General features: G+C 51.2%; 52 protein-coding genes and 1 other RNA gene (1 of these 53 running past the window's edge). 13 read left to right on the top strand and 40 right to left on the bottom strand.

From position 1 onward, the window contains the following. The 6 genes from BMW43_RS17780 to rocF form a co-directional block, all read right to left on the bottom strand. Window positions 1–1,642, bottom strand: partial view of a peptidase domain-containing ABC transporter gene (locus BMW43_RS17780; protein WP_245732577.1) — the 5' portion only. The gene continues 617 nt to the left of window position 1, outside the view; 1,642 of the gene's 2,259 nt are visible here — the first part of the coding sequence; its start codon is at window positions 1,640–1,642; the stop codon falls past the left edge of the window. A gap of 564 nt (window positions 1,643–2,206) precedes the next feature. Continuing rightward, on the bottom strand, window positions 2,207–4,843 hold the full coding sequence (locus BMW43_RS17775; protein ID WP_177173662.1) for an EAL domain-containing protein: 2,637 nt from the start codon (window positions 4,841–4,843) through the stop codon (window positions 2,207–2,209). 398 nt (window positions 4,844–5,241) lie between these two features. Beyond that, the gene (locus BMW43_RS17770; RefSeq protein ID WP_091750880.1) at window positions 5,242–5,703 is read right to left on the bottom strand and encodes a hypothetical protein; all 462 of its coding nucleotides are present in this window, start codon (window positions 5,701–5,703) and stop codon (window positions 5,242–5,244) included. Between the two features lie 46 nt (window positions 5,704–5,749). After that, window positions 5,750–6,226, bottom strand: a complete 477-nt coding sequence (locus BMW43_RS17765) for a YbaK/EbsC family protein (protein ID WP_091750877.1) — start codon at window positions 6,224–6,226, stop codon at window positions 5,750–5,752. 94 nt (window positions 6,227–6,320) lie between these two features. After that, the gene (locus BMW43_RS17760; RefSeq protein ID WP_091750874.1) at window positions 6,321–8,471 is read right to left on the bottom strand and encodes a diguanylate cyclase domain-containing protein; all 2,151 of its coding nucleotides are present in this window, start codon (window positions 8,469–8,471) and stop codon (window positions 6,321–6,323) included. A gap of 243 nt (window positions 8,472–8,714) precedes the next feature. Continuing rightward, window positions 8,715–9,662: an arginase gene (gene rocF, locus BMW43_RS17755; protein WP_091750871.1), complete on the bottom strand. Its 948-nt coding sequence runs from the start codon at window positions 9,660–9,662 to the stop codon at window positions 8,715–8,717. A gap of 260 nt (window positions 9,663–9,922) precedes the next feature. Here rocF and BMW43_RS17750 point away from each other — a divergent pair, with 260 nt between their 5' ends. Beyond that, a complete protein-coding gene (locus BMW43_RS17750; protein WP_091750868.1) occupies window positions 9,923–10,309 on the top strand; it encodes a hypothetical protein in 387 nt (128 codons plus the stop codon). Window positions 10,310–10,378: 69 nt separating this feature from the next. Here the strand turns inward: BMW43_RS17750 and BMW43_RS17745 are convergent, their stop codons facing one another. Together BMW43_RS17745 and BMW43_RS17740 are read right to left on the bottom strand one after the other, a co-directional pair. After that, window positions 10,379–11,092 (bottom strand): MBL fold metallo-hydrolase, encoded by a 714-nt coding sequence (locus BMW43_RS17745; RefSeq protein WP_091750865.1) that lies wholly within the window; start codon window positions 11,090–11,092, stop codon window positions 10,379–10,381. Beyond that, on the bottom strand, window positions 11,089–11,646 hold the full coding sequence (locus tag BMW43_RS17740) for a MarR family winged helix-turn-helix transcriptional regulator (protein ID WP_091750861.1): 558 nt from the start codon (window positions 11,644–11,646) through the stop codon (window positions 11,089–11,091). The genes BMW43_RS17745 and BMW43_RS17740 overlap by 4 nt, the downstream gene beginning before the upstream one ends. A 153-nt stretch (window positions 11,647–11,799) precedes the next feature. On the opposite strand from BMW43_RS17740, the gene BMW43_RS17735 reads away from it, so the two are divergent. Then, window positions 11,800–12,381: a cyclase family protein gene (locus BMW43_RS17735; RefSeq protein ID WP_091750859.1), complete on the top strand. Its 582-nt coding sequence runs from the start codon at window positions 11,800–11,802 to the stop codon at window positions 12,379–12,381. A gap of 78 nt (window positions 12,382–12,459) precedes the next feature. Here the strand turns inward: BMW43_RS17735 and BMW43_RS17730 are convergent, their stop codons facing one another. The 5 genes from BMW43_RS17730 to allB are packed head-to-tail and all read right to left on the bottom strand — an operon-like array spanning window position 12,460 to window position 18,059. Further along, entirely contained in the window at window positions 12,460–13,707 is a 1,248-nt protein-coding gene (locus tag BMW43_RS17730; protein ID WP_091750856.1) for a Zn-dependent hydrolase, read from the bottom strand. 28 nt (window positions 13,708–13,735) lie between these two features. After that, window positions 13,736–14,677 (bottom strand): NAD(P)-dependent oxidoreductase, encoded by a 942-nt coding sequence (locus tag BMW43_RS17725; RefSeq protein WP_091750853.1) that lies wholly within the window; start codon window positions 14,675–14,677, stop codon window positions 13,736–13,738. 15 nt (window positions 14,678–14,692) lie between these two features. Next, a complete protein-coding gene (gene allE / locus BMW43_RS17720; RefSeq protein ID WP_091750850.1) occupies window positions 14,693–15,451 on the bottom strand; it encodes a (S)-ureidoglycine aminohydrolase in 759 nt (252 codons plus the stop codon). 11 nt (window positions 15,452–15,462) lie between these two features. Continuing rightward, window positions 15,463–16,692: a Zn-dependent hydrolase gene (locus BMW43_RS17715; protein ID WP_091750847.1), complete on the bottom strand. Its 1,230-nt coding sequence runs from the start codon at window positions 16,690–16,692 to the stop codon at window positions 15,463–15,465. A 2-nt stretch (window positions 16,693–16,694) separates the two neighbouring features. Then, a complete protein-coding gene (gene allB, locus BMW43_RS17710) occupies window positions 16,695–18,059 on the bottom strand; it encodes an allantoinase AllB (RefSeq protein WP_091750844.1) in 1,365 nt (454 codons plus the stop codon). Window positions 18,060–18,211: 152 nt separating this feature from the next. Between allB and BMW43_RS17705 the strand changes: the two genes are divergently transcribed. Beyond that, entirely contained in the window at window positions 18,212–19,825 is a 1,614-nt protein-coding gene (locus tag BMW43_RS17705) for a PucR family transcriptional regulator (protein ID WP_177173661.1), read from the top strand. Window positions 19,826–20,013: 188 nt separating this feature from the next. Here BMW43_RS17705 and BMW43_RS17700 read toward each other — a convergent pair whose 3' ends face one another. From BMW43_RS17700 to BMW43_RS17675, 6 genes are all read right to left on the bottom strand, one after another. Next, window positions 20,014–21,060 carry an ABC transporter substrate-binding protein gene (locus BMW43_RS17700; protein WP_091750838.1) on the bottom strand — a complete coding sequence of 349 codons (1,047 nt, stop codon included), beginning with the start codon at window positions 21,058–21,060 and terminating at the stop codon, window positions 20,014–20,016. Between the two features lie 18 nt (window positions 21,061–21,078). Further along, a complete protein-coding gene (locus BMW43_RS17695; protein ID WP_091750835.1) occupies window positions 21,079–22,119 on the bottom strand; it encodes an ABC transporter substrate-binding protein in 1,041 nt (346 codons plus the stop codon). A gap of 30 nt (window positions 22,120–22,149) precedes the next feature. Then, complete coding sequence (locus BMW43_RS17690) at window positions 22,150–23,037, bottom strand: ABC transporter permease (protein ID WP_091750833.1); 888 nt, start codon at window positions 23,035–23,037, stop codon at window positions 22,150–22,152. Window positions 23,038–23,050: 13 nt separating this feature from the next. After that, window positions 23,051–23,809, bottom strand: coding sequence for an ABC transporter ATP-binding protein (locus BMW43_RS17685; protein WP_091750831.1), 759 nt, complete (start codon window positions 23,807–23,809; stop codon window positions 23,051–23,053). A 187-nt stretch (window positions 23,810–23,996) separates the two neighbouring features. Then, window positions 23,997–24,377, bottom strand: coding sequence for an arsenate reductase family protein (locus BMW43_RS17680; RefSeq protein WP_281246133.1), 381 nt, complete (start codon window positions 24,375–24,377; stop codon window positions 23,997–23,999). Between the two features lie 22 nt (window positions 24,378–24,399). Continuing rightward, window positions 24,400–25,530, bottom strand: a complete 1,131-nt coding sequence (locus BMW43_RS17675) for an efflux RND transporter periplasmic adaptor subunit (protein WP_091750825.1) — start codon at window positions 25,528–25,530, stop codon at window positions 24,400–24,402. Window positions 25,531–25,898: 368 nt separating this feature from the next. On the opposite strand from BMW43_RS17675, the gene BMW43_RS17670 reads away from it, so the two are divergent. Both BMW43_RS17670 and ssrS read left to right on the top strand, forming a co-directional pair. Further along, a complete protein-coding gene (locus BMW43_RS17670; protein WP_245732575.1) occupies window positions 25,899–26,525 on the top strand; it encodes a M23 family metallopeptidase in 627 nt (208 codons plus the stop codon). A 121-nt stretch (window positions 26,526–26,646) separates the two neighbouring features. Beyond that, window positions 26,647–26,822, top strand: a non-coding RNA gene (ssrS, locus tag BMW43_RS17665) — 6S RNA. A 45-nt stretch (window positions 26,823–26,867) separates the two neighbouring features. Here the strand turns inward: ssrS and BMW43_RS17660 are convergent. Further along, window positions 26,868–27,842, bottom strand: a complete 975-nt coding sequence (locus tag BMW43_RS17660) for an L-lactate dehydrogenase (RefSeq protein ID WP_091750819.1) — start codon at window positions 27,840–27,842, stop codon at window positions 26,868–26,870. A 453-nt stretch (window positions 27,843–28,295) separates the two neighbouring features. Here BMW43_RS17660 and BMW43_RS17650 point away from each other — a divergent pair, with 453 nt between their 5' ends. From BMW43_RS17650 to BMW43_RS17630, 5 genes are all read left to right on the top strand, one after another. Next, window positions 28,296–29,261 carry a sugar-binding transcriptional regulator gene (locus BMW43_RS17650; protein WP_091750813.1) on the top strand — a complete coding sequence of 322 codons (966 nt, stop codon included), beginning with the start codon at window positions 28,296–28,298 and terminating at the stop codon, window positions 29,259–29,261. Between the two features lie 19 nt (window positions 29,262–29,280). After that, the gene (locus BMW43_RS17645; RefSeq protein ID WP_091750810.1) at window positions 29,281–29,658 is read left to right on the top strand and encodes a transcriptional regulator GutM; all 378 of its coding nucleotides are present in this window, start codon (window positions 29,281–29,283) and stop codon (window positions 29,656–29,658) included. Between the two features lie 97 nt (window positions 29,659–29,755). Continuing rightward, entirely contained in the window at window positions 29,756–30,274 is a 519-nt protein-coding gene (gene srlA, locus BMW43_RS17640) for a PTS glucitol/sorbitol transporter subunit IIC (protein WP_091750807.1), read from the top strand. A 46-nt stretch (window positions 30,275–30,320) separates the two neighbouring features. Beyond that, a complete protein-coding gene (gene srlE, locus BMW43_RS17635; RefSeq protein WP_091750806.1) occupies window positions 30,321–31,337 on the top strand; it encodes a PTS glucitol/sorbitol transporter subunit IIB in 1,017 nt (338 codons plus the stop codon). Between the two features lie 29 nt (window positions 31,338–31,366). After that, the gene (locus BMW43_RS17630) at window positions 31,367–31,738 is read left to right on the top strand and encodes a PTS glucitol/sorbitol transporter subunit IIA (protein WP_091750803.1); all 372 of its coding nucleotides are present in this window, start codon (window positions 31,367–31,369) and stop codon (window positions 31,736–31,738) included. 96 nt (window positions 31,739–31,834) lie between these two features. Here BMW43_RS17630 and BMW43_RS17625 read toward each other — a convergent pair whose 3' ends face one another. From BMW43_RS17625 to BMW43_RS17590, 8 genes are all read right to left on the bottom strand, one after another. Further along, on the bottom strand, window positions 31,835–33,160 hold the full coding sequence (locus BMW43_RS17625) for an FAD-binding oxidoreductase (protein ID WP_091750799.1): 1,326 nt from the start codon (window positions 33,158–33,160) through the stop codon (window positions 31,835–31,837). A 424-nt stretch (window positions 33,161–33,584) separates the two neighbouring features. Next, window positions 33,585–34,616: a hypothetical protein gene (locus BMW43_RS17620; RefSeq protein WP_091750795.1), complete on the bottom strand. Its 1,032-nt coding sequence runs from the start codon at window positions 34,614–34,616 to the stop codon at window positions 33,585–33,587. A 267-nt stretch (window positions 34,617–34,883) separates the two neighbouring features. Next, window positions 34,884–36,122 carry a capsular polysaccharide export protein, LipB/KpsS family gene (locus tag BMW43_RS17615; RefSeq protein ID WP_177173660.1) on the bottom strand — a complete coding sequence of 413 codons (1,239 nt, stop codon included), beginning with the start codon at window positions 36,120–36,122 and terminating at the stop codon, window positions 34,884–34,886. Window positions 36,123–36,298: 176 nt separating this feature from the next. Next, window positions 36,299–37,495 carry an acyltransferase family protein gene (locus BMW43_RS17610; protein WP_091750790.1) on the bottom strand — a complete coding sequence of 399 codons (1,197 nt, stop codon included), beginning with the start codon at window positions 37,493–37,495 and terminating at the stop codon, window positions 36,299–36,301. A gap of 173 nt (window positions 37,496–37,668) precedes the next feature. Beyond that, window positions 37,669–38,541 carry a type I methionyl aminopeptidase gene (map, locus tag BMW43_RS17605; RefSeq protein WP_091750788.1) on the bottom strand — a complete coding sequence of 291 codons (873 nt, stop codon included), beginning with the start codon at window positions 38,539–38,541 and terminating at the stop codon, window positions 37,669–37,671. Window positions 38,542–38,789: 248 nt separating this feature from the next. Next, window positions 38,790–39,617, bottom strand: a complete 828-nt coding sequence (gene amrS, locus BMW43_RS17600) for an AmmeMemoRadiSam system radical SAM enzyme (RefSeq protein ID WP_091750785.1) — start codon at window positions 39,615–39,617, stop codon at window positions 38,790–38,792. After that, the gene (amrA, locus tag BMW43_RS17595; RefSeq protein WP_091750783.1) at window positions 39,614–40,999 is read right to left on the bottom strand and encodes an AmmeMemoRadiSam system protein A; all 1,386 of its coding nucleotides are present in this window, start codon (window positions 40,997–40,999) and stop codon (window positions 39,614–39,616) included. Before amrA ends, amrS begins: the two co-directional genes overlap by 4 nt. Before the next feature lie 180 nt (window positions 41,000–41,179). Next, a complete protein-coding gene (locus BMW43_RS17590; RefSeq protein WP_091750780.1) occupies window positions 41,180–43,174 on the bottom strand; it encodes an oxidoreductase in 1,995 nt (664 codons plus the stop codon). 312 nt (window positions 43,175–43,486) lie between these two features. On the opposite strand from BMW43_RS17590, the gene BMW43_RS17585 reads away from it, so the two are divergent. Then, window positions 43,487–44,032 (top strand): PadR family transcriptional regulator, encoded by a 546-nt coding sequence (locus tag BMW43_RS17585; protein ID WP_091750778.1) that lies wholly within the window; start codon window positions 43,487–43,489, stop codon window positions 44,030–44,032. A gap of 89 nt (window positions 44,033–44,121) precedes the next feature. Here the strand turns inward: BMW43_RS17585 and BMW43_RS17580 are convergent, their stop codons facing one another. The 3 genes from BMW43_RS17580 to BMW43_RS20950 all read right to left on the bottom strand — a co-directional run bounded on the left by BMW43_RS17580 (window position 44,122) and on the right by BMW43_RS20950 (window position 46,670). Further along, entirely contained in the window at window positions 44,122–45,258 is a 1,137-nt protein-coding gene (locus BMW43_RS17580) for an HD domain-containing phosphohydrolase (protein ID WP_091750775.1), read from the bottom strand. Window positions 45,259–45,479: 221 nt separating this feature from the next. Next, window positions 45,480–46,244, bottom strand: coding sequence for a serine hydrolase (locus tag BMW43_RS17575; RefSeq protein WP_091750772.1), 765 nt, complete (start codon window positions 46,242–46,244; stop codon window positions 45,480–45,482). 180 nt (window positions 46,245–46,424) lie between these two features. Then, window positions 46,425–46,670, bottom strand: coding sequence for a hypothetical protein (locus BMW43_RS20950; RefSeq protein WP_143050656.1), 246 nt, complete (start codon window positions 46,668–46,670; stop codon window positions 46,425–46,427). A 314-nt stretch (window positions 46,671–46,984) separates the two neighbouring features. Between BMW43_RS20950 and BMW43_RS17565 the strand changes: the two genes are divergently transcribed. Then, window positions 46,985–47,542: a DNA-3-methyladenine glycosylase I gene (locus BMW43_RS17565; RefSeq protein WP_091750766.1), complete on the top strand. Its 558-nt coding sequence runs from the start codon at window positions 46,985–46,987 to the stop codon at window positions 47,540–47,542. A 268-nt stretch (window positions 47,543–47,810) separates the two neighbouring features. Here the strand turns inward: BMW43_RS17565 and BMW43_RS17560 are convergent, their stop codons facing one another. Both BMW43_RS17560 and BMW43_RS17555 read right to left on the bottom strand, forming a co-directional pair. Continuing rightward, window positions 47,811–48,134, bottom strand: coding sequence for an AzlD domain-containing protein (locus BMW43_RS17560; protein ID WP_091750763.1), 324 nt, complete (start codon window positions 48,132–48,134; stop codon window positions 47,811–47,813). After that, entirely contained in the window at window positions 48,124–48,813 is a 690-nt protein-coding gene (locus tag BMW43_RS17555; protein ID WP_245732574.1) for an AzlC family ABC transporter permease, read from the bottom strand. Before BMW43_RS17555 ends, BMW43_RS17560 begins: the two co-directional genes overlap by 11 nt. 212 nt (window positions 48,814–49,025) lie before the next feature. On the opposite strand from BMW43_RS17555, the gene pdxR reads away from it, so the two are divergent. Continuing rightward, window positions 49,026–50,534, top strand: coding sequence for a MocR-like pyridoxine biosynthesis transcription factor PdxR (gene pdxR / locus BMW43_RS17550; protein WP_091750760.1), 1,509 nt, complete (start codon window positions 49,026–49,028; stop codon window positions 50,532–50,534). Between the two features lie 249 nt (window positions 50,535–50,783). On the opposite strand, the gene BMW43_RS17545 is transcribed toward pdxR, so the two are convergent. The 7 genes from BMW43_RS17545 to BMW43_RS17515 all read right to left on the bottom strand — a co-directional run. Further along, complete coding sequence (locus BMW43_RS17545; protein ID WP_091750757.1) at window positions 50,784–52,085, bottom strand: TolC family protein; 1,302 nt, start codon at window positions 52,083–52,085, stop codon at window positions 50,784–50,786. A gap of 26 nt (window positions 52,086–52,111) precedes the next feature. Continuing rightward, window positions 52,112–53,287, bottom strand: a complete 1,176-nt coding sequence (locus tag BMW43_RS17540) for an ABC transporter permease (RefSeq protein ID WP_091750754.1) — start codon at window positions 53,285–53,287, stop codon at window positions 52,112–52,114. Further along, the gene (locus BMW43_RS17535; RefSeq protein ID WP_091750751.1) at window positions 53,274–54,404 is read right to left on the bottom strand and encodes an HlyD family secretion protein; all 1,131 of its coding nucleotides are present in this window, start codon (window positions 54,402–54,404) and stop codon (window positions 53,274–53,276) included. Before BMW43_RS17535 ends, BMW43_RS17540 begins: the two co-directional genes overlap by 14 nt. A gap of 206 nt (window positions 54,405–54,610) precedes the next feature. After that, a complete protein-coding gene (locus tag BMW43_RS17530; RefSeq protein ID WP_091750746.1) occupies window positions 54,611–55,105 on the bottom strand; it encodes a MarR family winged helix-turn-helix transcriptional regulator in 495 nt (164 codons plus the stop codon). A gap of 268 nt (window positions 55,106–55,373) precedes the next feature. Beyond that, window positions 55,374–56,219 (bottom strand): Cof-type HAD-IIB family hydrolase, encoded by an 846-nt coding sequence (locus BMW43_RS17525; RefSeq protein WP_091750743.1) that lies wholly within the window; start codon window positions 56,217–56,219, stop codon window positions 55,374–55,376. A 323-nt stretch (window positions 56,220–56,542) separates the two neighbouring features. Continuing rightward, window positions 56,543–57,184 (bottom strand): lactate utilization protein, encoded by a 642-nt coding sequence (locus tag BMW43_RS17520; RefSeq protein ID WP_091750740.1) that lies wholly within the window; start codon window positions 57,182–57,184, stop codon window positions 56,543–56,545. A 237-nt stretch (window positions 57,185–57,421) separates the two neighbouring features. Next, on the bottom strand, window positions 57,422–57,671 hold a 250-nt coding region (locus tag BMW43_RS17515), incomplete at its 5' end, for a group II intron maturase-specific domain-containing protein (protein WP_091750736.1).

Here is a 57,671-nt window from a genome sequence, read left to right as displayed (position 1 = left end):
GAATCAGTTTGGCCACCGTGCTCTTGCCCGACCCGGAGCGACCTACAATACCAAGCCTCATGCCGGGACGGATAGTCAGGTTCACGCCATCCAGCACCTTTTTGCCAGCCGCCTGATAGCGAAATACTACATCCTCCAAAACAATGCCGCCGCAGACAGCAGGCAAAGCCGCCGGCTGGTTTGCCCATACCTGTTCCGGCGGTGTATTCAGAATGTCGCCAAGCCGTTCCACCGAAAGAAAGGCCTGTTGAAAAACCTGCCACAAACCGGTCAGGCGGTACAGCGGCTGACTGGCCTGGCTGGCCAGCATTTGAAAGGCGATCAGTTCCCCCACCGTCATTTCACCCTGCATGACTTTGTGACCGCCAAACAGCAGTACGGCCAAACCGGCCATATTTTGAACCACGCTGCCCGAACCGTTCAGAACCATATTAAAGCGGGCACTTTGAAAGACCGTCCGGACGTATTTTGCCATCAGGCTCTCCCAGCGGTCATTGAATTGCGGCTCCAGTGCCAGGGCTTTGATTGTCTGCACTCCGGTAACCGCCTCCACCAGAAAGGCATTGCTTTCAGCACCGCTGCTCCATACCGCTTCCAGGCGTTGGCGATAAACCGGCGTAGCCAGCACATTTTGCAGCAGATACAGCGGTATGGCTGCAAGCGCCAGCAAGGTAAGGGAAACACTGTAGTGCAGCATAACCAGTACAAAAACAATCGAAAACAAAGTGTCTAGTACCACCGTTGGCGAAGAGCCGGTTAAAAACTCCCGCACACTTTGCAGCGCCGAAAGACGGGCCAGCGTATCGCCGACTCTTCTTAATTCAAAATAGCGCAGCGGCAGGGACAGCAAATGACGGAACACGCGGGCGCCCAAAATGATGTCGATCTTATTGCTCATATGCGTGGACAAATAAGTCCGCAGCAGGGTCATTATGGCCTGGAACAAGGCGGCCGCCAGCAAAGCCAGCGCCAGGACATCCAGGGTTGCCACGCCCTTATGGAGCAGTACTTTATCCACAATCACCTGCGTAAACAAAGGAGTTATCAGACCGAACAACTGCAAGCAAAAGGAAGCCAGCACAATTTCACCCAGAAATCGCTTGTACCGTAAGACGACTGGAATAAACCAGGCCAGGTTAAACCGGGCACCCGCCTCTTTGAAGGAAAAAGGGCGCTTAAGCACAACAGCCCTGCCTGACCAACGGCTCATGAACTGAGGCAGGGGTTCCGCCCGGGGCTCCTGCTGCCGGAAGTCGTAGACCATAATATGGGTGGCATTGGACTGACCGATAACACAGCAGGTACCGTTTTGCATAATCGCGATAGAAGGTACCGGCAGTTGATTCACCGCAAGCTGTCCCGGAAAGGTCACTTTCGCTTTCAGCCGGCAGACTTTAGCCATCTGCTTAAAATCACTCTCCCGGAGCACACTTTTCTGCCCCAGCGCCTTGTTGAGTTCAGCTTCTCCCACCGTCATTCCCCAGGTGCCGGCCACTATCACCAATGCATGCACCGCCGTCGCTTTGTCAAGGACCGCCGTTGTTGGCTGATCGCGTTTTATCGTTTGCATGTCTGTCTTATCCCCCGTGCGTTTCTCGCCTAATTCCACCGCTTGTCTTCTAAGTAAGCACTGATTATTCACGCTGCGCGTCCTGCCGGAGATTTTTCCGCCTGGCTGCGTCAGCAAAACCTTGCAATAGGGGCCGCTATTCCTGCGGTTTTACTTCCTTCCCAGACGGAAAAATCTCTTGGCAGCCCGACAGGTTCATTTAATCAGTGCTTACCTAGACGGAATATTCCAAAAATAAAACCCGGCAAATAAGCCTTCCGGCGAAACTGCCGCCTGCTTAGATCCGATGGGCACATCTTTTTGATAACTAAAAAAGCCTAAAAATAACTTCTCCAGCCGTTGCCGGCTGAATAAAAGTTAATTTTAGACTTCTCTAATTTAACGTCTCTTCATATGTGTTTTCCAATTTTTTCATTATAATTTTATTTGAAAATTCAAATATTGTCAATGATTGTTTTTACAAATGTAAAGATACTCTCGCGTTTTCACCGTCTTCCAAGCAATAAAAAACACGTTTAGCGGTGATAAGGCACATTTGTCAATATGCCTTATCACCGCTAAACGTGTTTTACCTGCTAAGAGTTAAGCCAGGGCGTGTTTGCAAACTACCCGAAATGCTCCCTAGCGACAACCGCTTTATTCCACTTTTATAGCCGATCCGGTAGTGAAAAAATCCGCCTCCCGTTTTACAACAGACTCCGGCAGTAGTTCAAGGGCTTCCAGCACCGGCAACGGCTTGCTTAAATAAAATCCCTGGTAGTAATCACAGCCCCGTCCGATTAAACTGCGGAGCTGCTCCAGCCGCTCCACGCCTTCCGCTACCACCTGATAGCCCATTTGCTGTGCGATTTGGATAATTCCTGCCGCAAGCACTTCACCTTTGCCACCCTCCGACTCCCCCAGCACATCAATAAACGATTTGTCCAGTTTAAGCACATCAATTGGTAAATGACGCAGATAGGTAAGCGAAGAATAGCCTGTGCCGAAATCATCGAGTGAGATTTTAATTCCCAGCGCCTTTAATTGCTCCAGAACCCCGACGCAGGCATTAAAGTCGGTGGCCAGCACGCTTTCGGTAATTTCCATGCCCAGACAGCCTGCGGGAATGTCCTGCTCATTCAGAATGCCGCATACCTTATCGACGAATCCGTTGCCCAAAAGCTGACGCATGGAGATATTGACAAATACCGTAACCGCTCTGCCGGTATCCCGGATCGCCGTGGCAATAAAACGGCAAGCTTCCCGGATCGCCCATTCGCCAAGGGGAATAATAAAGCCGCTTTCCTCTGCCACCGGAATAAATTCGGCCGGTGATACCAGTCCCAGTGTGTCACTGTGCCAACGGGCCAACGCCTCAAAGCTGGCCAGGCGGATATGCCCGTCGGCAATCCGGTACACCGGCTGATAGACCAGATACATTTCCTGTTTTTGCAGTGCCTTCCGCAAGCCGTTTTTTAGCCTTACCCGGCACTCGGTCTCGGCCTGCATGGCCGGTTCATACAGCAGGAACCGTTGCTTTCCCTGCTTTTTTGCCGCATGAGCCGCTAAGTCCGCCTTTTGCAGCAGCGCCAGAATATCCTGTCCGTAGCCAGAATAGGCCACCAGCCCGCCGCTGGCATGCACTACCATGGTTCCCAGCGGGGTTTCCAGTAAACAGCTCGTCAGTCTTTGCAAATAGTTCCGGGCACCGGTCTCATTGACTTCCGGCAAAAAAAGCAGAAACACGTCTCCGCTCATCCGTCCGGCTACGGGTTGACCGGTCTGCAAGGCCTTCAACTGCCGGGCAAAGGCCTTGAGCACTTCATCACCGGCTTGATACCCCTGCACATCGTTTATCAATTTAAAATCATCCACATCAATAACAGCCAGATAGCCGCTTATCAGACCGTCCTGCGTCAACGCCTGAAAGGCCTCCAAAAAACCTTGCCGGTTATATAACCCGGTCAGATGATCGTGAGTCATCTGATATCGTTCCTCTTCGCTGCGACGCTTTAATTCACTGATGTCGGCGATGGCGCCAACCACGCGCCGCGGTACGCCGAATTCATCGGTTTCCACTGTCCGGGCGCGACTTAGCACCCAGAGGTATCCATTTTCACCGTCTTTGAGGCGAAACTCACAGGAAAAATCCGGCGTAATGCCTGAAAGATATTCCTGCCAGGCCTGATCGCAGCGCGCCCGGTCCTCGGCCAGCACCAGTTCCCGCAATTGCCGGGAACAACTCACTTCCGGCATTTGAAACACCTTGCTGTGTGAAGGAGATACCAAAAATTGGCCTGATGCCAAATCCAATTCCCACAGAGCATTCTGCGAAGCTTCAATCGCCAGCTTAAAGCGCTTTTCGCTAATTCGCAGCGCCGCTTCCTTTCGCCTGAGTTCCTCATACTGAACATGCAGCGCCTTTTCCGAAGCCAGCACCTGCTGATATAGCGAGTGCATTTCTTCGGTCTGCGCCTGCGATTCCTTAAACATATGTAAAAACCCGTTCCGCATATTTTCCAAACAGACAGACAAGGTTCTAAATTCCCGTTCCCGGCAAACCGGAAACGAAACCTGCCGGTTGCCTGCTCCGACTTGTTCTGCCACAACCGTCAGCGCCGCTAACGGTCGTGAATAACGTTGCAGCAGCAGGCTACTGCCCATAAGGGAAATCAGCAGCGTCACCGCGGCGATGGCTGCCGACTGGGCAATCATGTCCCGCTGATGGGCAAGAAAAAGTTCTTCCGGAACAAGCGTCGCAAAGATCCAGCCGTCGGCGGAAAGATTTTGATAAAATACCTTATAGGATTTTCCCGCCCAGTCAACCCAACCTTGCCCCGTCCCGTTTCCGGCTATGGCGTGTAACAGAGCAGCCGGTGGAAGTGGCTGCCGGGACAGCACATCGCCGGCATATAAAACATCACCGACCGTATCCAGCAGAAGCTGTTGCGGTGGAGCGGCCGCAATGACCGGTTCCACCTGATCTCCCATATCCTGTGCCAGTTCATCGTCAAATTGGCGGGCTATAGTCATCAACTTCTCTTGCAAGCCGGCCTCACCGGGAGCATCACTCTCACCGGTTACCGGAACGGACGCGGCTTCCCGCAAGGCTGGCCGGGTAGAAAGCCAAGCTTCCAAAGACAAGGCCGTTCCCCGGTTTTTTTCCACCAATAGCCGGAAAGCATATTGCTCCCAGGTAGAATAGGCCTGATAGCAAAGAATTGCCGTCACAAAACCTACGCTCATCACTAAAAGAATTGTCATAAATAAAGTAACTTTTGTTTTCAGGCTCATTCCATCCCACCTTTTGCGTCGAAAAACTTGATAACCAGCCTTCCTGCCGGCTGTCCGGTTCATATATGTAGCATTTTGTCAGATTATGTCTTTCTTTGTCCTGACTTTCCTATTATACAGTGAAATGGTTATAAATTCCTAGTTAAATTTGATCATAAAAAAACAAGCCCTGCCATATCCGGCTAGGGCTTATCTTCAAACTAACGGAATGTCTATGACGAGTGATTTTTGCGCCAGACGAGTCAACACTTTACAGAAACAGCGGCTCCTATTTCAAAAAGCATTAACAAAATGTGGAACAAAGAACACCGTCCGAGGCCGTTTGGGATCGTTTGAAGACACGCTCTAAGGCTTGTTCCTGGTTATCTGTTCTGTTGTCCCGTTATACCGGCAACCGCTTACCTGCTTCCGGCGGCCGTACAAGCTACAAAAGCCAGCGCCGCTTTGGCCACGGCCTCGGGCATAACAGCTCCGGAAGCCGTGGCCGTTTCACCGTCGTTCCGGGAAAAGGTCACCCGGCATGGCGCTGCCGCATTGTCCACCGTCACCACGTCATAGCGGCAGCCCCGTTTTTCCATTTCGGCAACCACCTGCTCTGCCGCCGCCTGATCGGTAGAAAAGCCGGGTACTGCCTCCGCATGGTTTTCCCGTTCTTTCAGCGCCCAAAACTGTTCCGGCTTCACAGCCACGTAAACTCCGCCGGAAGCCTCAATGTCGTCGGCTGTTCCCAGCCATTTGACGGCCAGCTCGGCACTGAATTGCAGCAAATGTTTTAACCAAATATAGCCCATTACTTTTAGCGCTACTTGAATATCAAGATCCCGGCCAGGACGTTGAACCGCCGGACTGCCCTGTTCCATGTTTCTTAGCCTCCTTCTCCCGTCTGCTTCACCGCAGTGCAACAGTTCAACCTTGCCAGTCCTTACAGACATCGACCCATTTCTCACTCCTGGCATACTCATATAACTCGTCACAATGTAGTTCAATGGCCGAATTGCTGCTGCCGCAGGCGGGAAACACCGTTTCAAACCGTTTAAGCGAAACATCGGCAAAAACACTGACTTTTATATTGTCAATGGCAAAGGGGCATACACCGCCTACAGCATGTCCCGTCGCCGCCAGCACTTCCTCAGCCGTTAACATCCTCGCCTTGCAGCCAAACTCCGTCTTGAATTTCGCATTATCCACCCGGCTGTCACCGGCGGTTACCAAAAGAACGCAGCCATCCTCCCGCTTGAACGAAAGCGTCTTGGCAATTCGCGCCGGAATAACCCCGGCTGCCTGTGCCGCCAATTCAACCGTCGCGCTGGACACAGCGAATTCCAGAATATCCTGCTCCCGGCCAAGAGCCTTAAAGTATGCTTTCACCGCTTCAATTGCCATAGTCGTCTCCTATAAGCCTCCAGTTTACAAAAACTGTTTTTTTATGTTTTTTATTATTATACTGCACAACTGCCGGACGTACAATGTATGCCGGCTAAACGGCCCTAAGGAAAATCCGTACCAGTTCGGGATCAAACTGGCTGCCCGAACAGTTTTCAAGTTCCTGCCGGGCATCCTCCATGGAGCGGCCCCGCCGGTAGCTGGTATGACGCTGCATGGAGTCATACGCATCGGCAATGGCCACAATCCGGCTAATCAAAGGAATCTCCTCCCCTTTCAGACGGTTGGGGTAGCCTTCTCCGTCCCAGCGTTCATGATGGGAGCCACTCAGCTCGGCACAGGTCTGCAAATCGGGAACTGTTTTGGCCAGCCGTCCTCCGATATCGGGGTGCAGCCTGATTTCCTCCCATTCTTGCTCATTCAGCGGCTCGGCCTTCGTCAAAATGTGGCGGGCCACGCCAATCTTGCCGACATCGTGGTACTGGGCGACCAGTTCGATCTGTCGCAACTGCAGGTCATCCAGTTGCAGAGCCTGCCCCAGCAGCAGGCCCCATCTTTTTACCCCTTCCAAATGTTCCAGATACCTATCGTCATATTCCGCCACCGTTTTCATAAACGCGGCCAGCAGCCAGCGGCGGTTACGGCTGCGATTACGTTCTTTCTCCTGATACATATAGTTATCGGCTTCACTCACCATATCTTCCAGCTCAAAGGGCGGCTTGGCCGCCACACCGCCGGTTGATAGGAAGAGCGGATGGCCGGGCTGCTGCTGATTGTGCTCGGCCACCCGCTGATAGAGAACAAGCACCTGGGCCCGCATGGACTCTGTCGTTGCATTCGGCAACAGGACGACAAACTCGTCGCCGCCAATCCGGGCCACCGTCGCCGCCGGCGGAAAACTGTCCAGCAACAGCCGCGCCGCCGTCTTGATCAGACCGTCCCCCGCCTTGTGCCCCAGTGTGTCGTTCACCAGTTTCAGTCCATCCACATCGCAGATGACAACCGCAACAGGCTGTTGCAAGGCCTGCAGCCGCTCCAGTTCGGCCTCATAATAGGTCCGGTTGTATAATTGGGTCAGTTGGTCGCGAATGCTTAAGGTCCTGTATTTGTTCTCCGCCACCGACAGAGCCTCGTTAATGTTGTGCAGCAGTTTGACATGTTCGTGAATGGTGCCCATCATGATATTGAAGGCATGGCAAAGTCCCCGGATTTCAGCCGGCGCAAACAAGAACTCCCGTTCGGACACGGCATGTTCATAATCCCCTGTTTGGGTGCGCTGCAAAGCGGCAAACAGCATGGCAATCGGCTTCTCAATATTTTTGGCAATCAGGCGGGCAACGCATAAAGCCAGGAATAAAATAATCAGGCTGCCAAACAAAGCCCGCATCAGGATATCATAGAGCGGCGCCAGCACCTCCGCTTGCTCCACTTCAAAAATGACGCCCCAGTTGCGTTCGGGAATCCACTGGTACGCTCCGACAACCGGGCGGCCGGCGTGGTTGATATATCGCTTTGCCCCGGAAAATCCGGCCTTAGCCTGCCGGTAGCCTTCGTTCTCCACCAGCGAGCTTTCCGGCCTGTCACCTGGGCCGGATTGAGCCAGAACCGTACCTTTCTCATCCACCAGATAAGCCTTGCCTGTTGTGCCGAATTCCAGGTTTTGAATAATGCCGTCCAGCTTCTGCAAAGTCACCGTGGCAAGCACAATGCCACGAATCTCGTTTTGATAATCAAACACCGGCTTGGCAAGGATAACAATTTTCCGTCCCGTGGCCCGGCCGGTCAATATTCCGGTGATCACCGACTGACCGGCCATGCCCAGGCGAAAATAATCACGGTTGTTCACATCCGTGCCAGGCGGCGCCACAGTGTCCACTACCGTCCTGCCGCTTTGATCGACAAAGGCATAACCCTCAAACTCCTTGCTGCTGGCTAACCCGGCCTGAAAATCATTCAACATGCCGGTAAGATTTCCCGTTCGTACCGTTTGCAGCCGTGTTATGGTTTCCAAATCATCCGCCCGGTCCCGGAACCATTCGCCAATAAGCTTCGACTGCTGGACAACCGACTGGTGCATTGTCTGCTCGCTCTCGACCAGGCGAAGTTCCCGTTCATGCCAGGTATATAAAAGACACAGGCTGATGCTGACGGTAACCAGCACAACGGAAATAAGAAACTGCAAATGAGAGCCGATAGTTTGTCGTTGCAGACAGGAATATAACTTTTCCCGGATATATTCACGCATGCTGATAACCCCTTGCGTCGCACGGTGCGTAACTTGCGCTAAGTTCCGCCCGTGGCTAAAATCCTTGTTATAGTTCGCCGGGCAGGACCGGAACCCTTTTTTCCTGTGATTTGCCGACGAATTTTTACGTTTCCTACCCGCTAGTACCACACCAAGGCATAACAAAAGCAGGGATGTCTTAACCCTTTCGGATAAGCCATCCCTGCCGGCAAAGCCCCTGTCGCTATATTGTCATGCTTTTCTTTATACCACGTGCTGTGCTGCACCGACCGAAATCTCGCTCCGGAGCGCCAGCGCACTTTTTTCGCCAAATAAGGTACTGACTAAATCCACCGTCCGTTGGGCGCTGATGCCGCCTTTATCCAGCAGTGGATTGACTTCCACAAATTCGGCGGAAGTAATTTTTCGGGAGTTAAACAGCAGTTCAACGGCTTGCAGGCTGTCGGCATAGCTGATGCCGGCACTCACCGGCGTACCTACACCGGGAATTTCCGTCGGATCAATGCCGTCCAGATCAAAACTGAGATGGATGCCGTCGCAGCGTTCGGCCAAATAATCGAGCGCCGCCTGCATAACTCTGTCTATGCCGAGCCGGTTAACATCGTCCGCTGAGAACGCCTTAATCCGGGCATTGGCAATCAGTTCCTGCTCACCGGGATCGATATCCCGGACGCCAATTAGCACAATATTTTCCGGCCGGACCTTGTGGCTGTAACCGCCGATCTGCGTCAGGCAGGCCGGCCCCAGTCCCATGCTGGCGGCCAGCGGCATTCCATGAATATTGCCGCTAGGCGAGGTCTCCGGAGTATTCATATCGGCATGCGCGTCATACCAGATGACCCCCAGATTCTTATAGTGCTTGGCAAGGCCCGCCAGTGTACCGATGGCAATGCTGTGGTCGCCACCCAATACCAGGGGAAATCGCCCTCTCTTTACCATATCGGAAACCTTTGCCGCCAACTTCTCATTAGCTTTGACAACGGCTTTAGTATTCTTCATATTCTTATCTGCTAGTTTGCGCGGCCCGGCACTTCCCACCGGGATATTACCCTCATCGGCCACTTCCAGACCAAGCTGCTTTAGACGGCCTGTCAAGCCGGCAAGCCGCAGCTCCGACGGCCCCATATTGGTGCCGTACCGCGTTTGTCCCAACCACATGGGAACACCTAACATAGAAATTTTCTGTTTCATCGAACCATATCACCGCCTTACTAGATTCAATCGCGACCTTCATTGTACATCTTTTAAAGACAAAGTACAATATATGTTTTATATTTTCAGTACATATTTTTATCTACATTTTTCGTTCTTTTCCAAAGTCAATTCTAATAGTTCCCCGCGATAATAATGGTATGATGCTTGCATGTAAACCAGCGGATTAGCCTGTCAGGCTAACGGCCCGCCCAACAGCAAACAAGAAACGCAAAGTACCGCGTAAAGGAGCACCTGCCATGACCGCTAAAATTGTCAGTTTTCCCACTCCCAACGATCAGATGCTGCAGGAAATGGATCGCTTGATCCGCGCCTACCTGTTTGAATTGACCGGCAATCCCGAGCTGACTGAACAGGTCGGTGACCGGATGAGCCATTTTGTGGCCAATTATGCCAATAAAACCTTCGAACCTTGTTTCAATCTACCCTTGCCGCCGGATATGCCGCAGCAGCAGATCGATCATTTGATGGGCGTCATTGACGAAGGCTTTCAGCAAAACTGCCGGGAAATCAACGAAATGATTAGTAAAATCATTTTTGAACGGATGTATTTTGAGGTGGAATACTATGAACAGTTGAATAGCCGGCCAAGCAGCAGCTTAACCCAAGTTAAAAACAGACCGTAGCGGCTTGATGCCAATCAAACAAACGGGCTGTCCCGGAATAATATCCGGGACAGCCCGTTTGTTTGATTTTTACATAGCCAACAGCGCCGCCCGGATGTTCTCGGTGACAATGCCGCCATGATAACAAACGATTCTTGCTGTATCATAATCCAGGAACTTCCGGCTGGACTGCCAGGCCAGTTTCATATCCAGAGTATACTGCGGGTTGGCAAACAAGAGCCGGCCCGCCTCGGCTACCAGGGCATCGCCGGTAACCAGTGTTTTGCTTTCCTTAAGGTATACCGAAATATGTCCGGGCATATGCCCCGGCGTGGCAACAATCTCAATGCCGCCACCCCAGGGAAAACAATCCCTGTCCTGAACAAGAATATCTACCGTCGCCGGCTCCAGCGCTGCCAGCCGGTCTTGAAATCCCCTGGCCAGGGCTTTTTGCTCCTCTGGCAGGCTGGCATACAGCGCCTCGGCCTGCTGCAGCCGCAGCGATTTTTTCTCACCGGCGATATACGGCGCCTCTTCCCGGGCTGCCACTACCTGCACCCTGGAATAGGCTCTTTTGCAAGCGGCCAGCGCGCCCATATGGTCATAGTCGTGGTGAGTGATGATGATTTTGGTCAGCCGGTCCAGCTCCATCCCCTGCTCTGCCGCAGCCTGCTTAAGCAAAGGCAGGCTGCCGGGATAGCCACAGTCAATCAGTACGAGTTCCTTATCGTCGCTTATGATAACAGGATGCACCGCTTTGGGCACACCGGCGCCCTGCAGGGTCAACACAGCCACTTGGTTCATTTTTCTTCCCCTCCTTCCGATGAATACAACCTGCTGCCCGGTTGGAACAGGCCGACGCTTTGCCCCACGGCCGGCAAGATGGCGATCAGATCATCAATAAACCGCTTTGCCGTCTGCAATTCTGCCGGGCTGTACTGATCAAACCGGTTCGCAAATTCGTCCCGCGCAATTCTATGCAAGCGGGCATGGAGTTCAAAAGCCTGTTTACCCAACGGTGTCAGCTTGTAGTAGATTTCTTTTTGGTTATCGGGCAGACGCCGCACTTCAATCAAATCTTTTTTAATTAGTTTGGCGGCAATCTTGGATATGCCGCCTTTAGTCATGTTCATCTTCCTGGCAATGGCTGTCGTATTCAAGCCGGCATGGCGTTCCATGCAGTCCAGGACATGACATTCGGACAGAGACAGACCGGCCTGCCGCAGGCGCTCATCAATCTGCCCGGCCAACGCCGCCTGCAGCAAGATTTCCTCCTGGCCTTCCATCGCCTCCACATGATACACCAGCGTTTCAATTTTAGCGATTAACTCTTTCAGTTCTGCTTCTTTCTGCTTCATAGTCCCAACCCGCTCAATAGTATTTATGTATTATTATAGCGCATAAACCGGCAAAATAAAATAAATCCGCCTTATATTGTTTACAAGGAAACGTTATTCCGTTATAATAAAATTGTTTACCAGGAAACAATGAGAGCAAAGGAGTGATCTATTATGAAAATTGATCTATCGGTAACATTGACCGAAGACATTTTACAGTCATTTTTTCAACTTGATGCAGCCGGCCAAATCCCTCCTGTCGGGAAATTCGGCCACATCGGAACGCATTTTGACGCCATGGACAAAACCTTTTCCCTGGATAACACCGAGCGGGAAGGCATTCTGTTTGATGTCAGCCATATACGGGACAGAGAGATTGAAGTAACCGATATAGCTTCGGCGACCATTCAGGAAAATGACTTTATCCTCTTTCACACAGGCTGGCTGCAAGAAAATTCCTATGGCAGTCCCGGCTATTTTAAGAACCATCCCGAACTGTCCCAGGCCCTGATCACCTATTTGGTAAACAAAAAAGTAAGCCTCATCGGCGTTGATATGGCAGGCATTCGCCAGGCGGCGGGGCATGCACAGGCCGATCAGTACTGCGCCGACCACCATATTTTCGTCATTGAAAACCTGGCCAATCTGGATATGGTTTTGCAAAAAGCCCAGGGACGCCGCTTCCTGGTCCATACCTATCCGGTCAATTACGCCGGCCTGTCCGGTCTCCCCTGCCGGGTAGTTGCCGAAATATAGAAAGAAACTCTCATATATAACCAAACAGCAAACCCTGTCCGAAAGCATATGCTCTCGAACAGGGTTTTACCATGCCCTTTACACTTCATTCGCCATAGCCAGCAGCGTATCCATAAGCACATCGGTGCCGGCGGCAATATCCGCAAACTCGGTCCATTCCTCGGCGCTATGGCTGATGCCGTTTTTGCTGGGTACAAAGATCATCGCCACCGGAGCAAATTCCCCGACCAGCATCGAATCATGGAAAGCGCCGCTGATCACCTTTTGATAGGAAATGCCGCGCCGGTGACAGGCCGCCTCAATCTTAGCCATCATCGCCGTATTACAGTGCATCGGCTGGTCGTTATTGTATTCGGTCAGGCTCACCTGAACGCCGCGTTTTTCCTCAATGACGGCAATCGCCGCTTTTAGTTTGGCCACCAGCCGCTCTTTGGCGTCAAAATCGCAGTCACGGATATCAATGGAGAACTTTACCTTGCCCGGAATGACATTGACCGCATTGGGGCAGACTTCTACCCGCCCTATGGTAGCCGTCGTATATTCGCTGTCCGACTCGCGGGCCAGTTTTTCCAATGCCAGGCCGATTTCACAGCTTGCCGCATAGGCATCGCGCCGCTCCTCCATGGAAGTGCCGCCGGCATGGGACTGACAGCCGGTCACCTCGATATCGAAGTTGGTCGGCGCACAGATGGTTTTGACAATTCCCACCGTTTTCCCCGCCCGCTCCAACACGCCGGTCTGATCAATATGAAGCTCCACTGCGCCGTATACCGCGCCCGGCCTGATAGGAATTTCAGCAAACCGGGCCAGGTCATAACCAAGCTCCGCAAGCACCTCCGGCAGGCTCCGGCCCTCCTTATCCACCAGCTTACAGGCATCGGCCAGGCTCAGTTTGCCAGCCAGCGCCCGGCTGCCCAGACAGCCAAGTTCAAAGCGGGTAGGTTCTTCCGAGGTGTACACCACCACAACAATGCTTCGTTCAAAGGCGGCACCGGCTTCCCGGATCAGCCGCACCGCCTCCAAACCGGCCACCACACCGCTCATGCCATCAAACATGCCGGCATGGAGCACCGTATCAATATGTGATCCCGTCCAGACCGGCGGCAGTTCCGGCCGGCGGCCTGGCAAAATGCCGAAAATGTTGCCGATCCCGTCTTCTTTTACCGCCAGCCCAAGCTTCCGCATTTCGTCCTTTACATATTGTCTGGCCTCCACCTCGGGCTTGGTGAACAAAACCCGTGTAGTACCGGCTCCCGGCGTGGAGTTATAGGTGTTGATCGTTTCCAGCCAATGGCGGATGTTGGCTGCACTTGCCTGCTTTGTCATAATAACGCCACCTTCGTTCTGCTTCCTTCTACATTACATTTTGTGGCGTCTTAGCCAGCCACTGTTTTATATTCTCCAAGGCGATAACCGCCCGTTTACCCAGGGCCTCTTGGGTCGCAAAACCAACATGGGGCGCCAGGATGACGTTAGGCGCCTGCAGCAGCGGATGCTCGGCCGGAATAGGCGGCTCCTGTTCAAAAACATCCATCGCCGCCCCGGCCAGCCGCCCTTCCGTCAGGGCCTCAGCCAACGCCGCGGCATCAACGACAGGACCGCGGGCCGTATTAATCAAAACAGCGTTCTGTTTCATCAGCGCCAGTTTATCCCGGTTAATCATGCCCCTGGTCTGTTCCATAAGCGGTACATGGAGTGATACGATGTCACAGGTTGCCAGCAGCGTATCCAAATCCACATAGCGGATGCCCGGCATTTCCTTCACCGTCCGGCTGTAGGCATACACCTCGCAGCCAAAGGCCCGGGCCAGCGCCGCCACTTTCAACCCGATGGCACCGGTGCCGACAATACCGAATTTTTTTCCCGCCAGCTCAAACCCGATCAGTCCGTCCTTGGTCCCGCCCCGGCGCACCGCCGTATCACAGGCAATCAGGCGGCGATACAAGCCAAGCACCAGCCCGAAGACCAGCTCGCTGACCGCCTCATTGGAATAACCGGCACAATTGCAGACGGTAATGTTGTTCCGCCGGCAATAAGCCATATCAATATGATCAATTCCGGTAAAAGCCACCGACAGCATGGCAAGCTGCGGGCACTGGGCCAGCACCGCTTCGCGATAGGGCATATTGGCCAGCACGACGATATCGGCTGTCCGGGACCGGGCTACCACCTCCGCCTGATCGGCGGGAAAGCTGTCATAATAGGTAATATCAACGTCTTTCCCCAGCACTTCGGCGGCGATTTGCCGCAGTTTTTCCCGTTCGACGCCCAAGGGTTCAATAATTGCAATTTTCATAGTCATCCTCCTCGGTTATAACACGACATCCCGGTTGCAGTCTTTGGAATAAATATAGGCAAACAGGTCCCGGCCCACCCCATAAGCGCCCTGGGGCACATAGGGACCGAACCACATAAAGTCGTCCTTTTTGATTGGCAGCCAGGTGTTTTCCATCAGGTACATCCCTTCGCCGCTTAAAATATAGGCACCATGCTCCTGCACGTGAGTCTCCACAAAGGGATGGCAACCGCCCGGCTCAAAGGCCAGGATATGCATATTCATATCAAACCCCAGCCCGGCGGGCAGCAAGTCCTTGATATATACATTGGCCATATCGTCATAATTCCGGTAAGCGATCTCGTTGACATTGCCGGCACAAGTATACGCGGCTTTCCCGGCCAGCGGGATATAACGCTGCTTATACAAAAGCAGCTTGCTCGGTGCTTCACTGGAAAAGGCAATGCCCGCACCGGCCGGCGCGTAGATAAAACCGCCGGCAGTCAGTACAAACTGTTCCTGACCAACCGTAACGGCCAGCACGCCTTCGATGCAGTACAAGAAACTTTCGATCGCCGGCTCACCGCCGAAGGGTGCTGTTGTCCGGCCGCCCGGCGCCGCTTCCACCACATACTGGACAAAGCCGGCGCCCATTTTCGGCGAGGCCACAATACTAACCCGGCAGTTTTCGATATAAGGAATCACATTATTGACCAACCCGTCCTTCGGAATGATGGCATACAAGCCTGGTTTCACGATGGCACGGGTACTTAATACATCACTTGGATATCCCATGATTTTTCCTCCTATGGCAAATTTTCCAGCGTATCCAGCACAGCCAGCACGGCTTTGGCCAGATGGCGGCTGTCGCTATATTCCTCCGGGCAATGGCTGCGGCCTTGCCGGCTGGGTACAAATACCATGGCCGTCGCCACTGCCGTCGCCAATTGCAGGGCGTCATGGCCGGCGCCACTGGGCAAATGGCCGAAAGCATAGCCCCGGCGGCGGCAGCTATTTTCCAGCAGCCCCTGCAAGGTCCGGTCCAGTTCCACCGGCTGTACCGTCAGCGTGCGGTTTACTTCACAGCCGGCCTGCCGCGTCCGGGCCAAATTCCGGATAAAGCCCAGAATTTCAGTTTCCATGGCCTGTATATCGGCTTCCCACCGGCTCCGGATATCCAGACTGCACACTACCTGCCCGGCAATGGTGTTCACCACATTAGGCCGGATATCGCAAAAGCCGACGGTGGCAACAGCGCCGGGATAAGCCAGCGCCGTATCCTCGGCCTTGCTGATCAGCCGGGCGGCCAGCGCCAGCGCGTCGGTCCGCATGGTCATCGGTGTGGTCCCCGCATGATCCGGCCGCCCCTGCAAGCTTATCGCATAGCGGCGCATGCCGACAATACCGCTGACAATGCCGATTTCCTGCTGCTGCTGTTCCAGCACCGGCCCCTGCTCACAGTGAATTTCAATAAAACAGCGGATGTTAGTTAAGTCCCAGACGGCCTGACCGATCTGCTCCGGCTCCAGGCCGAAGCCTCGCATGGCTGCCGCCAGACTGATCCCCTCGCCGTCATGGATAGCAGCCAACTGAGCCGGCTGCCACAGACCTAAAAATGCCTTACTGGAGAAAAAGCCGCCGCCAAACCGTACGCCTTCCTCATCATTGGTGGCCACCACCTCCAGCGACCAGGGCAGGCGCCGGCCGGTCACCGCCAGTTCCCGCACCAGTTCCAGGCCGCAGACCACACCGGCAACGCCGTCAAAAGCGCCACCGCGTGGCACCGAGTCATAATGGGAACCGAGCACCACCGTTTGCGCCGTTTGGCCTTCATACCGCCCAATCAGAGCTCCTGATGCATCCAACCGTACAGTCATGCCGGCCTGCTTCATAGCTTCCGCCAGATAATCAATTGCCTGACGGGCTTCGACGGTAAAAGGCAGCCGGGTAACACCCTCCACGGTTGCCGAAAAGCAGCGCAGCTTTGCCAAATGACCTTCAATCCGTTCCGCCAGCCGTGCCAATTCCAGTTCCATAGCTATTCCTCCCTGCAGCGGCGGACCAGTTGACCGGTACACCCGTCCCGTAGCCGGCCGTCTTCCATCACAACCTGCCCCCGGACGATGGTCATAACCGGCGCGCCAGTGCCGCTAAGACCGGTAAAGGCCGAAAATTTATGCTTGTAAAGCAGCTCATCAGCAGTAATTTCCCAGTTTTTTTGCGGATCTATCACGGTAAAATCAGCATCCCGGCCGGGCATGACGGTGCCTTTGACACCATCCAGACCGAAAATGGCCGCCGGATTTATGCTCATCACCCGGGCCACCAACGACGGGTCCGCCCCCTTTTGCGTAATCGCCAAATCCCAAAAAGCCTGCAGCGAAGTCTGTACCCCGCTGATGCCGCCCCAGGCGCCAAAAGTGCCGGTCTCGGAAGCCTCCGCCTTCTCTTCCGGCGCGCAGGGCGAGTGATCGGAGCAGATGCAGTCCAGCGTGCCGTCCAGCACATAGTCCCACAGCTTTTTCCGGTCGGCTGCCGTCCGGAGCGGCGGCGAACATTTAAACCGGGGCCCCTCGTTCACCAGGTCCTCCCCGGTGAAGAGCAAATAATGCACACAGGTTTCAGCTGTAATATCCAGCCCCTTTACTTTAGCCTGCCGGATGGCTTCCGCCACGGCCGGGTGGGAAACATGACAGATATGGGCCCGGCCTTCCGTTTTATCCAGCAAAGCAATGATGTCGTTAACGGCTTTCAGTTCGGCCTCGACCGGCCGCGCCGCCAGATAATCGCGACGGCCGGTTTTCCCGGTGGCCAGACTGGCTGTCTGCAGCCGTTCAATCATGGCATAATCCTCACAGTGAAAGCCGGCCAGCCCGTCAAACTCCCGTAAAGTAACCAGTACCTGTTCAATTTCCGCTATATCCAGCGCCGTATAGTCCTGACCCGGATTGCACATAAAACATTTAAAGGCCAGCGTGCCTGCTTCCTGCAAACCGCTCAGTTTATCCAAATTCGTCTTGATCAGAGCGCCCCAAAAGCCGTAATCAATGGCTGATTTCCCCTGCAGCAGTTCCGCCTTACGGGCAAAGACCTCCCGGTCGATAACCGGCGGCCTGTTCTGCATCGGCATGTCGATCACCGTTGTCACACCGCCGGCCGCGGCCGCCCGGCTGCCCTGGGCGAACTCTTCCCGCCAGGTATAGCCCGGTTCGTTAAAATGTACATGGCAGTCAATCACGCCCGGCAGCAGGTATTTCCCTGTCAAATCCAGCACCTGTCGCGCCGGCACCGGCGTTTCACCGGCCAGAACGGCGGCAACCTTGCCATCCTTCACCGCTACCGCTGCCGCGATCACTTCATCGGCGGTAACCAATCGGGCATTCTTTATTAAAAGATCGTACACGGTGCCACCTTCCTTTACAACTTTATATTTACCGCTCCCACGTGGAGTGATATAATCTAGCCAAACTTATCAAGGTAACCGCTGGTTAGATGAACCTGCCGGAACGCGCAGCGTGAATTAATCAGTGGTTACCTGGCAAAGGGATGAACGGTATGGCAGTTACGTTGGATTGGTTTATTCATCACAGTCAGTTAAACAATATCCGTTTAGTTGTCGGCAATCTTCAGTCGTCCGGTGAAATTACCAGCGTCAACATCCTCGATAATCCGGATGTGCTGAAATGGTTTAAAAAGAACGAGCTTATCCTGACCACCGGCTATATTTTTAAGGATGACCCTGAACTGCAGCGTACCATTATCCGGGAAATGAAAGAAATCGGCTGCGCCGGACTTGCCGTCAAAATCAAGCGTTTTTTCAAAACCATTCCCGAGCCTTTGCTGGACGAAGCCAGAAAGCTGGATTTTCCGGTCATCGAACTGCCCTTTTTCTACGGCTTCTCGGAAATCATTCATACCGTATATAATAAGCTGTACCTGCAACAGCACCAACAAGCGCTCCAGGACCAGCAGCTCATTACGGAACTGAGCGACGCCTTTTTTCAGCATAAAGACCTGACTTGCCTGGTGAAAATCATGGCCGATTTTTTCGGCAGCCCGGTCTTAGTTACCGACCTGTCTTACGCCTGTCTCGCTCTGGCAGCACCGGCCGCCTTTGACAGCGGCCAGCTTGCCGAAGCGGCCGCTGTCATGGCCGACCGGCTCACCGAACAGACAATGCCGCTGACCGATTTCAGTCTCACTCTGAATGACCGGCAGTACCTTCTCTTGGCCAGCCTGCTGCCCAACCATCTGGGTTATCTTTGTCTCCTCATCCAGAGCCAGCCGGCCGCTAGCCAGGCTATGGCTGTATTACATAAAGCGGCTCAAATCATGGCCCTTGCCTGCGAACAGCAACAAGTGTCCCGGCCGGGCCCTGCCAACCGCGCTCATTTCTTCTTAAATTTTCTGATGCACCATACCCAGGCCACCCCGGAGGAAACGCAGCAAATCTGTTCCTTTTACGGGTTCAACTATCATAAAGCCTGGGTTTGTGCCAGCTTCTCCCTGCAAGCTTACAGCGATCTGCAAAAAAAGAAGCTCCTGACTTTGCTGCAAAACTATTGCTCTCAGACGCGCACCGACGAGACAGCCGTTTTCACCTGCGCCAACGACAGCCTGTTCTGCGCGTTTTTCCTGTTTTCCGTCGATAGCAACCCTGTCTATGCGATCAATGAAGTCCGCCATACCGCCAGACGGCTTTGCCAGCAAGCCCAGCAGCTCAGCCAACTTCCACTGCCGGCCGGCATCAGCGGTTTTCACCATACTTTGCAGGCTTTGCACACTTCCTTTGAAGAAAGCCTGCAGGCCCTTGCCCTGCAGCAGCGCTTAAAACAGACGGCACCGGCTTCTTATTTTCATCAGATAGCTTACCATTTATTGCTTCATTACTATAAAAAGGATAGCAGCCAAGTCATTGAAAGTACCCTGCAGCCGCTGCTCGACTTCGACACCCAGAACAATACCGATTTAACAGCCACGCTGAAAGTGTATTTTCAAAGCAAGTTCAACTCCAGCGTGGCCGCCAAACAGCTCTACCTGCACCGCAATACCATGCTGCATCGGATTGAAAAGATCAAAGAGCTTCTCCATACCGACTTGAGTGATATGGACGAAAATTTTCTGTTATATCTGGGACTCTGCTCTTGGGATTTACGAAAACAAAAGTAACATGATCCTGGGCAACCACTGATTAATTCATACTGCGCGTTCTGATGGAGCTTTTTCCGCCTGGCTGCGTCAGCAAAATCTTGCAATAGGGGCCGCTATTTCTGCGGTTTACTTCCTTACCAGACGAAAAAATCTCTCGCCAGCCCGACAGGTTCATTTAATCAGTGCTTACCTTGGCAACAAACTTCTTAGATTTTCACTGCTTCGGGGAAAACTTTCTTTAATACGCCGGGGTCCAGATAGGTTTTAGCCTCCGGCACCGCCTTGATATTCTTCATATCCAGCATGAATTCGGCCATTTTGTTGGCCCCGTCGACAAACTGCTGATCATAGTTCATGGCATACACGTTTTTCTGCATAATGCGGAAGCACTCATCTTCCTTGATGTTAATCCGTTTAGCGATGATGGCGGCAGCCTCTTTCGGATGCTGATTGATATAGTCAGTGGCTTTATGCAACGCTTTCAGCAGCTTTTCAGCCACTTCCGGATTCTTTTGGTAAAAATCATCGGTAACCTGGACCGTCATATAAAAGTCAATCCAGTGAACATCGCCCTGTTTGTCCGGTAAGTTGGAAGTCGTACCGCTGAACAGCAGTTTGCCACCCATGTCGACAGCCTTGCCAACCCACGGTTCCCAGGCCGCCATAGCATCAATATCGCCTTTTTCCAGCGCCGCCAGTTGATCGGAAACCGGCAGATTGACAAACTGAATTTTGTTGATATCGGTGCCGGTAGCCGCCGCCATATTGCGGATGGCGATTAATACACCGGCGCCGTTAGTCATGCCGATTTTCTTGCCTTCTAAATCCTTAGCGCTGGTAAGCTGCAAATTCTTGCGCCCCACCACGCTCTGCGTGCCGGCGGCATTGGCCAGCGGTGCCAACACCTTGACCTTTACGCCGTTGGCGGACACGGCAATGTTGTTATAGATCGAACCGAAGCAAATGCCCGCTTCACCGCTGGCAACCAGAGCTGCATTCTCATCAGGCCCGGTCATCAGTTTATTTTTAATATTTAAGCCCTCTTCCTTAAAATAGCCCATTTCCTCGGCAATAATCTGCTGTCCCGAAACCTGCGGGTCCAGTTCACCATAGGCGATGATTTCCTTGGCTGCCCCTGAATCGGCAGCCGGCGCGGCAGTCTTTTGTCCGCCGCCGCAACCGGCCGCTGCTAAGCCGGCTACAATGACCATCATGGCGGCGCAGCTACGCAACAATCCCTTTTTCATTCTCATCTTTGTTTCCTCCCTCTCTTATTCTGCTACCGTCACCAATTCCGGCAAGGCCTGCTTTAACAGCGTCGGATCGGCATATTGCTTGAACTCCGGCTTGCTGGGGATATTTTTCATTTCTTTCATAAACGAGGCCATTTCGTCGCTGGACTTTTTGAAATGATCGTCAAACTGCATGGAATATTTGTTTTGTCCCATAATCTTTTTTACCTGTTCTTTGTCAAGGTTGATCTCCTTGGCAATGATTTCGGCGGCTTCATCGGGATGCTCATGAATGAAATCGGTGGCCTTTTTCAACGCTCTCAGCATTGCCTGAATCTCCTGAGGATGCTCTTTCAGGAACTGGTCGGTCACCTGCATGGTCGTGTAAAAGCTCAGCCATGACACCGGTCCCTGCTTGTCCGGCAGATAGGAGTTGAGGCCGCTGAACAGCAGCTTGCCGCCGGCTTTAACGGCATTGCTGACCCACGGTTCCCAACAGGCCATCAGATCAATGTCGCCGCGGTCCAGGGCCGCAATCTGGTCACTGGGGCTTAAGATGACAAACTGGATTTTGTTGATGTCGACTCCCAGCTCGGCACACATATTGCGGATGGCGATCAATACGCCGGCCCCGGCCGCGATACCGATTTTCTTGCCTTCCAAATCTTTCGCCTTCTGAATGGTTACATTCTTGCCGGCCACCACTGCCTGGGTATTGCCGATATCGGCCATGGGTGCCACAATTTTAACGCCTACATTATTGGCTGCCACGGCAATGTCGGTGTACGGTGTTTCAAAGGATACCTGGGCCGTACCGCCCGAGATCAACGGTGAAATATCGCCGCCCGACTGGATCAGCTTATTGGTCACCTTGACTCCCTCGGCGGCAAAAAAGCCCTTTTTGTCGGCAATAATCTGCTGCGCCGAAATCTGCGGATCAATGACGCCATAGGCGACAATCTCCTGTGACGCCGCTTTGGGTGCCTCTTTCTCCGTCTTCTGGCCGCCTGAGCCACAGCCGGCTACCAGCGCGGCCAGCATACAAACCGCCAAACCTAACCCTACCATACGTTTTCTCATTGTTGTCCCCCCATGCTTTTTTATTGATAATCAATGTTCCACCGCTTTACTGGCCCCGGCTTTTTTCCATTTAAACAAATGGTTTTCTATGCAGGTCAATATCCCGTAAAACAGGGTATATTCCAAACCGATCAAAGTGGCCGACAAAAACATATCGGACATTTTGAACCAGTTTTTGGCATTCACAATGATGTAGCCCAGTCCGGATGACGCGCCCATCATTTCGGCCACCACCAGGGCGGAAAAGGTCAACGCCAGACTGATTTTCATACCGGCGAAGATATGGGGCAGGGCCGAATGCAAAATGATCTTGGTAAATACCTGACGGGGCGTGGCTCCCAGACTGCGCGCCGACCGGATCAGCACCGGATCGGTATTTTTTATGCCGTCCACAATGTAGCTGAGGAGCGGTATAAAGGTGGCGTAAGCGATCAGGGCAATCTTAGATGATTCGCCAATGCCGAACCAAATGAGAAACATCGGCAAAAAGGCGAATACCGGAATGGGGCCCACCATATTCAGGACCGGCGACAGGATATTGTCAAACTCACGGCTGGTAGCAATCAGAATACCCAACACCAGGGCCACCACCACGCCGATGGAAAAGCCGGCAATCATCCGGTAAAAACTCATAGTCAGATGATCAACCAGGGTACCGGCCATAAAATATTCATAGCCTGTTTTCACCACCGTCACGGGTGACGGCAGGAACACCGGATTGAACCACTGGTTCAATCCATTCAGATGGCTGACAAATTGCCAGATACAGAAGAAAATGAATAGGGAAATGCCTTTGTAGTATTTATTGTTTCGTTCTTTTCTGGCTTCCGAAATTTTCCGGGGAACGATCGCCTCTTCCTGCGGTAGCGCAGGGAGCCCTCGCTGCAGCTTCAGCAAACCTTCTTCCATTGTCGTCATGTTAATCACCTCTCTATTCCGTAATGACTGACTCTGCCTGATTATCGGTCAAACCTTGTTCAAAAAGCTCGACATAGCTTAAAAACTCCTGCGACTTTGTCTCCCGCGGCCGCGGCAGGTCGATCGGCTGGTCCAGGGCAACCTCGCCCTGCTTTAAGAGCACTACCCGGTCGGCCAGGTAAACCGCCTCCGGTACACTGTGAGTAATGAAGAAGACGGTCTTTTGACTCAATTGCCAGATCCGGATCAGTTCCTTGCGCATGGTATCGCGGGTCAGCGCGTCCAACGCCCCCAGCGGTTCATCCATCAGCAGCACGGCTGGATCGTTAACCAGCGCCCGGGCAATGCCCACTCGCTGCGCCATGCCGCCGGACAGTTCGGCCGGATACAGCTTCTCATACCCCTCCAGCCCGATCAACGAAATGTATTGAGCAGCGATCTGAGCCGCGTCCTTCCGGCTTTTCAGCCTGAGACCGAACTCCACATTCTCCTGCACCGTATACCAGGGAAACAGAGCGTGCTGCTGAAATACGACGCCCCGGTCGGCCGCCGGGCCTTCCACCCGGTTATCGTCTACCAGAATACGGCCTTTGTCCGGTTTCAGGTAACCGGCCAACAGGTTGAGCAGCGTGGATTTGCCGCAGCCGCTCTTACCTAAGATACAGATGAACTGGCCGGTCTCTATCGTTAGGTTGATATCCTGCAAAACATATTGCGGTTTTCCGTTTACTTCATCAAAAGCTTTATAAATATGTTCAAAGCTGACCGCCATCGCTTTCCCCTCCAAAAACAAAATGGCGCAAACCGGTTTTCACGGTTTGCGCCATTGCAAATTTGCTTAATCAATTTGAATATGGGTTTATTATAGTATGTCTAGAACCGTCGCTCAATGTTCACATGCACATTATAGTTATTTCTCACTATGCTCATTGCACATATGGAACTTTTCCCATAAACGGTCAGTCCATCATTTCCCATTCAGCTTCTTTAAAACCCACCAATACCCGGTCCCGGGTAATCAACAGCGGACGCTTGACCAGCATACCGTCGCTTGCCAGGAGCGCCAACTGCTCTTCTTCACTCATCCCCGGCAGTTTATCTTTTAGAGACAGCGACTTATATAAAAGTCCGCTAGTATTGAACAGTTTCCGCAGCGGAACACCGGCTTTAGTGTACCAGGCTGTTAGCTCTGCCACCGACGGATTGGCTTCCTTGATATTACGCTCCTCATAGGATATCTGGTTTTTCTCCAGCCACTGCCGGGCCTTCTTACAGGTACTGCAAGCAGGATAGCAGAGAAACAGACAGCTTGCTTCCATCCCAATCACTCCTTTGCTGATAATCACTATGTCAAAGTCGGACTCATTGCAGCACGACCGCTGCGCCGGGACGCAGACCGTCAACCGCGCCGCTAAGCACCAGCGTATCCGGTACAAGGCCTGCGCTAATTTCCGTAAAATCGCCTACGGTTTCACCGGCAGCCACTGGCTGTGTCCCGACGGTATTGTCCGTCACAGTATAGACAAAGTAACTCCCAGCCGCATCCTGTTGCAAGGCTGCCGACGGAACGGCCAGCACCGGCACCGTCTGTCCCGTTTCCAGGACCATTTGTACGGGAGTCCCCGAAGTCGGTCCGGCCGGCTGACCGGCCAGTTTGACATGGGCCCGGTAGGTGACGGACTGATCCTCTGCTACTTCCGGATAGATACCCGAAATCTGGCCCGCCACAGTTTGCTCACCCAATTGCAACGTAACTGCCGTACCCAGCCGGCATACATACAAATCGCTTTGCTCCAGTGAAATGACCGCTTCCAATTCCTGCCCGCTGCCTAATGACATAAGCTGCTGGCCGGACGGTACGCTCTTGCCCTGCGCGGTCATCAGTCCGGTGACGATCCCATCGGCCGGCGCTCTTACTTCTACCGGACCACGGGGCACGTCAACAACAGACTGAGTACTTCCCGACGCCGCCGGCGCACTGTCCTGACTCTCCTGAGCGGCTTTAAGACGGGCTGCCGCCGCCTCCAACTGTTTGCGGGAAATCGCTCCCAGTTCGTATAATTTTTGATACCGTTCAAATTCCTGCTGCGCATTCTCGTGGGAAGCCCGCGAGGCCGGCTGGCCGGCCGGCGGCAGCGCAGGCTTTGCCACCGGCGGCGCAGTGACCGCCTCCAGGGTCAGCAACGGCTGCCCGGCTTTAACCGCTTGCCCCGGCACCACATAAAGCCTGGCAACAGTTCCGGCATACTCTGTGTAAACCGGCAAAAGCTGGGCTTGTTCCAGCGAACCGGGCCGGACAAGTCTGAGCGGCTTGTCCACAACACCGGCAGCAACCGCCGTTACGGCAGCAGGCGGCTGTGACAGTTGGAACTGGTGCCGGGCCCAACGCAGCAGCGGAAACAAATGATAACTGACGGCAATCAGCAGTGCCAGCCCGAGCAGCAGCAAGCCGCCTACCAGCACCGGCTGATTTTGCCGGATTGCTATTTTCATATACTTTTTCCTCCGTAAAACTAACACTAACACTAACAGTTACTATGTTCTCACTTTTCCCTGCCGTCGTCAAGGCAAGCGCCTTATCTGTCTTAATCCGGTAAATATTGGGCGGTCTAGGAACTACCTGATGTATTCACGCCGCACATCCTGACGGATCTTTTTCCGGCTGGCTCATTAAATCAGCGGTTCCCTAGTTTCCCATCTCTTCGTTATCGTCAGTCAGCATACCGCCGGTAGGCCTCCTTTCTCCGCAGCACTAATAAAAAAATGAACAAAAGCCGCCTATTTCCGTTATAATGTATACTGTAGCAAACGGTCAGGAGAGCTTTCCTTCCCGTCCGGTGCTGCAAGGAGGTATATATTTTATGCAACTGTCTTATAAAACAGCCGGCAGCCGCCAGGCTGTCCACCCACTTCAAAGAACGGCGTCAAGCATCTGCCTGACCGTTCTGGCCATCTTCTGCCTGCTCTTTGGCATCGGCAGTCTGGCAGCGTATCAGGAAACGGCCGGCCCCAATGCCGCCATCATCATAAAAAAAGGCCCGGCCGCTACTTTGCAGCAGCAGCTGGCAGCCCAACCGGCCGATTCAGCCCTGGCCACTACCCCGTCAATCTGGCCGGTCTACGGAACGATCACCTCCGGCTTCGGCTGGCGCAGTTCGCCGCTGGAAAGCGGCAGCGAACTGCACCAGGGACTGGACATCGCCGTCGGCACCGGCACGCCGGTCGTCGCCACGGCGGACGGCAAGATAGTGCTGAGCGGCTGGGGCGGCGGTTACGGCAATCTGGTTAAAATTGATCATGGCAACGGTCTGGAAACGCTATACGGGCACAACGACAAAGTGGCTGTCACCGTCGGCCAGGAAGTCAAGAAAGGACAGATCATTTCCTATGCCGGCAGTACCGGCAACAGTACCGGTCCCCATGTCCACTATGAAATCCGAAAAAACGGCACCGCCGTCGATCCCATGGCTTACCTGGTATTATACTAACGACTGCATACCGGCGCATACCTCAGCATACGTCAACCTGACTAAACAGAACCGCCATTTTTCTTGCTTACCGCCTATTGCTTAACAACAAAATCCGTGTTATTATGTTAACAAATAAATCATATTCCTGTGATGCTCGCGAACTTTTGCTATGTTCAACCTACTTCATTAATTAGGGATTTAGATGGTATGCGGCTGCCGGGCCACCAACAGAGTGGAGGGCAAAACCATATCTTATGAAGCCCACCTGCTAGCGGCAGGTTTGAACATACCAGGTGGCGGCATCCTGGGACCAGTAAGGGACTTATCTTTTGATAAGTCCCTTTACCGTTTTTAGCCGGCTTACTTACCGCTTGCGTTGGACTTTCCTGCGGCAAGTGTTCGCAAAATGCTCTTCAAATGACTCACGCAGTGGTCCAGCTCCATCCTCCCTTTTTCATCCAAGGGCAACTCCAGCACCCGTTCGATGCCGTTTTCCGAAATGACAGACGGCAGGCTTAAAGCCACATCGGTCACGCCATATTGTCCGTCCAGCACAATAGATACAGGCAGTATGCACTTTTCATTGCGCATGATGGCGGTCACCAGGCGGCAGGCGCTTAAGGCCACGCCGGAGCTGGTATGCCCCTTCAAAGCCAGGATATCGAAACCTACGGTTTTCATATCCCGCAGGATTTTATCCTTGTCGATTTTTTCCGTTAAACCGAATTGTTTTTCAAAATCGTCAAAAGCAATTCCCACGATATTGACGGTATTCCAGGGAATAAACGCCGTGGCGCCGTGTTCACCCAATACATAGCCTGTCACGTTTTTCGCATCAACCCCGCAGATATCGCCCAGCATTTTGTTGAACCGGGCCGTATCCAGCAAAGTCCCGGTGCCGATAATCTTTTCCCGCGGATACCCGAAGCGGGTTTGCGCCACATAGACCAACACATCCAGCGGGTTGGAAACCAAAATGACAATCGCATCCCTGGTATATTTCGTAATATTGTCCATGACTTCCGATAAAATAGCCACATTTTGCTCTAATAGTACCATGCGGTCACCATTATTGCCCTGTGTAATATTGGCGCCCGAGGTGATGATAATGATCTTGGCATCGGCGCATTCCTCATAGCCGCCGACCCGGATCGACGTATTGGCACTATACACAAAGGCGGTTGTATGGCTGGCATCCAGCACTTCGCCCCGCGCCTTATCCTGGTTGCGGTTGATCACCACAATATCATTGACCACATTGAGCCGCAGCACCGAATTCAAGATGGCTGACCCTACATTGCCCGCCCCGATAATAACAAGTTTTCCGCTTTTCATCCTACACCCTACTCCCCTTATATGGCAGGTCTCTGCACCTGTCTCTTTTTATCTATAGCACGCCAGGAATTTGAATATAGAATATTCCGCCGTCCCGGCAAAAATCCTGCCGCAGCAATCTGCCAATTCACACCACCAACTGTATTTCGCCAAAAACTTTTAATGCTAAAGGCACAAATGTGCGCATTGTACCTGCATCGAATATATAGAAATTTTGTAAACACGCAACTTTTAATGGTATATAATTTACAAACGTTCATATTTCAAAATATTGATAAAATAATATTCCTGGTCTATAATTATGACCATAGAAACCACCACCGTACAACATATAACAATACTGATATTTTGGATAAAAACAATTTTTTTACATTTCAGATAACAAGAGATCATTATTTGCAATTGTTCAATTATAGATATATTGATAATTTCATTTATCAAAAGGAGGCTACCATGAAAAAATTCATTGACGATCCTCGTCTCATTTTTAAATGCTGTAGTCTCTATTATGATGATCAGCTCAGTCAACAGGACATCAGCGAACACCTGGGCGTCTCCCGCCCCTCAGTGTCCCGGATGCTAAAGCTGGGTAAAGAACAAGGATTTGTTAAAATCGAAGTAACTAATCCCTACAATATCAAATTCGGTAAACTGGAACGGGAACTGGAAAAAAAATACGGTCTGCTGGAGGCCGCCATTGCCGACTCCAGCCCTGTGGAAGCGACCAACGAGCGAATCAGTCTCAGCGTGAGCAAAGAAACTGTCAATTTCCTGATCCGCACTCTGGAAGACGGCGATGTGGTCGGCGTCTCCATGGGAATGACTCTGCAAAATGTTCTCAGGGCGGCCCGCCAGTTGGAAGAGCCAATCCGTTGCAAATTCGTACCCATTCTCGGTGGTCTCGGCGTCAGCCGGCTGGACATTCACTCCAATTATATCGCCAGTGAATTCGCCCGGCTGTTCGGCGGTGATTGTGTCCAGTTCTTTTCCCCGGCCATCTTCTCCGATGTCAATGTTCTGGAAGGCTTTCTGAAGGAAGAATCGGTACAAAGCGTATTAAGACTTTATCGCAGCATCAGCACGATTATCATGGGCATCGGCATCCCACAGCGTGGCGGTTCCACCTTGATGGAAACAGGCTATGTCAGCGGCGAAACGCTGGACAAGTTTGTGGAAGCCGGTGCTGTTGGCGATATTCTATTGCAGTTTTACGATCAGGATGGCCATTGTGATCAGTTCATGAGCTTTAACCGCCGGGTGGCGGGTATGCCGATTGAACAGCTAAAGAAAGTCCAGAAACGGATCGGCATCGCCGGTGGCGCAGGGAAAGCTCTGGCCGTACGCGGCGCCATCCGGGGCGGCTTTATCAACACGTTGGTCACTGATTTTGACTGCGCCACGGCCTTGCTTGCACTTTAGAGATTATAAGGAGTACATAATGATTTATCTTGCTTTATTTATCATTTTAGTATTACAGGCCATAGCCACACTGCAACAAGTCCGGCAGTATAAAAAAGCGGTCCGGCGTCTCCGCCCGCTGGGCACTGTCGGCATTGGCAGTAAAAAGGGGAAGCTCACCCCCGGCAATATTGTCGTCATCGCCTGTGACCAGGGCGGTCGGATTACCGGCGGCGAAATACTGGAAGGGTATACAATTTTCAGCCGCTTTCAGGCCTTGCAGCAGATCGCCGGTAAAACCATCTATGAACTGCGCGATGAATACCGGGCACTGCCGGCCAAACAGCAAAAAGTCTATCGGGCACACCTGCAAGCTTTGGATGCATTGGATGTACGGTTAAACCCAGTTGAAGAGTAAATGGCCCAGCCGGCCTCTCAGGGCCCGGGATGCCGGCTGTACCAAGTACAATTCAGCTTCATCACCTATATAATCATGTAAAATGGAGGAAACTAACGTGGATTTAATAGCAAATTTAGCTAATGGCTTTATGAATCTTTTCAAGGCAGGTGCAACCACCTTTTCCGGCTGGGTAGTCGGAATTATTCCGCTCATCGTCATCTTAATGACCGCCGTCAGCGCCTTTATCAAATTAATTGGCGAAGAGCGCATTCATAACCTGGCGCAAACCGCAACGAAAAACGTAGTAACACGGTACACCATATTGCCGATCCTGGCTGTATTATTTTTAGGCAACCCCATGTGCTACAGCTTTGGACGCTTCGTCGACAACAAGCATAAACCGGCCTATTACGATGCCACCGTAAGCTTTTTACATCCGGTAACCGGTTTATTCCCCCATGCCAATGGCGGTGAACTGTTTGTCTATATGGGCATTGCCGCCGGCATTACCACCCTGGGCTTCCCTTTGGGCGAGTTGGCTGTCCGCTACTTCCTGGTTGGCGTGATCGTCATCTTCATCCGTGGTCTGGTAACCGAAAAAATCTATGCCACATTAAAAGCAAGAGAGAAATAAAGTCCGCATCACCCCCTAACTTACGACCTTAGAAAGGAATGATTCCATGTACCGAGCAATTACCATAACTAAGGGAAACAGCGGCTGGGGCGGCCCTTTAACCATCATGCCCACCGATACCTGCCATAAAGTTGTCAGCGTGACCGGCGGCGGCATTCATCCCCTGGCCGTTAAGATCGCCGAAATGTCCGGCTGCGAAGTGGTTGACGGCTTCACTACGGCGGTGCCGGACAACGAAATGTTTGTTGCCGTCGTCGATTGCGCCGGCACTGCCCGCTGCGGCGTATATCCCAAGAAAAACGTCTTTACCGTCAATCTCACGCCAGTTGGCAAAGTCGGTCCTCTGGCCAAATTTATCACCGAAACCCTCTATGTATCCGATGTAACCGAAAGCTGCCTAAGCTACGCCCCGGAAGGAGCTATTCTGACCAGTAAGGACGGCAGCCAGGCGCAAGCCAACGCCGCCACTTCCGCCGCCGAACCGAAAACCAAAGCCCAGGCCAGAGCGGAAATCGCCGCCATGAACGCCGGGAAAAAGAAAAATGCCATTACCCGCCTTGGCATTGCCGTCGGCGGCGTGGTCAACAAATTTTATCAGGCCGGCCGTGAAACCATTGATATGGTGATGAAAAGCATCCTCCCCTTTATGGCTTTTGTCAGCATGATTATCGGCATCATCCAAGTGTCCGGCATCGGCAACGTCATTGCCCATACCGTCTCGCCGCTGGCCAGCACCCTGCCCGGCATGCTGCTCATTTCCATCATCTGCTCGCTGCCCTTCGTAGCGCCCGTAATCGGTCCCGGCGCCGTCATCGCTCAGGTCGTGGGAACACTGTTGGGCGTGGAAATCGGCCTGGGCCACATTCCCGCCCAGTATGCCCTGCCTGCTTTGTTCGCCATTAACGCGCAGGTCGGCGGCGATTTTATCCCCGTCGGTCTAAGCCTCGGCGAAGCCGATTCGGAAACCATAGAACTCGGCGTTCCTGCCGTGCTCTATTCCCGCCTGATTACCGGCCCGCTTTCCGTACTTATCGCCTTTCTGTTCAGCTTTGGCATGTATTAAACAAACCTTGATTTACGGGAGAAATCATCATGAAATATCATTCAGAAATCACCGGCTGGGGAATTGAAGCTATGCAGTTCCTCACCGAAGCGGATCTAAACTGCATCATCATCTTTAACGACGGCGTGCCGCCGGAGTTGGCTGATATGGCCGTCCTCCATAAGCCGGCCCCTATACTGGCCGATTTTGCCGCAGGCGATATGCTAAGCATCTGCGGCAAGGTCTTCACTATCTCCGCCATCGGCTCCGAGGTCAGGCATACCTTGAAGGAGCTGGGTCATTGCACCTTAAGCTTTAAGGGCGGTTCTACCCCCGAACGCCCCGGCTGCATTATGCTCGAAGGCGAGGAAGCCCTGACACCGGCCGACTTTACGATCGGCACTGCCATAGAAGTATTTTAAGTAAAAGGACACTGCAGCCCAGCAGTGTCCTTTTGCTATGCACGCCGATTAGAAACCGCACCAGTCAAGCCTGCTGGAGCCTGCTTCGCTGCCGTTTCACAGCGGCGGTTGTAAGCTCTGGGGAAACCGGAATACGTTATAAGGATCGTAAGCTGCTTTTATGTCCTGCAATCTGGGCAGATTTTTCCCAAAGTAAGCCTGCAGATACCCTTGTGTTCTATTGTAAGGAAAGTTTACATAAGATCCAAGGGTGATTGTCTCGATAAAGCAAAAGCCCTGCATAATCCACCGTCGATGGGCCCTTGCTTCATCTTCCTTTTTCCAGGCAGACATAAGCGCCATAATATAATCAGCCTGCCGGTAAGCAAAGGCCGTCTCCTCCGGTTTGACATCCCGGACAGCACCACCCAGTGAGTAGACCCGGATGGATGAATCACGTTCGGAAGGAGCTTGTTCGATAATATGAATCAGTGTATCCAATTGATTCCGTGAAAGAGTTCTCTGAACGAATCTGCCTGCCGCCTGAAAAGTCTCGCTCTTAGGATAAATGGCTCCAATGATCTTTATGGCATCAATAAACGGAACATACATAGTGATTTCCAAAGTCAAGCCCGGAATAGCCAGAAAAGGACGCAAGAGTTGTCTGGCCGTTTCAGTAGTCCCATAGAAAAAACCGTTCAGCCAGGCACCGGCCGGATAAATTCCGCCAAATGCGCTCATACGGCAATCCAGTCCGGGCAGCCATTCCTGCCACAACGCCAGAAAACGGTCTCGGGCCGCTTTATTATTATCCCACCTAAGCTGAATGACCGTAATTTGATCTACCTTCTCCAACCGGAAAGTATAGTCGGTTACAACGCCAAAGTTTCCGCCGCCGGCTCCTCTAAGCGCCCAAAACAAATCGGAATTACACTGACGATTGGCCACAAGCTGTTCCCCGGCATAATTAATCATGCTTGCCTCAAGCAGACTATCCGCCGTTAATCCCAAATACCGGGTAGAGAGACCAATCCCGCCGCCTAAGATTAACCCCGAAATAGCTACTGTCGGGCAGGTCCCACCGGGAAAAGTGTAACCATACTCGTACAGCTGTTCATATAAGGACAATAATCTGGTCCCTGCCTGTACTTTTACCGTAGCGTCCTGCAGGTTTATCTGGACTTGATTTAACAGAGATGTGTCAATAACCAGTTTGCCGGTGCCATTGGAATACCCCTCATAATCATGTCCGCCTGACCTTACGCGCAGTCCCAGTCCGTCTTTTTCCGCCCGGCAAATAGCGTTGGCTATGTCGCGGGAGTCAGTGCAATATACGATCATTGCCGGATATTGGCTGATCGCTCTGTTATAATCCTGCCTGGCCCGCTCATAACCTGGATCACCCGGTACTATAACCTTCCCAGTTAACCCTTCGCAGTCCAAATCATTCACCTACTTGTTTTTTATATATACTATGTAAACCGGCTGGTTATGGTCCCTCAAAACTCTGCCCAGGCATGACCACCTCCGGAGCTTACCATCTTCTGTTAAGTGTTGGCGACTCTTTTAACAAATACTTAAATCCAGCTTAACAATGCATCCCGCCTTAAGCGGTATACTAAAGGTAAATAAAGCGCCATGCCGATTTGACCCTCCTCCGGCAGATACGGTATGGCAATTCCTATACAGCTATAAAAGGGTGTTCAGCCCTTTTACATACAAGCCAGTGGTCGTATGCACCACCGGTATAAACCGTTCCTGTGCGCAGGGCGGTTTGTTAGTTTATATCAGTCTAAAAGATATAAAAGGAAAGATGGCTAAGGAATCTTCTTCCCTAGCCATCTTTCTCCATGTTTCTTATTTATAATTAGAATTTCACCGAAACATTGGTGAAGAAGCGATTGCGATCGCTATTTATAGCTCCGCTGGTTGCATTTTTATCCAGCATTTTATAGTTCAAATTACCCACCGTAAGGCTGGTGGTCTTATCAAAATTATGATTCCAGATAAGCAGGGTCCCTTTGGTATTATTATTGGGAGCCCCAGTCATATCACCATAATTGGCATCAAAAATGTTTGCCTGATCCTGAATGTAATAGATGCCGGTTGTCAGTTTATTTTTATCATCCAGTTTCCGGGTTACATTAGCCTGAAAGCCCTGGCTTGCATAAGAAACGCTGCTTTTCAAGTATTCGGCCGAAAGGCTGGTCCGATCGGACAGTTGGCGAGTGCCATACACACTGAATAAAGTTACGTCATCCGTCTTTAATTTACTAGCCGCCACAGATGCTTCACCATAATTGACCTGAGCCAGCATAGCACCCACGGTAGATTTATCGCTTACAGCCGTAGTCCCCTGCAATACATAGAACTTGTCATTTTCCTTGCCATCCTGATAATTGGTTTTAGCCACAATGGCATTTAGGTTAACGGCGCCCACTTTTTTGCTGACATTAACGGCATACGGCAAGGCATGTTTGCCGTTAAAACCGTTGTCATAAGCAATGCCACCACCCAAGGTCAATGCCTGGGAACCAACTACATAGCTATAGCCATCATTATTGTATTTTAACCCAAACGCATCAAGAGCTGCGTTGTTCTGATCGTGCTTGTCAAAAGAGCCAATAAAATCACCGGCAAAGGTGCCTTCTTTCGTACTAATATTCTGGTAGGTAAAGCGGGCATATGCATCTAAATTGCTGGTGATGGGGGCTTCGGCATTCAATGTAACCGTTGATTTAAAGGCATTGCGGTCACCAGCACCCTGAGGGTCATGCTGATCCCGGTAATGGAAAGTGATGCTGCCGTCAATTTTTACTGCGTCGTCGGCAGCAAAGGCTGTGCCTACCCCGGTCAGAACAAGGCTGGCGGTCAAGGCCATAAGTAGTGATTTTTTCATAATAACTCCTCCAAATAAAATAGAATGATTTCGCGGTTAGTACTACTTTTTAGTTGCTAACCGGCCCTCGAGTGGTGTTTCTATTGTTTTATATGTGACCACAGAGGACAAAAAAGCAAAGAAGCCCCAGGATTGGTCCTAAAGCTTCTTTGCTTTATATTTAGTAAATGTAGCATAGAAGGAAATCATTTGCAATAGTTTAGGAATAATTTTCTTTTAAAATATTTCTTTCCTTGTTTCTGTCGCGATGAGCAAACCTGCTAGCACCTATTCATTCCCATTTTCAAGCAGTATTTCTGTGATCTTTCCGGCAACATCCTCATAATGCCCTGCCGTGGGTTGCCGCCAGGAACCGGTTACCAGATAGCAATAACGTAAATAATAGAGGAACCTATCTATTAAAGAATGATCCGGTTTATTATGTATAAACCGGATAGCTTCGGCCAGTTTATCCGGGGTTACCACATGATACACCAACCCCTCTATGTTGTAAAACGAATCACCCAGGGTGATCACAGGCTTGTGCCGGACTAATGCCTCAATGCCTACGGTGGAGTTGATGGTAATAACCCCTTGGGCTTGGGCAATCAGATCGGAAGTGGGATAGAAACGCAGAAATATAATATTATCATATTGATACTTCTTTTTTAATTGAGAATAATCGACACGGCCAAAGTCGGAAGGATGTTCTTTAACAACGATCCAAACATCCTCCCGGTGATGCCGGTTATATTGTTTTACCCCATGCACCACATGCCGCACCAATTCTTCCATCGACCGGATGTGAGGAGAATACAGCAGGACCTGTGTATCATCATGCACCTGAAAAGGAAGAAAGATATACTTCGAGGGTAATTGAACCGCTTCGGGCTGTCTTTTTTGCTTCTTGCCTACCTTTTGGTACCACTTTTTCTTTAGCCTGCGACCGGCGGGAGCGGCATCATATAATGCAGCAAGCAGCCGTTCATCGGGAACGAGGGCATCATAAAAAGAACGTGGCTTACCGGCCAGACTGTTTTTATAGTTAACTCCCGAAGGATCAAGCGTAGTCGTATCGGGGAGATAGCCATTTTCAAAGAAAGCCGTCTTCTTGCCAAGCTTTCTTGCCACTCGCATCGCGGCTGCCACAGGAATATTTAAGCCGTTCCACACACAAACAAGATCAACCGCTACACGGCACATATAGTTATAAAAATAGAGAGTGGCATAATAAGCCCGGTTCTCCAAAACCTGCTGCGAATGCATCCAGCCACGAAAGCCTTTAAATCGGCGCAGTTCTCCCTTTACCAGTGAAAAATAGATAACCTCCATTAGCTCCTCACCGGTAAACGCCACTGTTTCCGGCAATTCGGGCTTTACCAGGGCACCGGAAAAATCGGATAAACTATAGTGGATATGGTGAATACGATAGGCATCACGCAGTGCTACGCCCAGTTGATTAAAATACTGCCGTTGATGGCGATTGAGCGATATGAACAAGATTGACGGCTTATCCTGGCTCTCCAAAATAATCCTCTCCTCCGGAAATTGGTAGTATGGCGCGGATAAACTTTCAATCATGCCTTTCCTTTTTCTACTCTCTTAGCATGCCAAACATACGGCGCTGTGATACACAGCTCGTTTAGAAACTCACGCAAAAGTAAGGGAGCGGTTTTCCCACTTCCTTCCCATTCCCTTTTGACTTACGAAAAAAACCGCTTTATCCATGCTATTTTTCGCAGGAAATAGCTAAAAGCAAAACAAACCGGCAAAACCAGGATGGCCACTGCATACATCTTTACTAACGGATTCAGGCTGAACTCCCGCAATGCCATAGTGATGGCGACTACAATCGGGGCATGAAAAACGTAGACGCCAAAAGCATTATCGGCGAGAAATTTACTGACCGCCCCCTGTGTATTGTACTTATGTTGAAAAATAGCGACGATCCCTAAAGAAACCCCTACACAAAAGAAAGACTCCCAAATCGCGCTGGCTACCGCCTGCCAATAAAAGCCACCGGCAAAGGCCGCCCCGTTCTTTACAATATTACCCCCGATAATCAGTCCAAACCACGCTGGGAATCCCAAGATCAAGGTTAGAATAAGCCAGCGTTTACCAAATGTATACGAAAGCTTATTTAGTAAATTACAACGTTTAAAAATAATCCCTACGGCAAAAAGAATAATATAAGATGAGAAAAAGCCAATTTGCATAAAATTACCTGTAAGAGTATTAAACAGCGGCACCCCTGCCGGTTGCACCAGACGTATCAGAAAAGCAACGATTGCCATAATTGCCATGACACAAATGACCCAGGAATTTTTAATTGACTTGGCTTGTTTTAGATACGCAGGCATGGGCGGGAAAAACGAAATATGCCTCAGCAGGGCATAGACAAGGGAAAACACCAAGAGAGCTAAAGCAAACCATAAAGGACCTGAACTGCTAAGAAATTCTAAAGAAGAAATATAATGTATATACCAGGAAAGCCAGGACGGATTGTTATGCTGAAACGCACCTACAATAAACAGGGTAATGGGGTGGATTAATAACATGTAGCTTAGCGTAGGGACTCCCAAACGCAGCAGCCTGTTCTTAATAAATTGGCTGGTTCCCTTTTTATCCAGTGATCCAGGCACAAAATAACCGGCTATAAAGAACAGCAATCCCATAAAATATGCCTGGGTAAAAAAACCGTATATAGCAAATAACAGCCCCGAAACCAACGGAGTATAGGATGGCTCTGTATAATACCAGAGTCCATGTGTACTATAGGTAACGTTAAGATGCATCAATACCACAAAAACAATCATCAGCCAGCGAATATTATCCATAAAATACAACCTGATATCTCCGGCCGCCCAACGGATATCCCTGTTTTCAGAACGCGTAGCCATTCCAACACCTCTTTTTCAAATAATTTACATTTTTACAATTCAATTATATCTCGTAGCTTGGTCAAACAAAAGAACAAACAGCAAACCGTCCGAAAAGACTGCTTGCTGTTTGTTTAGTAATCGAGCAGGTTTTTAAAATTCCGTTGTTTAAACGGTAAGCGCCCGACTTTTCATCAGTATGCCAATACCTCATATCCGTCCTCAGTCACCAACACCATGACTTCCCACTGCACCGACAGACTGTCATCTTCTGTGTAATAGGTCCAGCCATTTTTAGCTAAATATATTGACGCTTTTCCGGCATTAATTATCGGTTCTATAGTAAAGATCATGCCCGGAGCCAACAGCATCCCGGTATTAGCTTTTCCTTCATAGCCAATCCAAGGGGGTTCATGAAAGCGCAAACCAATCCCATGGCCGCCTATTTTTTTCACAACTGAATAACCATGTTTCACGGCATGTTCCTGTATAACCTGCCCCAGATCACCAAGAAAACCCCAGGGTCGTACTTGCCGCAACCCCAAAATAACGCACTCCTGCCCAACCCGGACAAGCCGCCGGGCCTCTTTTGTTACATTTCCTACGCAGAACATCCGGGAAGAGTCTGAAAAATAGTCCTTGTATATGGTTGAAACATCAACATTTATAATATCGCCATCGCACAACACTGTTTTTGGGGAAGGAATTCCATGGCACACCTGATTGTTTAGTGACGTACATACACTTTTGGGAAATCTCTTGTAGCCAAGTTGTGCGGGTATCCCCCCCAATTCTATCGTTTTTTGATAGATGAGTCGGTCAATTTCCTCTGTGGTGATTCCCTCCTTGACATACTCTGTCACTGCATCCAAAACGGCTGCATTCACTTTGCCACTTTCCCGGATGGCTGCTATTTGGAGCGGATTCCTGATCATCTGTCTCGACGGAACCAGATGTCCCTGCCTTTTATAGTGGTCAACCTTTTCGTCAAAATCGGCATGACATTTTCTGTATTCTTTTTGACTGCCGCACCAGCATGCATCATTTTTGCCTAATCTAGTAAGCACGCCATCCCTCCTTTCTTCATATCATCCTCTGTATAATATATCAATATAAACAGCCCTGGGTTACATCGTAACAGCTCCGATGTAGCCCAGGGCTAACTTGCTTGTTTTTCAGATCGCCGGCACTTCGACCTCCAGGGGCAGTTCTATTGATTTAAATCAAAAAACTGAGTTGATCGCTTCGAACCGGGCTCTTCTAATGAAACTATCCTTGAAACTTGCCATCATTCCTTGTTTAAAGCACAACTCTACTAGCAATTTCCTTCATACACCTGCAGCAAATGCCTGCGGGCCACTTTGGCCAACCGGTAAACCGTATCCGGCGGAGTAGGCTGCCGTTCAGCCATCTGCCACTGCGGAAAAAAGCGAGTCACGTGGAGCACAATGTCCGGCCCGAGCGACGCCAGCCAGGCAGCCAGTGCGTCCATTTCCGCCTCGTCGTCATTTTCTCCCGGTACGATCAGAGTTGTCACTTCCACATGGCAGGTTTTAGCGGCAAGCTCAATTGTTCGCTTCACCGTCGCGAGATCACCGCCGATCAGGCAATAAAACCGTTCAGTAAACGCCTTCAGATCAATGTTCATGGCGTCAATGAGCGGCAGTAACTCACGCAGCGGTTTTTCACAGATAGTTCCGTTAGTAATCACCACATTTTTCAATCCCTGTTCAGCCGCCAGCTTCGCACAGTCGCGGACAAATTCATAACCGACCAGAGGCTCATTGTAAGTGTAGGCCAGTCCGATATTACCGGCAGGCTTCAGTTCCAGCGCTTTGTTTATCAGCGTTTCCGGTGAAACCTCCAGAATGTCCGGTTTCTCCCCGCCGCATTGGGCAATATCACTGTTTTGGCAAAAGGGGCAGCGCAAATTACAGCCATAACTGCCTACGGATAAAATCAGGCTCCCTGGAAAAAACCGCCGCAACGGTTTTTTCTCGATCGGATCAAGCGCTATTGCTGTCAGCTTGCCGTAATTCTCACAAATGATCTCGCCCCGATAGTTGATCCGTGCCCGGCAAAGGCCGGTCTGTCCCTCGTCCAACGAGCAAGCATGAGGACAAATTCCACAAACGGTTCTCATGTATGGCGCACCACCTCAAACCGCTCCAGAGAGTAAGGTTGTCCCGGAGCTATACCCGCCTTCTCCAGGGCAATGCTGATTTGTTCGTTTACCGTTCTTACGCCTTCCAGATTGGGCAACAATAGACCACGTTTCCTACCGCTGGTAACGATAACGCCATACCGCTTTACATCCAGTTGGTCGGCAGACTTGATAGCTTCCGGCTCGGACAGGACATCCACACTGTAGGTTAAGTCAACCAATTCCCGTTCGGTCACCGGATCAAAGCGCGGATCTTCCGTCCCGGCGCTTACTGCATTGCGCACAATTTCCGCCGCAACCGATTCAGTCACCGGTAAAATTGTTCCGATACAGCCCCGCAGGCGGCCCTGTTTTTTTAAGGATACAAACACCCCGGCTTTTCGCTGCCGAAGCTCGGCCGGCAAATCGTCAGGCAACCTGGCATACGTTCCGGTTCTAAGATATGTTTCCAGCGAAAGGCGGGCCAGACGGACATAAACGTCTTCCTGCGCCTTAATCCGGTCCAGCCGTTCCCGTTCCTGCCTTTCATAGCTTACGTCAAACCGGCGGCGGTCGTCGCTGCCGGTGACAGTAAACATCCCAACCGCATAACCGACGCCAAACGTTCCCTCATAAGAGAGTAATTCCGGCTGAACAGCCCTGCCGTCCAGAGCACCGGCCATAATCACGAACGAACGCAGGCCGCATTCCGCCGCCGCTTCACAAAAATCTTCCGGAAAAGTCATCAACCGCAGGAAATCTCCCGCAGCCATAGCCTCCGTTACTTCCCGGTCAAATTCCGGTCCTTCGGCGGCAAAACCATAGGGTCCTTCGATTGTTAGTTTATGGGATAAATCACCACTGGCGACAAAAACCACCCGCCGGTTCAGGTTCGTCGCCGCGGCGGCAATGCATTGTCCCAGACGATAATGCTCCAGCAGCGACAGGCCGGATAACCCGATACGTACCACCGGGCAGGAAACGCCCTGCTCTTGCAAAAACCGGACCGGAATCAGCGTACCATGGTCCAGTTCCTTTTCCCGTTCGCCCAAAGTTCCGGCGGGCAAGCCGCGTTTAACAGCCATTTCACTCAATTGCTGTACAAATTCTCCGTCATAGCTTACTGTCACTGTAAGGTTATGTATGCCAAATTGACGTAAGCCTCCCTGGGCCCCTTCGCCTGGCGAAATATGAAAATAATCTCCGTACAATGTAGCATGGGGTGATGCGATAATGACCGTATCCGGGTTCAGTGTCGCAATACGCCGGGCCGCCTCCCGGTAAGCGTCGATAGTCTTTTGAATTTTTTGTTCCTCGCCACGCCCCACCTCCGGCAAAATAATCGGCGGATGAGGTACGATGGCCGCAGCTAATACCGTCATAAAAATCTCCCCCTTTTCTCTATTATAAGAGCAGGCAGGGAATTGCATACAGTAAAAAATCGTGTTCGACCACTTAAATTGACAGCAAGTTTTATCAAAATCCGGCCATAGCCGCAAAAGACCCGCACTGCCGTTACCAGTGCGGGTCTTGCCTATTCTCTTTTTCTGTTTTGACAGCAGTTACAGATGACTGGCCACTTCAAAAGCGTCCCAGATGGCATACATAATATTTGATACCCGTCGGGCATCGCCAAGCAGATGGACCTCAGGCAGCCTTGGTTCCAGCGACTGGTACAGGGCATTATTTTCCCGGTATCCCACTGCCAGAATAACACTGTCGCAGACAATCCGTTCTGTCTTCTGTCCGCTTTTTACTTCCAACACGCCGTCTTTAAAGCTTTGCGCCTGGGCACAGGTTTTGAGTTCAATGCCCTTGAACGGAACCAGTTTCTCCAGCATTTCACTGTTGGCATGGCAAAGCGGTCCATTGACAGCCAACAGCTTGTGCAAGGCTTCCACAATTGTTACCTGTTTCCCCTGGTCCTTCAACCATAAAGCCAGTTCACAGCCTACCAGCCCGCCGCCAATGATCACCGTATTTGTCCCAGGGTCCTTTTTCCCCAGCAGCACCTCGGCCGCCGTAAAGACTTTGCTGTCATCGCCCAGCGAAAACACCTTCGGCGTTGAACCGGTTGCCACAATCACCGCATCAAAACCACCGGACAGGCAAAGAGCCTCATCGACCGCCGTATTCAAGTGGACTTCTACCGACAAAGCTTTTAAGATTTCGGTATACCAGGCAGCCAAAGCGTGGTCGTCCTCTTTAAAATCCGGTACGCCGCCGGGAATCAGATTGCCCCCCAGCCGGTCGCTCTTCTCATAGAGCACCGGCTCATGGCCGCGCAGCTTTAGTACCCGGGCCGCCTCACAGCCGGCCACACCACCGCCTGCGATAAGGACCTTCTTCGGGCGTAGGGCCGGCGTTAACAGCGTGGCCCGTTCCCGGCAGGCATGAGGATTTACCGCACAGTTAAGCGCCGAGTATTCCTGTATCCGGCCCATGCAGCCTTCCTGACAGGACAGGCAGGGACGAATCAGCTTGGTACGGCCGCTGCGCAGTTTATTTACATAGTCAGGATCGGCCAACAACGGACGGCCCAGGCTGACAATATCACAGACGCCTTCGGCAACCGCCTTGGCTGCCATATCAGGATTATCCATCCGTCCGGCGCACAAAATAGGTACGTCTACCGTTTCTTTCATCAGCTTGGCATAGGGCCGATACAAGCCTTTTTCCTGATACATCGGCGGATGACTCCACCACCAGGCATCATAGGAACCTACGTCCACATCCAGCGCATCATAGCCGTACCGGACCAGCAAATTTGCCGCTTCAATCCCTTCCGGAATGTCACGGCCCTTTTCCTCAAACGTTTCCCCCGGCAAAGCGCCATCCCGCAAGTCTTTGATAAAGCTCTTGGGGCTATACCGCAAGGTGACCGGAAAATCGGCACCACAGCGTTTCTTGATTTCTTCCACAATCTGTCGGGCAAAGCGCAGGCGATTTTCCAGGCTGCCGCCATATTCATCGCTTCGCTGATTGAACAGGGCAATAGCAAACTGGTCAATCAGATATCCCTCGTGGACAGCATGGATCTGCACGCCGTCAAAACCTGCCCGTTTGGCATGATATGCTCCTTCGCCGAATTGTTTTACAATATACAGGATTTCGTCTACCGTCAATTCGCGACAGGTCTTATCCAGCCAGCGATGTTGGATGGGCGACGGGGCTACCGGGGGAAACTCACCCAGATTGGTCGGTATGGTAACCCGCCCAAAGCCGCCGGACATCTGCAGAAAAATCCTGGCGTTATAGGCATGAATGCGCTCCGTCAGTTCCCGTCCGGTACGGACAAACTGCACCGGATTATAGGTAGAGCAAGGACAGTTGGGCATGCCATGCTCTTCCACCTTGTTGTCGACAAAGGTAACACCGGTGATAATCAGCCCGGTACCGCCTTTGGCCCGTTCCGTGTAATAGTCGATCCCCCTCTGGTTAAAACCTCCTTCGGCGTCGGCCAGTCCCAGGGGCCCCATGGGAGCCATGGCAAAACGGTTTTTCACCGTACAGTTGCCAATGCGAACTGGCGTAAACAACTGTTGATATGAATTCATCACACTGCCTCCTATTCTCCAGGAATCACCGATTTAATGAGCCTGTCGACGTAACGAGCTTCTTCATCTGGCAAGTAGCAAACCGGAAAGCTAGCGGAGCTTTTTCAAGGTTTGGTGACATAGCCAGACAGAAAAACTCCGTCAGAACATACGACACGCATAGATCAGTGATTCTCTAGTATACCCCTTCTCTTTATAGCATACTTCCCATCCATATACATGTCAATAGTTACATGTTCTAGTATACATAACGCTCTAGGCGGACGCCTGAAACTATGCTACAATGAAAATCACTGGAATGGAGGTATTTCCATGCGGACACTAAAATATGCGATTCTCGGACTGTTAAACTGCGGTCCGCTGACCGGCTATGATATTACTAAAGAATTTGCCAGCACTCTCGGTAATTTTTGGAGCGCCAAACACAGTCAGATCTATCCCGAGTTGAAAAAACTGGCCGATGAAGGGTTGGTTGTCTTCCATACGGTCACGCAGGGAGAAAAGCTGGAAAAAAAGCTATACACCATCACCTCCGACGGCCGGGAGGATTTTCTCCAATGGCTGAGCCGGGATGAGCCGCTTGAGCCAACGCCTAAAGATATTTTTAAACTGAAAACCTATTTTTCCGACGCCTTGCCTGCCGCCAAGCGGCTCGAACAATTTCAATCGCAGCTAATTAAACGCCAAAAAAAACTAGACATGCTTAAAAACCATAGAGAAAAGCTGTACGGAAACACCAACCCGGCCACCTTGAATGACCGGCAATGCAGTGATTATCTCGTTCTGCAGGGGGCCATTCTGCGTGAAGAGGCCTATGTAACCTGGCTGCGGGAAAGCATCGCCCTCCTCGGCAGCTAATGGCGAATAGCAACTGCCATATGACTTTCTTGCCCCACCTACTCCCAAATAAAAAAACAGGAGGCCATTAGCTTGGCCTCCTGTTTTACTTATTCGGGAAGACAATAATTCTTCTCTTTTACCAACCGGACAAGGGCGTCCACCACAACAGAATCGTACAATACCCCTTTATTCCGCAAAAGCTCTTCCAAAGCAGCATCCATCCCCGGCGCCGGCCGGTAGGGACGATGGGAGGTCATCGCTTCAAAGACATCGGCCACCGCAATAATCTTGGCCTCCGGCAGAATTTGCTCCCCCGTCAGCCCGTGCGGATAGCCGCTGCCATTTAAACGCTCATGGTGCTGCAAAATAATCTTCGCAATGGGCATAAGAAAGTTCACATCTTTAAGAATATCATAGCTCATGGCAGCGTGGGTCTGAATCAGACCGAACTCCTGCGGCGTAAGCTTGGACGGTTTCGTCAACAGTTCGCCGGGAATGCCGATTTTTCCGATATCATGCACAATGGCCGCACGACGCAGCATTTCACAACGTTTTTTATCCCAGCCCAACTCGCAGGCCATATCGTAAGAAAGGATACCCACCCGCCGTTGATGGCCGGAAGTATAGGGGTCCTTCAACTCTACCATCTTGGCTACCGTTAGCAGTGTGCCGTCGATAGCTTCCTCAAGCTGTCGCGCCTGGCTGGCGATGCTTTCCTGATAGCCGATATTATCCATGGCAATGGCCGCCGTGTCGGCCAGCACGTGAAGCACCTGCACCTGTTCCGCCGTAGGTTGACATACTTTGGACCAATAACAGCCAATAGCACCGATTGGATCATTCGTTTTAATCGGCACCATGGCCAGACTGCGTACAAAGGTTTTGCGATATACATCAATCGGAATCCGGTCGTCATGATAAATATCTTCAATAATAGTAGGCTGGCGGTTGCGCATAACCCAGCCGCTGATGCAAATCTCCATAGGAAAACGCAGCCCTTTCCACAGCGGAGTAATGGCATCTTCCTCTGCATAATAGCAAAATTCCCCATCCCGTAAAACAAAGGTAGCTCCATCCGAGCCGGTGAGTTCCCGTACCGAATGACGGACAATATCCATTACCGCCTGTAAATCATGGGTAGCGGAAAGCTGCTGCACGACCTTAAGCAATTCCTCCATAACATGAAGCGCTGGTGCGCAGGCATCGGTTCCGACGAGCACGGAGGTATTGTTATTTTGAAGCATAACCGATACTCCTTTCGTCATATTCCTCACGTTGTCATACGCTTGTTCCTTAACACTCCGGAATAATTACCAAAGTTTACAAGTAAAGTATAACATAAACTGACAAAAGGAAGTAGTCTCTGTTAAAAGAGAATTGTTATCCCGTTTCTGCCCATCAGATTTTTCTCTCGTTTCCCGCCTGCTCTGCCAACTTGCGGCGATGTCTCACAACATGCGCCTCTCTATTTTCTTCGCAACGCATTATACAGCTTAGCCGACTCTGCCGCAATGAAATCGCTGGAATACCGGTGATCGGCGGCAGAAGTATAGAAGCTGATCAAGATAGGATCATGCCCATCCTGAATGACCCCCACGTCGCAAAGCACATCGTCCAGCTCACCGACCTTATGAAAGACCGGCGTCAGCATATAGCGGGGAATTTCATCATGAAAAATGGAATTGGCCAGCTCGTCTTTTAACTGCTCCGATTTGTTCCTGTCCAGGTAGGATTCTGAATAAATCCGTTCAAACACCTTGGCCATTTCCAGAGGCGTGGTTACACTGTGATACTGGTACTGCTGATAGGCCTTTTCATTATGGATCAGTGTCCGCTGCAACCGCAGGTCTTTGGTAACTTTGCTAAGCGTATCGGTATGGTTGCTGTCAAATTCACCAAGCAGAGCATAAAAGGAGTCATTGTCACTTACGGTCATCATGGCTTCAATGTATTGATCGTATTGCTCCTTTTTGTACGTTTCGGCACCGGGATACAGATACTTGTAGGTAGCCAGCGCAACCAGCAGTTTACTGGTTGAGGCCGTGGGAAAAATCTCATTTTGATTAAATTGAATGGTCTTTCCTGTGGTCAAATTCTTGGCGTACACACCGGCCTTGCCCTGAAAGCCCTGCAAATCTTTTGCGATTTCCTTGTTAAGTGCCGGTGCAGCCCAGCCGTTTACAGTCATTGCGCTTAGCAGTAAACATACTGCCATTGTTTTTTTTATCATAAATCCACCCCATTATGTATTCTCTACTATTATGAGGCAAACTTATGATTAAAATGAGACAAACGGCCAACTTTTTCTATTTTAACCAAAAGGTTCGGAAGGCAGGCCATTCCGAACCCCACCAGGACGAGTCCTTCGATTCAAATTCCCCCTCACAAGGGATCATTCACGCAATTCTTTTTATAATTCCTCAGCATATAGCCGGCCCCGTTCGCATTGAGGTGACGACAGGCTGCAATGATTCTTACAAAGCGGACATACCTTTGCTTTCCCTGATTCCTGATCCCGCGCAGGACTTTCGCTGTAGGATCTAGACAGATTTCGCTGAAAACCCCGGCCATGATGATGTCCATGACGGTGGCGGCGATGTTCCCGCCAGTCTTCCGAAAACAAATTAAACAAATTAAACAAATTAAATAACCCCATAGCAAAACAACTCCTTTTCTTTAACCCTGGCTGCAGGCCGTTTACAAGAAGGCCAGCCGCCATCCTCCTTCGCGGAGGTTTTCCGGCACCCTCAGTCATGTGACGGCCGCCTGTTCCCGACTTGCTTTGCCATTATTGTAAAAAGAGAATCTAAAACCGTCTTAAAGATTCCTTAAAATTTTTATAAATTACCACGATATAAACCGCCTTAACAGTCGGTAATGATATAATAGATTTCATAACAACTAATTCTGCGTCAGCGGACAAGTCCGTGGAAAATCGCGGCGACAGCCGCCTCAATCAGGAGGAGCACGATGCCAATACGATGCGCTTGGGTTACCGAGGAACCCTTATACATCCGCTATCATGACGAAGAGTGGGGACAGCCCTGCTATGACGATCAAAAGCTGTTTGAAATGCTGATCCTGGAAGGCATGCAAGCCGGACTGAGCTGGATCACCGTTTTGCGCAAACGGGAAAACTTCCGGGAAGCCTTCGACGGTTTTTCAGCCTCGAAAATCGCCCAATATGACGATGCCAAAACTGAACAGCTCATGGCTAATCCGGGCATTATCCGCAACCGGCTAAAAATCAAGGCGACCATTCAGAATGCCCAACAGTTTTTGGCCGTTCAAAAGGAATACGGCAGTTTTAGCGACTTTATCTGGCAATTTGTCGGCGGCCAGCCCAAAGTCAATCACTGGCAGCAAATCAGTGAGGTTCCGGCAACCACCCCTGAATCAGATGCAATGAGCAAAGCACTGCGCAAACGGGGCTTTAATTTCGTCGGCTCCACCATCTGCTATGCCTTCATGCAGGCTACCGGCATGGTCAATGACCACACCACCGATTGTTTTTTGCACGGCCAATAGCCGGCAAACACAGTATTCTTCTATCTGTGGCAGCGCAGGCTACTTCCCCGCCGTGCAACGCCATAACGAAAATCAAAGGACCGTCCCCAGGAGTACGGCCAATAGGCAACAACCATAATGGCAGACAAAAGCCTCGACCTTTTTGTGAACAAAGAGTCGAGGCTTTTTTTGTTGAAAGAACTACGGATGTATTCACACTGCTCGTCCTGGCGGCAGTTCGGGAAAAGCAGAGGTTTCTTAAAAGACGTATACCGAGCGCTAAAAGCTTTTAAAAATTAAAAACCCGCAAGCCCAGCATCACCGCCATGCCACCACTCATGGTCACCAGGGGTGGTTGTCGGAGATAGGCCAACAGCGCCGCTATGGCACCGGCAATCAGATAGCTGTTATGAGGTGAAACTTCGACATAGCCATGCGGCGCCAATAGGGTCGGCGCGATGAGTGCAGTTAGGATGGCCGTGGGCACATATTTTAAAAACCGCTTGAAACAGGCAGGAATCCCGGCAGCACCCAGAATAGCCGGGCTGGCAAAACGGGTAGCAAAAGTGGCAATCGCCATCATTATAATGGTAACAACGATCTCAGTCCGCATCAGTTTCTCCCCTTTCTAATACGCCGCCAACTACGGCAGCCGTTAAACAGGCAATAATAATATACCATTTCCCCGGTATGCTAATGGCTGCGACGATACTGACACCCGCAGCGACCAGGCATACCAGCAGGTTGCGCTTGTCGGTGAGCCGGGGAATTAAGAGGGCCAGAAAAGTGGCAGGCATGGCAAAATCAAGACCCCAGGAAAGCGGATCGCTGATACGGCTGCCAAGAAAAATCCCCCCGGCCGTAGATAAAGCCCAGGTGACATAGCCGGTCATATTACTCCCTAATTGATACGCGGCACTATAGCTGCTGGCCTGCGCCCGGCTAATCGTCACCGCATAGGTTTCGTCGGCCATCCCAAAGGTAAGCAGTGCCTTATGCGGCAAAGATAATCCGGTCATATGGGGAGCAAGGGAAAGTCCCATCAGCAAATGACGCAGATTGATTAACAGTGCTGTCAGGGCAATCATAGCCATACCCGCCCCTTCGGCAAACATCGGTAAACTGATAAACTGAGCTGCCCCGGCAAACACCAGCAAAGACATCAGCAGCGTTTCACCGGGCGTAAGCCCAATTGATTGCGCTACAATTCCATAGGCCAGGCCAAACGGGACTACTCCCACCATAATCGGCAGCGTATCTCTAATCCCTTCCGTTAACTCTGTAATTTTCACTTTTTATCCCCCCAGCCACCTTACCCAGTGGTCCACCAACTCTGAAAATACAATTACTTCATGGGTCCTTTTCCGCCAATTTAATTTGTACCTTCAAAGTTAGCGGACCACTTGTGCTTTTTATCCATCATAGCCGGCAGGAATATAATTGTAAATATCCAATATAACAATAAAAGAATACCAATTATTAAATTATAAGGAGAATACCGAAAATGGATATAACCAAAATACTAAGTGGTATTCGAATTGATCAACAGGCAACCGCCCCCATGTACCTGCAGATAGCCAACAGCCTGGCAGCCAAAATCAAAGAATGCACACTGCCGGCCAATACCAAACTGATGCCGGAGCGGGAACTCGCCAACCTGCTTAAGGTAAGCCGCACCACCGTCATTAACGCCTACCGGCTGCTGGAAGAGAACGGCCTGGTAACCACTCGTGTCGGCAGCGGAACCTATATTACCGAGCTAAGTACCGGTGACGGGCACACCGGCAGTATGCCCTGGGAGCAGCTATTCAGCCCTCCCTACAAATCCCCTTTAGCTTCCCTGCTTCGCTCACTGGTCTCGTCGCCTACGGCGGATGACACCATTTCTTTCGCTGCCGGTATGCCCGACCCACAGCTCTACGACCTCACTATCCTGGAAAACCTGACCAACCAGTGTCCGGACCTGCCAAAGGAAACCTTCGGCCACATATCCATCGAAGGCTATTCCCCGCTTAGGCACTCCCTCGCTGCCTGGCAAACCTCACTGGGGATCCCGACCAGCCCGGATAACGTACTGATCGTCTCCGGCTCTCAGCAAGGTCTTTACCTCCTGGTGAAGGCTCTGGTTGAACCAAGAGATTATGTCATTGTGGAATCGCCGACCTATCTTGGCACCATCCAGTTGCTGGAGGCTGCCGGAGCTCGTATTCTGGGCCTGCCGCAATCCGACAGTCTGGATCTAGCCGTACTTGAGGATTATTTGATCCGCTACCGTCCTAAATTCTTCTACACTATTCCAACCTTTCAGAACCCGGCCGGCCGGGTCATGACCTTAGCCCAGCGCCAGGAATTAATCCGCTTAGCCGCCCGTTACCGGCTCGCTATTGTGGAAGACGATCCGTACAGTCAGCTATATTACGGACAACAACCACCGCCCACGCTCAAAAGCCTGGACACCTACGGGGGAGTTATTTATTTAAGCACCTTTTCCAAAATACTGTTCCCCGGGCTGCGGACCGGCTGGATAACCGCTCCACCGCCGGTCATTAACCGGTTAGCCCAGGAGAAGCAATATGTCGATCTGCACAGCAACAACTTGTCCCAAATCATTCTCCACACCTGTCTCCAGCAGGATTACCTGGCCCAACATCTAACCTTAGTCCGCCGGGAATACAGGAAACGCCGCGATGCCCTGGCCGGAGCAATCAGACAATACTGCCCGGCATATTTAGATTTTACCCTGCCTGCCGGCGGCTTTTATCTGTGGTGCAAGGTTCACCCGCCGGCATCACCGGCCGAGCTGCTGCGTCAGGCCGCTGCCGCCGGCGTTACCTTTGTCCCCGGTGAAGCCTTTTATCTGAACCAGCCGGACAGCCCCTATATTCGGCTCTGTTTTGTAACACACGACGAAGACCGCTTGACTGAGGGTGTCCGGCGGCTGGCAAAAATTTTAGCGTCCGGTGCCGCCAACGCACCGCTGGCGGCAGACACCAGCGCTCGTCCCCTGATCTGACATTTACGAAAAAAAAATGAGTTATCCCCCAAAGTTCGTAACACTCCCATCAGAAAGCGGCAGGAATCAACTCAAAAGAACTGTCCCCCAAGAATAATCAACAATGAGCATTACCCAAGCGTTAAAAGGAGTTCCGTCTATGACCTGCTAGGCATGGACGGGACTTCTTTCCTTATACTAGACTTTGAACCGGCCTACGGTCTGAGTTAATTCTGCAGCCATTTTACCGGATTGCCAGCCGTTGTGCTGTTATTTTTCTTTTTCCGGAAGATTTACCGGTTTACCCATGGCCCGTTCCAAGGCCGACTTGCTGACATTGTACTCATAGATCGACCGGATATAGTTTGTTTTAGCGGTAGTCAGCGCCACCTGGGCATCCATCACATCCAGGTTGGTCGCCAGGCTTACTCCATACCGCAGCTGGGACAGCTTAAAATCCTCCACCGCCTTAGCTACCGCCGTCTGATTGGTTGCCATATTCTGCTCGGCCTTCTTCATATCCAGAAAGGCGCTTTGCACCTGCAGCTCTACTGTCCGGGCCACCTCGCCGGCATGGTGCCTGGCCTGCTCGACCTTCTGCTCGGCGGCTTTCACTCCGGCACTGGTTACCTGGCCGTCAAACACGTTCAGGTGGGCCGTGATGCCGGCCATCCATTGCTTGGTGTCAAACTGGTCGAGCTTGGTGTCATAGGTGGTATACGAAGCATCCAGCGATACGTCCGGCCGTTTGCCGGCTTTGGCCAATTCAACGCCCAGCCTGGCCTGTTCCATCGCCTCGGCCTCGATCAGTTGCTCCGGATGATGGGCCAGCGCATAACTAACCGCCTCCGGCAGCTGATAATCATTTTGTTCATAAGTAAACTGATCCTCAATCACCGTGTCCTGGCCGATAGCAACCCCCATTAACTTATTCAGGGCAAATACGGCCTTGCGGGTATCATTTTGCGCATTCACCAGTGCCTGACGGGCATCACTCAGTTCCACCTCGGCCCGCAGTACATCGGCCCGGTTCACATTGCCTACGGCATACTGCGCTTCCACCTGCTTCAAATGCCCGGCCAATTGCTCGTTCGCTTCCTGCCGCACCTGTTCCATATGACGGCAGGACAGCAGGTAGTAATAGGCCCCGATGGTCTGAAATGCAATTTCCTGCCCGGTGTTTTGCAGCGCCAGCGCACTGATCTCACGACCAGCCTGAGCCTGCTTAAGGGTATTTTCAACCCGTCCGCCCGAATACAGCGGCAGCGTAGCAGTTAGAGAATTGATAAAATAATCGGAAGGTACATCATCAATATGATACACACTCCAATACTGGCCGCCAATTTTGGCCGTCGTATGGGTGGCATCAAGCTTGATACTCTTTTCCCCCTTGGCCTTCTTTACCTGCCACTCGGCCTCGGTCACCCCGCTGGCCGCCATTTGAATCTGCTCGTTATTAGTCAGCGCCAGCCGGATGCTTTCCTCCAGGGTCAAGGCATTTGATTCGGCAAAAACCGGTAAGGCGCCGGCCAGCAAGACGAGCAGGCAGCCGGTTATATATATTCTTTTCATGTAGACTTCCTCCCGTAACACTAGGTTTAGGCCACTTCCTCCTGGCTGCCGGCAGCCGTTTGCCGCTGCAAACTGTTATACTCCCGGTAAAACCGGATACAAACCAATAGGGCCAGCACCGTCACATACATCATGTAACTGCCAAACTCCTGGGCCGCATCCATAAACGAAGCGCCGCGCAGCAGAATATCCCGCGTGAAGCGGAACACCCAGGTAAGCGGAAAAATGTTGCTCACCAGCCTGACCCATTCCGGCAGAATATCCAGCGGCGTCGTATAACCGCCCAGAATAAAGCCGCCCGGTACAAACAGGATCATCTTACTGATGGCCGCCCCCGGATTGGGTGCCCCCCAGCCAAACAGAATGCAGCTAAATGCCATGGACCACACAAACAACAGCACGGCAAACACCAGCGAGAAAAAATTGCCGGCAAAGCTTAAATCCCCGATCAGGCGCAGCAGCCCCAGTCCGACAAACAGGCTGACAAACAGACAAAAGCAATAGGGAGCAAACCGCAGCATCAGATCAAAAGGCGTCCCCTTCAAAATCTGCTTTCGCCATTTTCTCTCCAGCCGCAGCCGGGCCATCATCCCAATGGTGGCAAAGACAAAGAACATGGCGCTAAAGAAAAACAGGAAGCCCACGACGGTAGAGTTGTTGGAAGAATCGGTCGGGTTAAACAGCAGGCGTTCCTTGAGCGAAATATTGCTGATAAGGCCGGCTGTCTGCTGGCCGCTTACCCCCAGGGCCTCCACCTCCGGCGCGGCAATCATGCTGTTTTCCACGGCCACGATGGTATTAAGGGCACTTTTCAACGTGCCCGTTGGCGCGGCCGTAATATTATCGTAAAATACGCCAATGTTATTTTCGGTTTTGTCATAGCGGTTTTTTTCAAAGCCAGCCGGGATATACACCGCCGCCAGATAGCGGTCCTGATACAGCAGCTTCTCCGGATCGGCGGGAACATTCAATATGGTTTTCACCTCAATATACGGCGACGCATTGAGCTGCTCAATAAACTCATGGCTGAATTTTGAATTATCCAGATCGATAACCGCCACCTTGGCATCCTCCACATGATGGTTGGACAACACGGCCCAGAACACCAGTGTGATCACAATGGCAATCATCAGCGAAACCTTTTCATAAGGCATCCCTTTGCCGGAGAAAAGATACTGCAGCTCATCTTTAAGAAAGCGCATCCTGCTTCACCTCAACCGTCATGCCGGGCAGCACATTGGCTTCCGGTTCTATGTAAATTCTGACTTGGAACGCCGCCAGGTCGGCCTGCCCCTTTTCTCGGCTCATCTTTAAGTCGGCAAAGCCCGGCGCCGCCGTAATAAAGCGGATGGTTCCCGGTACCTCGGCCGCCGTAGCCACCGAAGTGCCGGTTAGCTTGCCACCCACCTGCAAGGCGGCTGCCTGCCGTTCATCCAGATAAATATCATAATAATAGCGCTTGCTTTCCAGCAGAATTACCGGTGCATTGGGTGCCACCATTTCTCCCTGCTTGGCAATTACCTTCAGAATTTTTCCGTCCTCAGGCGCCCTTAAGGTCAATCGTCCTTTTTTCACCTGCAGCTCCTTAAGCTGAACCAGCAGATTCTGCCGTTCCTGCAGCAGTTCTTCCACGCCGTGGCGGCTGTTGGCCAGCGTTTGCCGCTGCTGGTCAATTTCCGGCAGATAGATAGCGTCGGCCGTGCCGCTGGTTAGAATTTGCTCCCTAGCGCCGGCATTGCTGCCGGCCAGCATTTTTTCCAACAGGCGCTGCTGCTGCCCCATATTGGCAGTGGCCATATCAAGCGCGGCCTGGGCACTATCCATTTCGGCCTGGGAAATAGCACCGGAAGCAGCCAGCGATTTCTTGCGATCAAAGGTAAGCTGTTGATTGTGATAGGCGGCATTAGCGGCATCCAGTGCCATTTTCTGCTGCTCGATCTGCCGGTACGTTTGGGTTTGTGCCGTATCGGTTTTGGCATAGCCGATGGTAATATCGCCGCTGGCCTGGTTAATTCTCGCGTCCATTTGTTTGATTTGAGCCTGCAGTTTCTCTATGGCCAGATCCACATCGGTGCTGTCCAGCACCATCAGGACATCGCCTTTTTTCACTTCCTGCGATTCTTTGACCTGTTCAGTGATCAGCCTGCCGCCGATATTTTCGAAAGCCAGCTTGGCCTGTTCGGCCGTTAGGATGCCGCCTTTCTTCTCGGCTGCCACCGACACGGCATCATGGCCCTTAAAGGCCAGCAGCAAGCCGCCGGCAAAAAACAAGGCCAAAAAACCCAGTCCGATCCTTACCGTTTTCTTTTTAACGTCCATCCTGCTTACTCCCCATTCATCTGACAAGGTGCGCCAATACCACCCGGTATATAATTAGCCGGCTAACTATAGCTCCGCACTTTGCCTTTCTAATTTTCTTTTCATTATATAATTAGTCGACTAACTATCAGGCAGAAAGCACCCGCCGCCAGCGGGTAACCACGCGATCCGCCCGGTTTCTTGCCGGTCGCCTCACGTAACATTGCTTATTGGGCATTCATCTTTTTCAGCAGCCGTACCAGGTGGGCCTGCTCCGTCTGGTCCAGCTTGTTCATCATTTGGGCAATGCGCAAATAATGGTCCGGCAGGATACCTTCCATAAAGCGCCGGCCCTGGGGCGTTAAAGAAACAACCTTGCCCCGGCCGTCGGCCGAGTCGGAAAAAGAAGTCGCCAGCCCGTCCCGGCTCAGGCGGTGGAGCATGGCACTGATCGTCGCCCTTGTCACACCGGCTTTATCCGCCAACTGTGACGGAGATATACCGTCGGCGGCAGCGATATACAGGATGATCATCACTGCCAGCTTCCCTTCGGACAGTTTATACTTTTTCTCCAGAACATCATAAATATGATGTTGAATCTCATTGGCCGCCTGCAAAATCTGTAGCAGTAACTGTACGGCCGAGACATTGAGTTCCGGTACTCTTTCGGCAACACCTGTCAATACTTCCCGGCTGGGAAGCTCCCGGTTGTACCAGCGCAAATCAAACCCACCTCTCCGGCATATAGTTAGTCGACTAATTATTAGTATATACCGGCAAGAAATCTTTGTCAAAAAGTTATCCTACCGCTCTCTCCTGAACTGTTGGCTCCTTGTCCCACCCTCAGAATTGCCGGGCTTTATTAGCAGCAAAGCCCGTTTCCCTGCCACACGGCTTGAAAACGGGCTTGCTCATTATGTTTTTTTAAATACAATTCCACTTGAACCCGGTAGACATTATCGTCTTTTACTGCGAAAAAGAAGGCACCATTTAGATTACGCCATATTTTTTCAGAGCCTTATAAATTCCGTCCTTATCCACATCGTCTGTTACCGCAAAGGCAGCCGCCTTCAGTTCTTCGGTGGCATTTCCCATAGCAATGCCATAGTTCACCTGGCGCATCATCTCCAGGTCATTGCGGGCATCACCAAAAGCAAAAGTATTGGCAAAATCAATACCCAGTTTTTCGTGCAAAAAGCGGACACCCTTGCCTTTGGTATGGCCAGGCAGATGGATATCCATGCGAATATTTTCCGTGGTGTACATATCTACTAGCCAGTCTTTGGGCAAACAATCCCGGCAGGTAAGCATCTGTTGTTCGGCGGCAAACATAGCGGTGACCATCCCGGAATGAATCTCCTCCGGCTGCCAGGAAAACAGCCATGGCTCATCGCCTGATAAGTCGGCACCGAACAATTCCCTATGGCGCTGCAACACCGGATGATCCGCCGGACTCGACCAGATACCCAGGCTACCGGTGAAATTAAACGGCGCATCATACTCCCGGAAAAGGCCCAGCAAAAAATCAAGGTTTTCAGGTTTAAAGTAATTATCATACAATACTTCCTGATGAAAAGTAATATAATTGCCATTGCAGCCGATGAATCCGTCAAAATTGAGCTTTTCCAGTACCGCCGGCAGCTTGCCCCGGGCCGAAGCCACCACAGCGTAATGGCCTTTTTCCTGCAGCAGGCGTACCGCTTCGCAGGTGCTGGGCAAAGGTTCATACATACCGCCAGGCAAATGCAGCATAGTCCCGTCAACATCAAAAAACACAATTTTTTTCTCCATAAGCCATTCCTCGTTTTCTTCGTTCTTCGCAATAACATGTTGCATTCCTACTCTTCTATATTTATCTCACACATTAAAAATTCCTGCCGCTACCCTCCGTCACAATTAGGCCGTCGAAAAACAACCAAGCCCGGCAAGTTGTCCTGGGACATTCTCACCGAGCTTATCCGATACTGACTATACTTTAAAATCTTTACTGTCCCTGCAAAGCTTTCGCCAATTTGCCCAGTTCCTCCGCCACTCCGCTAAAGCCGCTCCCTTTACGCGCCGGCGCGGCCAACCTTCATTGTTCTTACACCCATCACCGCTCAAATCAAAAATACTCTCCCCACAAATTACCCGAAAATACAGGGCAGGCAACCGGTATCTTAATACCCCAGTTCCCTGCCCACAATCACCACTTTGATACGGTCTTTGATAAATTGCCGTTTAATCACGACAAAGCTGTTACATATCCGTTCTTCACTTTTACAATCCACACAATATCCCAACGCAGCGCAAGGCGTCTTCTTGTTTAACCGTTTCGCATCCAGGGGAGCAGCGTAGTGCCTTGTCCGTTTTTCCGCTTCCTCCAGATTTCTTACCAGCTTATTAATTCCGGCCACAATAATAACCTGCTCCGGGCCATAGATCATAGCAGCTACTCTACTGCCATTGCCATCAATGTTGTATAATTCGCCCTCCTCGGTTAAGGCGTTTGTACTAGCTAGAAATGTATCCGCACCAAAGCTCTGCCGGTATAACGCTTTTTTCTCCTCCCGGCTAATGCCCTGCCGGTATTTGTCCAGAAAGTTGTAGCAGCCGTTACGCAAAAGTTCCAGTATGCCTGTCTCTCCAAGCGTTACCGAGTCTCCCACTGCCACCGTTGAATGCTCGGGGATCAACTGTTTTATCTTTTCTTTTAACGCCAATTCATCAGCAACATAAAAAGCGCCAATATTATGCTTTTCCAGATTAGCCATCGTTCGTTCAATTTGCTTGTTTCTATACCATGTTATATGATTGTCCATTGTCTTCCAACCACGTCCAGTTACATATTTTATCTTTAGTTCATTTTTAGGCTATAACACATCCATTAACCTATTATAACTCTTTTTTTCTTTCTGTACCTCATGTTGAGGGACATTATACACTGCCAGTTACGCGCTTCGGTCGAGTAGAGGCGGAACTCACATTCCAGCCCCCCTCACGGAACCGGACTTGCCCTATTAAGGCATCCGGCTCTTCATAGCAGCATTTACTTACGTTTAGCCATAGATATTCACATAGATTCTCGCTTTTGCTAGCGGGAATCTATCTGTTAGTTTTGCAAATCCTTCCCACGTCAAGCTCTTCTTTTGGCTTCTGCGATTGAGTATTTCAAACAATTTACGCCGTACGCAGTATCCAAAGGTATGGATTCCATTGCTGTTGTCGGTTACCCCATAGTAGCGAAAGTGCCCAACCAGCTTGGCATTTATCTGTTTGATCAAGGTTCCTAGCTCCGTGTGCATGTTT

Origin of the sequence: Propionispora vibrioides (genome assembly GCF_900110485.1) — a bacterium.
GTDB lineage: Bacteria > Bacillota > Negativicutes > Propionisporales > Propionisporaceae > Propionispora > Propionispora vibrioides.
This window is presented reverse-complemented; position numbering and strand designations above follow the sequence as displayed.

What these genes read in the sequence shown, in the direction of transcription:
- BMW43_RS17765 (WP_091750877.1), bottom strand. Translation starts at nt 6,226, where the DNA reads ATGGCAATTGAAGCGGTGAAAGCATACTTTAAGGCTCTTGGCCGGGAG.
- BMW43_RS20950 (WP_143050656.1), bottom strand. Translation starts at nt 46,670, where the DNA reads ATGGGGTTATTTAATTTGTTTAATTTGTTTAATTTGTTTTCGGAAGAC.
- BMW43_RS17565 (WP_091750766.1), top strand. Translation starts at nt 46,985, where the DNA reads ATGCCAATACGATGCGCTTGGGTTACCGAGGAACCCTTATACATCCGC.
- BMW43_RS17760 (WP_091750874.1), bottom strand. Translation starts at nt 8,471, where the DNA reads ATGCGTGAATATATCCGGGAAAAGTTATATTCCTGTCTGCAACGACAA.
- BMW43_RS17610 (WP_091750790.1), bottom strand. Translation starts at nt 37,495, where the DNA reads ATGGCTACGCGTTCTGAAAACAGGGATATCCGTTGGGCGGCCGGAGAT.
- BMW43_RS17750 (WP_091750868.1), top strand. Translation starts at nt 9,923, where the DNA reads ATGACCGCTAAAATTGTCAGTTTTCCCACTCCCAACGATCAGATGCTG.
- BMW43_RS17580 (WP_091750775.1), bottom strand. Translation starts at nt 45,258, where the DNA reads ATGCTTCAAAATAACAATACCTCCGTGCTCGTCGGAACCGATGCCTGC.
- BMW43_RS17535 (WP_091750751.1), bottom strand. Translation starts at nt 54,404, where the DNA reads ATGGACGTTAAAAAGAAAACGGTAAGGATCGGACTGGGTTTTTTGGCC.
- BMW43_RS17705 (WP_177173661.1), top strand. Translation starts at nt 18,212, where the DNA reads ATGGCAGTTACGTTGGATTGGTTTATTCATCACAGTCAGTTAAACAAT.
- rocF (WP_091750871.1), bottom strand. Translation starts at nt 9,662, where the DNA reads ATGAAACAGAAAATTTCTATGTTAGGTGTTCCCATGTGGTTGGGACAA.
- srlE (WP_091750806.1), top strand. Translation starts at nt 30,321, where the DNA reads ATGTACCGAGCAATTACCATAACTAAGGGAAACAGCGGCTGGGGCGGC.
- BMW43_RS17645 (WP_091750810.1), top strand. Translation starts at nt 29,281, where the DNA reads ATGATTTATCTTGCTTTATTTATCATTTTAGTATTACAGGCCATAGCC.
- BMW43_RS17545 (WP_091750757.1), bottom strand. Translation starts at nt 52,085, where the DNA reads ATGAAAAGAATATATATAACCGGCTGCCTGCTCGTCTTGCTGGCCGGC.
- BMW43_RS17650 (WP_091750813.1), top strand. Translation starts at nt 28,296, where the DNA reads ATGAAAAAATTCATTGACGATCCTCGTCTCATTTTTAAATGCTGTAGT.
- BMW43_RS17520 (WP_091750740.1), bottom strand. Translation starts at nt 57,184, where the DNA reads ATGGACAATCATATAACATGGTATAGAAACAAGCAAATTGAACGAACG.
- BMW43_RS17735 (WP_091750859.1), top strand. Translation starts at nt 11,800, where the DNA reads ATGAAAATTGATCTATCGGTAACATTGACCGAAGACATTTTACAGTCA.
- BMW43_RS17725 (WP_091750853.1), bottom strand. Translation starts at nt 14,677, where the DNA reads ATGAAAATTGCAATTATTGAACCCTTGGGCGTCGAACGGGAAAAACTG.
- pdxR (WP_091750760.1), top strand. Translation starts at nt 49,026, where the DNA reads ATGGATATAACCAAAATACTAAGTGGTATTCGAATTGATCAACAGGCA.
- BMW43_RS17700 (WP_091750838.1), bottom strand. Translation starts at nt 21,060, where the DNA reads ATGAGAATGAAAAAGGGATTGTTGCGTAGCTGCGCCGCCATGATGGTC.
- BMW43_RS17745 (WP_091750865.1), bottom strand. Translation starts at nt 11,092, where the DNA reads ATGAACCAAGTGGCTGTGTTGACCCTGCAGGGCGCCGGTGTGCCCAAA.
- amrA (WP_091750783.1), bottom strand. Translation starts at nt 40,999, where the DNA reads ATGACGGTATTAGCTGCGGCCATCGTACCTCATCCGCCGATTATTTTG.
- BMW43_RS17590 (WP_091750780.1), bottom strand. Translation starts at nt 43,174, where the DNA reads ATGAATTCATATCAACAGTTGTTTACGCCAGTTCGCATTGGCAACTGT.
- BMW43_RS17525 (WP_091750743.1), bottom strand. Translation starts at nt 56,219, where the DNA reads ATGCAACATGTTATTGCGAAGAACGAAGAAAACGAGGAATGGCTTATG.
- BMW43_RS17690 (WP_091750833.1), bottom strand. Translation starts at nt 23,037, where the DNA reads ATGACGACAATGGAAGAAGGTTTGCTGAAGCTGCAGCGAGGGCTCCCT.
- BMW43_RS17575 (WP_091750772.1), bottom strand. Translation starts at nt 46,244, where the DNA reads ATGATAAAAAAAACAATGGCAGTATGTTTACTGCTAAGCGCAATGACT.
- BMW43_RS17775 (WP_177173662.1), bottom strand. Translation starts at nt 4,843, where the DNA reads ATGAGCCTGAAAACAAAAGTTACTTTATTTATGACAATTCTTTTAGTG.
- BMW43_RS17715 (WP_091750847.1), bottom strand. Translation starts at nt 16,692, where the DNA reads ATGGAACTGGAATTGGCACGGCTGGCGGAACGGATTGAAGGTCATTTG.
- BMW43_RS17695 (WP_091750835.1), bottom strand. Translation starts at nt 22,119, where the DNA reads ATGAGAAAACGTATGGTAGGGTTAGGTTTGGCGGTTTGTATGCTGGCC.
- amrS (WP_091750785.1), bottom strand. Translation starts at nt 39,617, where the DNA reads ATGAGAACCGTTTGTGGAATTTGTCCTCATGCTTGCTCGTTGGACGAG.
- allE (WP_091750850.1), bottom strand. Translation starts at nt 15,451, where the DNA reads ATGGGATATCCAAGTGATGTATTAAGTACCCGTGCCATCGTGAAACCA.
- BMW43_RS17685 (WP_091750831.1), bottom strand. Translation starts at nt 23,809, where the DNA reads ATGGCGGTCAGCTTTGAACATATTTATAAAGCTTTTGATGAAGTAAAC.
- BMW43_RS17585 (WP_091750778.1), top strand. Translation starts at nt 43,487, where the DNA reads ATGCGGACACTAAAATATGCGATTCTCGGACTGTTAAACTGCGGTCCG.
- BMW43_RS17540 (WP_091750754.1), bottom strand. Translation starts at nt 53,287, where the DNA reads ATGCGCTTTCTTAAAGATGAGCTGCAGTATCTTTTCTCCGGCAAAGGG.
- BMW43_RS17730 (WP_091750856.1), bottom strand. Translation starts at nt 13,707, where the DNA reads ATGACAAAGCAGGCAAGTGCAGCCAACATCCGCCATTGGCTGGAAACG.
- BMW43_RS17675 (WP_091750825.1), bottom strand. Translation starts at nt 25,530, where the DNA reads ATGAAAATAGCAATCCGGCAAAATCAGCCGGTGCTGGTAGGCGGCTTG.
- BMW43_RS17630 (WP_091750803.1), top strand. Translation starts at nt 31,367, where the DNA reads ATGAAATATCATTCAGAAATCACCGGCTGGGGAATTGAAGCTATGCAG.
- BMW43_RS17770 (WP_091750880.1), bottom strand. Translation starts at nt 5,703, where the DNA reads ATGGAACAGGGCAGTCCGGCGGTTCAACGTCCTGGCCGGGATCTTGAT.
- BMW43_RS17660 (WP_091750819.1), bottom strand. Translation starts at nt 27,842, where the DNA reads ATGAAAAGCGGAAAACTTGTTATTATCGGGGCGGGCAATGTAGGGTCA.
- BMW43_RS17620 (WP_091750795.1), bottom strand. Translation starts at nt 34,616, where the DNA reads ATGAAAAAATCACTACTTATGGCCTTGACCGCCAGCCTTGTTCTGACC.
- BMW43_RS17670 (WP_245732575.1), top strand. Translation starts at nt 25,899, where the DNA reads ATGCAACTGTCTTATAAAACAGCCGGCAGCCGCCAGGCTGTCCACCCA.
- BMW43_RS17560 (WP_091750763.1), bottom strand. Translation starts at nt 48,134, where the DNA reads ATGCGGACTGAGATCGTTGTTACCATTATAATGATGGCGATTGCCACT.
- BMW43_RS17740 (WP_091750861.1), bottom strand. Translation starts at nt 11,646, where the DNA reads ATGAAGCAGAAAGAAGCAGAACTGAAAGAGTTAATCGCTAAAATTGAA.